General features: G+C 66.4%; 58 protein-coding genes and 8 pseudogenes (2 of these 66 only partly in view). 46 read left to right on the forward strand and 20 right to left on the reverse strand.

Annotated features, from left to right (window positions below):
• The 3 genes in view from ACIPRI_RS13785 to ACIPRI_RS13795 are tightly spaced (at most 48 nt apart) and all read left to right on the forward strand, a layout consistent with a single transcriptional unit that may run on beyond the window.
• Positions 1-2100, forward strand: the 3' portion of a protein-coding gene (locus ACIPRI_RS13785; RefSeq protein WP_446622015.1) for a Tex family protein. Its footprint begins 300 nt before the window's first position; 2100 of the gene's 2400 nt are visible here — the last part of the coding sequence; its start codon lies beyond the left edge, outside the window; its stop codon occupies positions 2098-2100.
• Positions 2101-2132: 32 nt separating this feature from the next.
• On the forward strand, positions 2133-3203 hold the full coding sequence (locus ACIPRI_RS13790; protein ID WP_446622016.1) for a phospholipase: 1071 nt from the start codon (positions 2133-2135) through the stop codon (positions 3201-3203).
• Between the two features lie 48 nt (positions 3204-3251).
• Complete coding sequence (locus ACIPRI_RS13795; protein WP_446622017.1) at positions 3252-3473, forward strand: hypothetical protein; 222 nt, start codon at positions 3252-3254, stop codon at positions 3471-3473.
• Here the strand turns inward: ACIPRI_RS13795 and ACIPRI_RS13800 are convergent.
• From ACIPRI_RS13800 to nthA, 3 genes are read right to left on the reverse strand one after another with little or no spacing between them, the layout of a single operon-like run.
• Positions 3470-3832 (reverse strand): nitrile hydratase accessory protein, encoded by a 363-nt coding sequence (locus ACIPRI_RS13800; RefSeq protein WP_446622018.1) that lies wholly within the window; start codon positions 3830-3832, stop codon positions 3470-3472. The two genes, ACIPRI_RS13795 and ACIPRI_RS13800, sit on opposite strands and share 4 nt — an antisense overlap.
• Complete coding sequence (gene nthB, locus ACIPRI_RS13805; protein WP_446622019.1) at positions 3829-4494, reverse strand: nitrile hydratase subunit beta; 666 nt, start codon at positions 4492-4494, stop codon at positions 3829-3831. The genes ACIPRI_RS13800 and nthB overlap by 4 nt, the downstream gene beginning before the upstream one ends.
• Positions 4482-5150 carry a nitrile hydratase subunit alpha gene (gene nthA / locus ACIPRI_RS13810; protein WP_446622020.1) on the reverse strand — a complete coding sequence of 223 codons (669 nt, stop codon included), beginning with the start codon at positions 5148-5150 and terminating at the stop codon, positions 4482-4484. The genes nthB and nthA overlap by 13 nt, the downstream gene beginning before the upstream one ends.
• A gap of 97 nt (positions 5151-5247) precedes the next feature.
• Between nthA and ACIPRI_RS13815 the strand changes: the two genes are divergently transcribed.
• On the forward strand, positions 5248-6234 hold the full coding sequence (locus ACIPRI_RS13815) for a Bug family tripartite tricarboxylate transporter substrate binding protein (RefSeq protein ID WP_446622021.1): 987 nt from the start codon (positions 5248-5250) through the stop codon (positions 6232-6234).
• Positions 6235-6241: 7 nt separating this feature from the next.
• Here the strand turns inward: ACIPRI_RS13815 and ACIPRI_RS13820 are convergent, their stop codons facing one another.
• Positions 6242-7378 carry an iron-containing alcohol dehydrogenase gene (locus ACIPRI_RS13820; protein ID WP_446622022.1) on the reverse strand — a complete coding sequence of 379 codons (1137 nt, stop codon included), beginning with the start codon at positions 7376-7378 and terminating at the stop codon, positions 6242-6244.
• 118 nt (positions 7379-7496) lie between these two features.
• On the opposite strand from ACIPRI_RS13820, the gene ACIPRI_RS13825 reads away from it, so the two are divergent.
• Together ACIPRI_RS13825 and ACIPRI_RS13830 are read left to right on the forward strand one after the other, a co-directional pair.
• Positions 7497-8450: an alpha/beta hydrolase gene (locus ACIPRI_RS13825; protein ID WP_446622023.1), complete on the forward strand. Its 954-nt coding sequence runs from the start codon at positions 7497-7499 to the stop codon at positions 8448-8450.
• Positions 8451-8460: 10 nt separating this feature from the next.
• Positions 8461-9330: a YbgC/FadM family acyl-CoA thioesterase gene (locus tag ACIPRI_RS13830; protein ID WP_446622024.1), complete on the forward strand. Its 870-nt coding sequence runs from the start codon at positions 8461-8463 to the stop codon at positions 9328-9330.
• Between the two features lie 178 nt (positions 9331-9508).
• On the opposite strand, the gene ygfZ is transcribed toward ACIPRI_RS13830, so the two are convergent.
• Entirely contained in the window at positions 9509-10432 is a 924-nt protein-coding gene (ygfZ, locus tag ACIPRI_RS13835; protein ID WP_446622025.1) for a CAF17-like 4Fe-4S cluster assembly/insertion protein YgfZ, read from the reverse strand.
• 81 nt (positions 10433-10513) lie between these two features.
• On the opposite strand from ygfZ, the gene mltG reads away from it, so the two are divergent.
• The 9 genes from mltG to ACIPRI_RS13880 all read left to right on the forward strand — a co-directional run bounded on the left by mltG (position 10514) and on the right by ACIPRI_RS13880 (position 17461).
• Positions 10514-11515, forward strand: a complete 1002-nt coding sequence (gene mltG, locus ACIPRI_RS13840) for an endolytic transglycosylase MltG (RefSeq protein WP_446622026.1) — start codon at positions 10514-10516, stop codon at positions 11513-11515.
• On the forward strand, positions 11512-12147 hold the full coding sequence (gene tmk / locus ACIPRI_RS13845) for a dTMP kinase (protein WP_446622027.1): 636 nt from the start codon (positions 11512-11514) through the stop codon (positions 12145-12147). The genes mltG and tmk overlap by 4 nt, the downstream gene beginning before the upstream one ends.
• A complete protein-coding gene (locus ACIPRI_RS13850; RefSeq protein WP_446622028.1) occupies positions 12144-13145 on the forward strand; it encodes a DNA polymerase III subunit delta' in 1002 nt (333 codons plus the stop codon). The genes tmk and ACIPRI_RS13850 overlap by 4 nt, the downstream gene beginning before the upstream one ends.
• On the forward strand, positions 13142-13516 hold the full coding sequence (locus ACIPRI_RS13855) for a PilZ domain-containing protein (protein ID WP_446622029.1): 375 nt from the start codon (positions 13142-13144) through the stop codon (positions 13514-13516). Before ACIPRI_RS13850 ends, ACIPRI_RS13855 begins: the two co-directional genes overlap by 4 nt.
• A 69-nt stretch (positions 13517-13585) precedes the next feature.
• The gene (locus ACIPRI_RS13860; RefSeq protein ID WP_446622030.1) at positions 13586-14395 is read left to right on the forward strand and encodes a TatD family hydrolase; all 810 of its coding nucleotides are present in this window, start codon (positions 13586-13588) and stop codon (positions 14393-14395) included.
• The gene (locus ACIPRI_RS13865) at positions 14392-15060 is read left to right on the forward strand and encodes an ankyrin repeat domain-containing protein (RefSeq protein WP_446622031.1); all 669 of its coding nucleotides are present in this window, start codon (positions 14392-14394) and stop codon (positions 15058-15060) included. Before ACIPRI_RS13860 ends, ACIPRI_RS13865 begins: the two co-directional genes overlap by 4 nt.
• Positions 15061-15194: 134 nt before the next feature.
• A complete protein-coding gene (locus ACIPRI_RS13870) occupies positions 15195-15761 on the forward strand; it encodes a hypothetical protein (RefSeq protein WP_446622032.1) in 567 nt (188 codons plus the stop codon).
• A gap of 9 nt (positions 15762-15770) precedes the next feature.
• Positions 15771-16457: a helix-turn-helix domain-containing protein gene (locus ACIPRI_RS13875; RefSeq protein ID WP_446622033.1), complete on the forward strand. Its 687-nt coding sequence runs from the start codon at positions 15771-15773 to the stop codon at positions 16455-16457.
• Between the two features lie 80 nt (positions 16458-16537).
• On the forward strand, positions 16538-17461 hold the full coding sequence (locus ACIPRI_RS13880) for a DMT family transporter (RefSeq protein WP_446622034.1): 924 nt from the start codon (positions 16538-16540) through the stop codon (positions 17459-17461).
• A gap of 7 nt (positions 17462-17468) precedes the next feature.
• Here the strand turns inward: ACIPRI_RS13880 and ACIPRI_RS13885 are convergent, their stop codons facing one another.
• Together ACIPRI_RS13885 and ACIPRI_RS13890 are read right to left on the reverse strand one after the other, a co-directional pair.
• Positions 17469-18035 (reverse strand): 2'-5' RNA ligase family protein, encoded by a 567-nt coding sequence (locus tag ACIPRI_RS13885; RefSeq protein WP_446622035.1) that lies wholly within the window; start codon positions 18033-18035, stop codon positions 17469-17471.
• Between the two features lie 30 nt (positions 18036-18065).
• Positions 18066-18281 (reverse strand): hypothetical protein, encoded by a 216-nt coding sequence (locus ACIPRI_RS13890; RefSeq protein WP_446622036.1) that lies wholly within the window; start codon positions 18279-18281, stop codon positions 18066-18068.
• Positions 18282-18888: 607 nt separating this feature from the next.
• Here ACIPRI_RS13890 and ACIPRI_RS13895 point away from each other — a divergent pair.
• Positions 18889-19071 (forward strand): helix-turn-helix domain-containing protein, encoded by a 183-nt coding sequence (locus tag ACIPRI_RS13895; protein WP_446622037.1) that lies wholly within the window; start codon positions 18889-18891, stop codon positions 19069-19071.
• Here the strand turns inward: ACIPRI_RS13895 and pdxR are convergent.
• The gene (gene pdxR / locus ACIPRI_RS13900) at positions 19068-20570 is read right to left on the reverse strand and encodes a MocR-like pyridoxine biosynthesis transcription factor PdxR (protein ID WP_446622038.1); all 1503 of its coding nucleotides are present in this window, start codon (positions 20568-20570) and stop codon (positions 19068-19070) included. The two genes, ACIPRI_RS13895 and pdxR, sit on opposite strands and share 4 nt — an antisense overlap.
• Before the next feature lie 84 nt (positions 20571-20654).
• Between pdxR and ACIPRI_RS13905 the strand changes: the two genes are divergently transcribed.
• The gene (locus ACIPRI_RS13905) at positions 20655-21287 is read left to right on the forward strand and encodes an FMN-binding negative transcriptional regulator (protein ID WP_446622039.1); all 633 of its coding nucleotides are present in this window, start codon (positions 20655-20657) and stop codon (positions 21285-21287) included.
• Positions 21288-21304: 17 nt separating this feature from the next.
• A complete protein-coding gene (locus ACIPRI_RS13910) occupies positions 21305-21646 on the forward strand; it encodes an antibiotic biosynthesis monooxygenase family protein (RefSeq protein ID WP_446622040.1) in 342 nt (113 codons plus the stop codon).
• Between the two features lie 30 nt (positions 21647-21676).
• Here the strand turns inward: ACIPRI_RS13910 and ACIPRI_RS13915 are convergent, their stop codons facing one another.
• Positions 21677-21880 (reverse strand): hypothetical protein, encoded by a 204-nt coding sequence (locus tag ACIPRI_RS13915; RefSeq protein WP_446622041.1) that lies wholly within the window; start codon positions 21878-21880, stop codon positions 21677-21679.
• 950 nt (positions 21881-22830) lie between these two features.
• Here ACIPRI_RS13915 and ACIPRI_RS13920 point away from each other — a divergent pair.
• The 5 genes from ACIPRI_RS13920 to ACIPRI_RS13940 are packed head-to-tail and all read left to right on the forward strand — an operon-like array spanning position 22831 to position 26346.
• Entirely contained in the window at positions 22831-23616 is a 786-nt protein-coding gene (locus tag ACIPRI_RS13920) for an ABC transporter substrate-binding protein (RefSeq protein WP_446622042.1), read from the forward strand.
• Positions 23617-23631: 15 nt separating this feature from the next.
• The gene (locus tag ACIPRI_RS13925) at positions 23632-24303 is read left to right on the forward strand and encodes an ABC transporter permease (RefSeq protein ID WP_446622043.1); all 672 of its coding nucleotides are present in this window, start codon (positions 23632-23634) and stop codon (positions 24301-24303) included.
• 3 nt (positions 24304-24306) lie between these two features.
• Positions 24307-24984, forward strand: a complete 678-nt coding sequence (locus tag ACIPRI_RS13930; RefSeq protein WP_446622044.1) for an ABC transporter permease — start codon at positions 24307-24309, stop codon at positions 24982-24984.
• 19 nt (positions 24985-25003) lie between these two features.
• On the forward strand, positions 25004-25591 hold the full coding sequence (locus ACIPRI_RS13935; protein WP_446622045.1) for a hypothetical protein: 588 nt from the start codon (positions 25004-25006) through the stop codon (positions 25589-25591).
• 8 nt (positions 25592-25599) lie between these two features.
• Positions 25600-26346 carry an amino acid ABC transporter ATP-binding protein gene (locus ACIPRI_RS13940; protein ID WP_446622046.1) on the forward strand — a complete coding sequence of 249 codons (747 nt, stop codon included), beginning with the start codon at positions 25600-25602 and terminating at the stop codon, positions 26344-26346.
• Between the two features lie 200 nt (positions 26347-26546).
• Here the strand turns inward: ACIPRI_RS13940 and ACIPRI_RS13945 are convergent.
• Positions 26547-26954: pseudogene (locus ACIPRI_RS13945) on the reverse strand (ABC transporter substrate-binding protein); the annotation flags it as partial.
• On the opposite strand from ACIPRI_RS13945, the pseudogene ACIPRI_RS13950 reads away from it, so the two are divergent.
• A pseudogene (locus ACIPRI_RS13950) lies at positions 26947-27243 on the forward strand (ArgP/LysG family DNA-binding transcriptional regulator); the annotation flags it as partial. The pseudogenes ACIPRI_RS13945 and ACIPRI_RS13950 overlap by 8 nt on opposite strands.
• A gap of 145 nt (positions 27244-27388) precedes the next feature.
• On the opposite strand, the gene ACIPRI_RS13955 reads toward ACIPRI_RS13950, so the two are convergent.
• Genes ACIPRI_RS13955 through ACIPRI_RS13975 form a run of 5 tightly spaced genes read right to left on the reverse strand, consistent with a single transcriptional unit; the run spans position 27389 to position 32073 of the window.
• The gene (locus ACIPRI_RS13955; RefSeq protein ID WP_446622047.1) at positions 27389-28081 is read right to left on the reverse strand and encodes an antibiotic biosynthesis monooxygenase family protein; all 693 of its coding nucleotides are present in this window, start codon (positions 28079-28081) and stop codon (positions 27389-27391) included.
• Between the two features lie 7 nt (positions 28082-28088).
• Positions 28089-29063 (reverse strand): Bug family tripartite tricarboxylate transporter substrate binding protein, encoded by a 975-nt coding sequence (locus ACIPRI_RS13960; RefSeq protein ID WP_446622048.1) that lies wholly within the window; start codon positions 29061-29063, stop codon positions 28089-28091.
• A 19-nt stretch (positions 29064-29082) separates the two neighbouring features.
• Entirely contained in the window at positions 29083-30039 is a 957-nt protein-coding gene (locus ACIPRI_RS13965; RefSeq protein ID WP_446622049.1) for a Bug family tripartite tricarboxylate transporter substrate binding protein, read from the reverse strand.
• On the reverse strand, positions 30032-31408 hold the full coding sequence (locus ACIPRI_RS13970) for an amidase (RefSeq protein WP_446622050.1): 1377 nt from the start codon (positions 31406-31408) through the stop codon (positions 30032-30034). The genes ACIPRI_RS13965 and ACIPRI_RS13970 overlap by 8 nt, the downstream gene beginning before the upstream one ends.
• Positions 31405-32073, reverse strand: coding sequence for an RraA family protein (locus ACIPRI_RS13975; RefSeq protein ID WP_446622051.1), 669 nt, complete (start codon positions 32071-32073; stop codon positions 31405-31407). The genes ACIPRI_RS13970 and ACIPRI_RS13975 overlap by 4 nt, the downstream gene beginning before the upstream one ends.
• A 75-nt stretch (positions 32074-32148) precedes the next feature.
• Here ACIPRI_RS13975 and ACIPRI_RS13980 point away from each other — a divergent pair, with 75 nt between their 5' ends.
• Complete coding sequence (locus tag ACIPRI_RS13980; RefSeq protein ID WP_446622052.1) at positions 32149-33102, forward strand: LysR family transcriptional regulator; 954 nt, start codon at positions 32149-32151, stop codon at positions 33100-33102.
• Between the two features lie 718 nt (positions 33103-33820).
• Here ACIPRI_RS13980 and ACIPRI_RS13985 read toward each other — a convergent pair.
• Positions 33821-34096, reverse strand: a complete 276-nt coding sequence (locus tag ACIPRI_RS13985) for a hypothetical protein (protein WP_446622053.1) — start codon at positions 34094-34096, stop codon at positions 33821-33823.
• Positions 34097-34352: 256 nt separating this feature from the next.
• On the opposite strand from ACIPRI_RS13985, the gene ACIPRI_RS13990 reads away from it, so the two are divergent.
• Positions 34353-34628, forward strand: coding sequence for an HU family DNA-binding protein (locus ACIPRI_RS13990; protein WP_446622054.1), 276 nt, complete (start codon positions 34353-34355; stop codon positions 34626-34628).
• A gap of 643 nt (positions 34629-35271) precedes the next feature.
• Here ACIPRI_RS13990 and ACIPRI_RS13995 read toward each other — a convergent pair.
• The 3 genes and pseudogenes from ACIPRI_RS13995 to ACIPRI_RS14005 all read right to left on the reverse strand — a co-directional run.
• Positions 35272-36177 (reverse strand): protein NO VEIN domain-containing protein, encoded by a 906-nt coding sequence (locus tag ACIPRI_RS13995; protein ID WP_446622055.1) that lies wholly within the window; start codon positions 36175-36177, stop codon positions 35272-35274.
• 177 nt (positions 36178-36354) lie between these two features.
• Positions 36355-36505: pseudogene (locus ACIPRI_RS14000) on the reverse strand (Tn3 family transposase); the annotation flags it as partial.
• Positions 36506-36603: 98 nt separating this feature from the next.
• Positions 36604-36786, reverse strand: a pseudogene (locus ACIPRI_RS14005) (putative toxin-antitoxin system toxin component, PIN family); the annotation flags it as partial.
• On the opposite strand from ACIPRI_RS14005, the pseudogene ACIPRI_RS14010 reads away from it, so the two are divergent.
• Positions 36779-37437, forward strand: a pseudogene (locus ACIPRI_RS14010) (LLM class flavin-dependent oxidoreductase); the annotation flags it as partial. The pseudogenes ACIPRI_RS14005 and ACIPRI_RS14010 overlap by 8 nt on opposite strands.
• A 112-nt stretch (positions 37438-37549) precedes the next feature.
• Here ACIPRI_RS14010 and ACIPRI_RS14015 read toward each other — a convergent pair.
• A pseudogene (locus ACIPRI_RS14015) lies at positions 37550-37795 on the reverse strand (peroxidase); the annotation flags it as partial.
• 82 nt (positions 37796-37877) lie between these two features.
• Here ACIPRI_RS14015 and ACIPRI_RS14020 point away from each other — a divergent pair.
• The 19 genes and pseudogenes from ACIPRI_RS14020 to ccmA form a co-directional block, all read left to right on the forward strand.
• Positions 37878-38134, forward strand: a pseudogene (locus tag ACIPRI_RS14020) (nucleoside deaminase); the annotation flags it as partial.
• A gap of 80 nt (positions 38135-38214) precedes the next feature.
• Positions 38215-38871, forward strand: coding sequence for a TetR family transcriptional regulator C-terminal domain-containing protein (locus ACIPRI_RS14025; RefSeq protein WP_446622056.1), 657 nt, complete (start codon positions 38215-38217; stop codon positions 38869-38871).
• 208 nt (positions 38872-39079) lie between these two features.
• Complete coding sequence (locus ACIPRI_RS14030; protein ID WP_446622057.1) at positions 39080-39325, forward strand: 2Fe-2S iron-sulfur cluster-binding protein; 246 nt, start codon at positions 39080-39082, stop codon at positions 39323-39325.
• A gap of 23 nt (positions 39326-39348) precedes the next feature.
• Entirely contained in the window at positions 39349-39936 is a 588-nt protein-coding gene (locus ACIPRI_RS14035; protein ID WP_446622058.1) for an NAD(P)H-dependent oxidoreductase, read from the forward strand.
• Between the two features lie 9 nt (positions 39937-39945).
• Positions 39946-41268 (forward strand): amidohydrolase family protein, encoded by a 1323-nt coding sequence (locus ACIPRI_RS14040; protein WP_446622059.1) that lies wholly within the window; start codon positions 39946-39948, stop codon positions 41266-41268.
• Entirely contained in the window at positions 41265-41735 is a 471-nt protein-coding gene (locus ACIPRI_RS14045) for a RidA family protein (protein WP_446622060.1), read from the forward strand. Before ACIPRI_RS14040 ends, ACIPRI_RS14045 begins: the two co-directional genes overlap by 4 nt.
• 50 nt (positions 41736-41785) lie before the next feature.
• Positions 41786-42643 (forward strand): creatininase family protein, encoded by an 858-nt coding sequence (locus ACIPRI_RS14050; protein ID WP_446622061.1) that lies wholly within the window; start codon positions 41786-41788, stop codon positions 42641-42643.
• A gap of 67 nt (positions 42644-42710) precedes the next feature.
• Positions 42711-43703 carry an ABC transporter substrate-binding protein gene (locus ACIPRI_RS14055; protein ID WP_446622062.1) on the forward strand — a complete coding sequence of 331 codons (993 nt, stop codon included), beginning with the start codon at positions 42711-42713 and terminating at the stop codon, positions 43701-43703.
• Between the two features lie 76 nt (positions 43704-43779).
• A complete protein-coding gene (locus ACIPRI_RS14060) occupies positions 43780-44616 on the forward strand; it encodes an ABC transporter ATP-binding protein (RefSeq protein ID WP_446622063.1) in 837 nt (278 codons plus the stop codon).
• 134 nt (positions 44617-44750) lie between these two features.
• Positions 44751-45536, forward strand: a complete 786-nt coding sequence (locus tag ACIPRI_RS14065; RefSeq protein WP_446622106.1) for an ABC transporter permease — start codon at positions 44751-44753, stop codon at positions 45534-45536.
• A 93-nt stretch (positions 45537-45629) separates the two neighbouring features.
• Positions 45630-47021: an FAD-binding oxidoreductase gene (locus ACIPRI_RS14070; protein WP_446622064.1), complete on the forward strand. Its 1392-nt coding sequence runs from the start codon at positions 45630-45632 to the stop codon at positions 47019-47021.
• A 72-nt stretch (positions 47022-47093) separates the two neighbouring features.
• A pseudogene (locus tag ACIPRI_RS14075) lies at positions 47094-47507 on the forward strand (IS66 family transposase); the annotation flags it as partial.
• A 38-nt stretch (positions 47508-47545) separates the two neighbouring features.
• Entirely contained in the window at positions 47546-47782 is a 237-nt protein-coding gene (locus ACIPRI_RS14080; protein WP_446622065.1) for a hypothetical protein, read from the forward strand.
• 445 nt (positions 47783-48227) lie between these two features.
• Positions 48228-48392 (forward strand): periplasmic nitrate reductase, NapE protein, encoded by a 165-nt coding sequence (napE, locus tag ACIPRI_RS14085; protein ID WP_446622066.1) that lies wholly within the window; start codon positions 48228-48230, stop codon positions 48390-48392.
• 6 nt (positions 48393-48398) lie between these two features.
• Entirely contained in the window at positions 48399-48677 is a 279-nt protein-coding gene (locus tag ACIPRI_RS14090; protein ID WP_446622067.1) for a chaperone NapD, read from the forward strand.
• Positions 48667-51165 (forward strand): periplasmic nitrate reductase subunit alpha, encoded by a 2499-nt coding sequence (gene napA / locus ACIPRI_RS14095; RefSeq protein ID WP_446622068.1) that lies wholly within the window; start codon positions 48667-48669, stop codon positions 51163-51165. Before ACIPRI_RS14090 ends, napA begins: the two co-directional genes overlap by 11 nt.
• Before the next feature lie 16 nt (positions 51166-51181).
• A complete protein-coding gene (locus ACIPRI_RS14100; protein ID WP_446622069.1) occupies positions 51182-51628 on the forward strand; it encodes a nitrate reductase cytochrome c-type subunit in 447 nt (148 codons plus the stop codon).
• An 18-nt stretch (positions 51629-51646) separates the two neighbouring features.
• Positions 51647-52321 carry a cytochrome c3 family protein gene (locus ACIPRI_RS14105; protein WP_446622070.1) on the forward strand — a complete coding sequence of 225 codons (675 nt, stop codon included), beginning with the start codon at positions 51647-51649 and terminating at the stop codon, positions 52319-52321.
• Positions 52322-52334: 13 nt separating this feature from the next.
• On the forward strand, positions 52335-52860 hold the 5' portion of the coding sequence (gene ccmA / locus ACIPRI_RS14110; RefSeq protein ID WP_446622107.1) for a cytochrome c biogenesis heme-transporting ATPase CcmA. The gene runs 116 nt beyond the window's last position; only the first 526 of its 642 coding nucleotides appear in the window; its start codon is at positions 52335-52337; the stop codon falls past the right edge of the window.

Below are 52860 nucleotides of genomic sequence, written 5' to 3' on the forward strand. Positions count from 1 at the left end.
CTGTACCTGCCGTTCAAGCAGAAGCGCCGCACCAAGGGCCAGATTGCCCGCGAAGCCGGCATCGAGCCGCTGGCCGACAAGCTGCTGGCCGACCCGACGCTCGATCCGGCGGTGGAGGCGCAGGCCTTCCTGAAGCCGGCCGAGACGCTGGACGACGGCAAGCCGGGCCCGGATTTCTCCACCGTGCCGGCCGTGCTCGACGGCGTGCGCGACATCCTGTCGGAGCGCTGGGCGGAAGACGCGGTGCTGGTGCAACGCCTGCGCGAATGGCTGTGGAACGACGGCCTGCTCAAGTCCAGCCTGGCCGCCGGCAAGGACGAGAACAACGCGGACGTGGCGAAGTTCCGCGACTATTTCGACTATGACGAGCCGATCGGCCGCGTGCCCTCGCACCGTGCGCTGGCCGTGTTCCGCGGCCGTGCGCTGGAAATTTTGGACGCCAAGCTGGTGCTGCCTCCCGAGCCCGAGCCAAGCAAGCCGAAAGACGTGAAAGCGCCACCTGCGGTGTCGCTGGCCGAAGGCAAGATTGCGCTGCACCTGGGCTGGAGCCATGCCGGCCGCGCCGCCGACGACCTGATCCGCAAGTGCGTGGCCTGGACCTGGCGCGTGAAGCTGAGCCTGTCGAGCGAACGCGATCTCTTCACCCGGCTGCGCGAAGATGCGGAGAAGGTGGCGATCAAGGTCTTTGCCGACAACCTGCGCGACCTTTTGCTGGCCGCGCCGGCCGGTCCGCGCGTGGTGCTTGGGCTCGACCCGGGCATCCGCACCGGCGTCAAGGTCGCGGTGGTGGACGCCACCGGCAAGCTGGTCGATACCGCAACCGTGTTCCCGCACGAGCCGCGCAAGGACTGGGAAGGGTCCCTGCACACCCTGGGCAAGCTGTGCGCCAAGCACAGCGTGAACCTGATCGCGATCGGCAACGGCACGGCCAGCCGCGAGACCGACAAGCTGGCGGCCGACCTCATCAAGCTGTTGGCCAAGATGGCGGCGCAGGCCGGCCAGCCGGAGCTGAAGATCGACAAGGTGGTGGTAAGCGAGGCGGGTGCCTCGGTCTATTCCGCTAGCGAATTCGCCAGCCAGGAAATGCCCGACGTGGACGTCAGCCTGCGCGGCGCCGCCAGCATCGCGCGCCGCCTGCAGGACCCGCTGGCCGAACTGGTGAAGATCGACCCCAAGAGCATCGGTGTCGGCCAGTACCAGCACGACGTGAACCAGAGCGAGCTGGCGCGCACCCTGAGCGCGGTGGTGGAAGACTGCGTGAACTCGGTCGGCGTGGACCTCAACACGGCCAGCGTGCCGCTCTTGTCCCGCGTGTCGGGCTTGTCAGGCAGCGTGGCCAAGGCCGTGGTGCGCTGGCGCGAGGCCAACGGCGCTTTTGCCAGCCGCCAGCAGCTCTTGGAAGTGACCGGCTTCGGCGCCAAGACCTTCGAGCAGAGCGCGGGCTTCTTGCGCGTGCGCGGCGGCAGCAACCCGCTGGATATCACCGGCGTGCACCCCGAGACCTACCCGGTGGTGGAAGATATCCTGCAAAAGACCGGCAAGCCGGTTGCCGAGCTGATGGGCCGCGCCGACATGCTCAAGACCCTGCGCCCGGAGCTCTTTGCCAACGAGAAGTTCGGCGTCATCACCGTCAAGGACATCCTCTCCGAGCTGGAAAAGCCCGGCCGCGACCCGCGCCCGGACTTCAAGGTGGCGCGCTTCAACGACGGCGTGGAAGACATTGCCGACTTGAAGGAAGGCATGGTGCTCGAGGGCACGGTGAGCAACGTGGCCCAGTTCGGCGCCTTCATCGACCTGGGTGTGCACCAGGACGGCCTGGTGCACGTGAGCCAGCTCAGCCACAAGTTCGTCAACGATGCGCGCGAGGTGGTGAAGACCGGCGACATCGTCAAGGTGAAGGTGATGGAAGTGGACGTGGCGCGCAAGCGCATCGGCTTGTCGATGAAGCTGGACGCGGCCCCAGCGCGGCGCGATGGCCCGCGCGACAACCGCTTCGAGGGGGCAGGGCGCGGGCAGCAACAGCAGCGCCGCGACAACTCGCCGCAACCCTCCAGCCAGATGGCCAACGCCTTCGCCAAGCTGCAGGGCCTGCGCAAGTAATTCATGACCACGCCCTGCGTAGCGGCCGCCGCATGAAAGCCCTGCGCATCTATGCCGGCCCGCTGGCGCGCCAGCACATCGAGGCGCAGGGCTTGCGGCCGCAGGACGTGCGCGTGGTTCCAGGTGCTGCAGGCGGGCCCAAGGGCCTGATCCTGGGGCCGATCGACCGCTTCATCTTCGGTGAGTGGCTCGAGCGCTCCCGCCAGCCAGTGCACCTGGTGGGCGCATCCATCGGTGCCTGGCGGCTGGCCAATGCCTGCCTGCACGATTCGGTGAAGGCCTTCCAGGATTTCGAGCATGGCTACGTGCACCAGCATTTCGAGCTGCCGGCCGGCCAGAAGCGGCTGACGGCCAAGCAGGTCAGCGCGCAGTTCGGCGATGGCCTGCGCCAGTTCTACGGCGGGCGCAGCGGCGAAGTGCTGATGAACCCGCGCTACAGCCTGCACGTGATCACCGCGCGCGGGCGCCACATCCTGGGCCGCGAGGGCGCGGCGCGCACGCCTTTCGGCTACCTGGGCGCCTTCATCACCAACAGCGTGCGGCGCAAGTCGCTGGGCGCCTGGCTGGAGCGGGTGGTGTTCTCCACGCCCGGCGCGGCCTTGCCCTTTGCGACGCAAGACTTCCGCTCGCGCCAGGTCGAGCTGACCGAGGCGAACTTCGAGGCGGCACTGCAGGCATCCTGCTCCATTCCCTTCATGCTGGAAGCGGTGCACGACATTCCCGGCGCGCCGCCCGGCGCCTACTGGGACGGCGGCATCACCGACTACCACCTGCACCTGAACTACAGCAACGACGAGGGCATCGTCCTGTATCCGCACTTCCAGAAGGCGGTGGTGCCGGGCTGGCTGGACAAGGGCCTCAAGTGGCGGCACCAGAGCACGTCCTACCTGGACCGCATGGTGGTGCTGGCCCCGAACCCGGAATGGGTGCGCACCTTGCCCAATGGCAAGCTGCCCGACCGCAACGACTTCGCGCGCTACGGCAACGACGGCGCGGCGCGCGCCAAGGTGTGGGCCCAGGCTGCGGCACAGGCGCAGCAGCTGGCCGACGAATTTGCCCAATGGCTGGAACCCGGCGATGCGCGCGACGTGCTGCCGCTGTAAGGTCCGGCCAGTGCCATCATCCATCGACTGCGTGAGGAGAAATTCACCATGACCGTGACCCGCATCATCGGCCTGATCCTGATCGTGGCCGGCATCGCCGGCATCGGCACCGGCGGCTTCAGCTTCACCAAGGAAACGAAGCAGTTGAAGCTCGGCTCGATCGAGCTGTCGGTGAAGGAGCAGGAGAACGTGATCTTTCCCACCTGGGCCAGCGTGGCCGTGATCGTGGTGGGCGGCGCGCTGCTGGTCTTCGGGGGCAAGAAGGGCTAGTTGAAGTCCAGCGGGCGCAGCTCGATCGCCCGGCCGTGCGGCGTGCGCTCGGCGGCACGCGCCCAGGCTTCGCGGTAGCGCACCAGGTCCTCGGCGCTGCTTGCGCCCTTGCGGGCCACCAGCGCCTCGAGCGTGGCCAGCCAGTGGCGATAGTAGGTGTCGCCGAGGTCGGCATCGCCGCCAGCCCGGGCCGCGGCGATCTGTTCGGCCAGGGCCTGCGCCCACTCGGGCCAGCTGAACAGGCCGCGCGCGTGCAGCGACACCGCCATGGCAAAGGCGTGCGCCTCCCAGGGCTCACGAAAGACGGGCTCGCTGCCGTCGCGTGGCATGCCGGCAAAAAGTTCGGCGGATGGCTTCATGGCTCGATCGGTTCCAGATAGCTTTCCCAGGCGTCGATGGAAACACTGAGGCCCGGTTGCGCCGCCGCACCCCAGAGTTGCTCGCCATCGAAGCGCACCGTGTAGAGCCATTGAGGCGCTTCGCCCAGCCCTTGCGCATTCGCGTCGGCAAACACATGCATGCCGTGCACGCGCTCGATGGTGCCCCGCTTGCCCTGGGCATAACCGGGCAGGCGGGTGTGGTGCTCGACATGGCCGGCGCGTGTGCGTACCTGCTGACCGCCGGAAAAGCGCGCCGGTTGCGTGGCCGCGCGCTCGGCGGGCGAGCCCTTGGCCAGCGCCTGCGCGACGTCCGCGGCCCTCAGCACGCGCTTCACCGGTGGCGGTACGTGGAGTGCGCGTCCGGCCTCGATCTCATCGGGCAGGAGCTGGCCGCGCTCGGCCATCAGCTTCTCCAGCGCGGCCAGCCAGATCTGGTAGTAGCTCAGCCGGGCGTAGTGGGGCAGGGTCTCGCGTGCGCTGCGGCTGGCGTCGATGTTCCAGCTGCCGGTGGCGCCCATGGCCAGGGTGAGGGCCAATGCGCGCGCCTCCCAGTTGCCATGGAAGATGTCGCTCTCGGGCTCGGGAACGATGGCGCCCGGGACATCGCGCCCGCCCAGGTCGGCATGGCTCAGGTAGCGCATGGCGCGGCTCCTGGCTGGCGCGGCAGGCCTGTGCCGATCATCGAATCGCGCGTCACCAGCTCGGCCAGCTGTTCCTCGCTCCAGCCCTCGGTGCCGGCCGGCCGTTGCGGCACCACCAGGTAGCGCAGTTCGGCGGTTGAATCCCAGACGCGGATGGCCTTGCCGGGCGGCAATTGCACACCGAATTCCGCCAGCACGCCGCGCGGATCGCGCACCGCCCGCGATCGGTAGGGCGCGCTCTTGTACCAGGTGGGCGGCAGGCCCAGCACAGGCCAGGGGTAGCAGCTGCACAAGGTGCACACGACCATGTGGTGCTGCGAATCGTCGTTGAACACCGCCACCATGTGCTCGCCCTGGCGGCCGGTGAAGCCCAGCGAGGCGATGGCGGCCGTGGCATCGCGCTGCAGCCAATCGTGGAAGCCGGGGTCGACCCAGGCGCGGGCCACCACGCGGGCACCGTTGCGCGGGCCGATCTTCGTCTGGTAGGTGTCGATCAGGACATCGAGGGCGGCCGGGTCGATGTAGCCCTTTTCGGCCAGCACGCTTTCGAGCGCGCGCACGCGCAGGTCCATCTCGCCGAGTTCGCTGTGCGCGTCATGATCGTGGGGGTGATCGTGAGGATGCGCGTGGTCGTGATCGTGGTCGTCATGTGCCATGCGCGAATGCTAATCCTCACGGGCAAACCCTGGGCGCTGCAACGTTGCGGGCCTTTCAGAATGCCCCACAGCACCAAGAAAGAAGGAAACACAAGACATGCCCCAGCACCGCCTGACCCGCCGCGCCTTCAACCTGACCGCCGGCGCCGCCGCCGTCACGCTGGCGTCGCCCTCGTTGGCCCAGCCGGCGTGGCCCAGCAAGCCGATCCGCATCGTCGTTCCCTACACGCCCGGCGGCTTCACCGACCAGATGGCGCGGCTGGTGCAGCCGGGCCTGCAGGCGCGCCTGGGGCAGCCGGTGGTGATCGACAACAAGCCGGGCGCCAACAGCCAGATCGGCGTCGACGCGGTGGCCAAGGCGCCACCCGATGGCAGCACCTTCGGCGTGGTGATCGCCGCCTACGCCGCCAACACCACGCTGTACCCCAAGCTGCCCTACGACCCGGCCAAGGACCTGGTGGGCGTTTCGCTGATGGGCGTATCGCCGCTGCTGGCGGCGGTGAACAACGACGCGCCCTTCAAGACGGCGAAGGAACTGATCGACTATGCGCGTGCCAACCCGGGCAAGATCAGCTTCGGCTCATCGGGCAACGGTTCGGCCGCACACCTCACCACCGAGCTGTGGAAGGCGCTGACCGGCACCTACATGATCCACATCCCGTACCGCGGTGCGGTACCGGCGCTGACGGACCTGCTGGGCGGGCAGATCCAGCTCTTCTTCGACGCGCCCACCGGCCTCATCAACCAGGGCAAGGCCGGCAAGGTGCGGCTGATCGGCGTGGCGGGCGACAAGCGCCTGCCGGCAGTGCCGGAGGTGCCCACCTTCATCGAGCAAGGCTTTGCCGGTTTCACCGGCAGCACCTGGGCCGGCATGCTGGCCCCTCGCGGCACGCCACGCGAGATCGTCAAGCGCATGTCGGAGGAGGTGGCGCGCATCATCCAGTTGCCCGAGACCCGGGCCAAGCTGGATGCCATGGGCACCTTTCCGGCCGGCAGCACGCCGGAGGAGTTCGACGCCTTCATCGCCGCCGAGACACGCAAGTGGGGCGACGTGATCCGCCGCGCCGGCGTCAAGGCCGATTAGGCCAGCCCTACATCGAGGCTTCGAGCATCCCGCGGTAGTCCTCGCGCGTGGCCAGGCGAGGGTTGGTCTTGTGGCAGTGGTCGACCATCGCGCCGTCGATGATCTTCTCGAACATATCGGGCGTGACGCCCACCTCGGCCAGGCCCCTGGGCAGGGAAAGGCGCGCGTTCATGTCGCGGATGGCCACACCCAGGTCGCCGGCCGAATCGAGGTGCATCGCGCCGGCCATGCGCTGAAGGCGCCGGTCTTTCTGCACCGACTCCGCGCCCGAATTGAACTGGATCACGGCCGGCAGGAACAGGGCGTTGAGGGTGCCGTGGTGCAGGCGCGGATCGATGCCGCCCAGGCTGTGGCTGAGCGAATGCACGCAGCCCAGGCCTTTCTGGAAGGCCATGGCGCCTTGCATCGATGCGCTCATCAAATTCAGGCGCGCCTCGCGGTCCTGGCCGTCATTGGTGGCGCGCTCGATGTGGCCCCAGGCGCGCTCCAGGCCGTCCAGCGCGATGCCGTCGGCGGGCGGATTGAAGGCGGCCGACATGAAGGTCTCCATGCAGTGCGCGATGGCATCCATGCCGGTGGCGGCCGTCAGCCGCGGCGGCAGGCCGAACGTGAGTTCCGGGTCGCAGATGGCGGCCTTGGGCATCAGGAACCAGCTGTGAAAGCCCAGCTTGCGGTGGTCGTCGACGATCACGATGGCGCCGCGCGCCACCTCGCTGCCGGTGCCGCTGGTGGTGGGCACCGCAATCAGCGGCGCCACCCTGTCGGTGATCTTGGGCGAGCCGCCTTCGATGGTGGCGTAGGTCTTGAGCGGCCCTTCGTGCGTGGCGGCAATGGCCACGCCCTTGGCGCAGTCGATGGCCGAGCCGCCGCCCACCGCGACCAGGCCGTCGCAGCGCTGTGTGCGGTAGACCTCGACAGCGGCGCGCACTGCGGCTTCGGTCGGGTTGGAAGGTGTCTGGTCGAACACCGCCACCTCCAGGTCGCCCAGCGCATCCAGCGCCTTTTGCAGGATGCCGGCGGCACGCACACCGGCGTCGGTGACGATCAGCGGCCGGTTGATGCCGACGCGCGCGCACTCGGCGGACAGGTGCTGGATGGCACCAAATTCGAACTGGATCTGCGTGAGGTACTGGATGAGCGCCATGGCTTTTAGTGGACGGTACGATTCGAGCCGCTCAATCTAACAAACCTCGTCTCCCCGAAGCCATGAACAAAACCCTTGCGGCAGCACGCCGCCGTCGCCTGGGCGACACGCCCGCCTCATGAAGCTGCCCGTACTGACGCCGAAGATGGCCGGCGTTGTCGAACGCATGCAGCGCGCGGGCCATCCGCCCCTGAACGCCGTCACGCCGCAGCAGGCGAAGGCAGCCTACGAGAAGGGCGCCGGCGTGCTGGAAGTGCCCAAGCCCGAGCTCGCACGCGTCGAGGATTTCTCCATCACGGCGCGCGACGGCCATGCGCTGCCCACCCGCCTGTACGCGCCTTCGCAGGAGCGCCTGCCGGTGCTGCTGTACTTTCACGGCGGCGGCTTCACCGTTGGGAGCATCGCCACGCACGACACACTGTGCCGCGTGCTGAGCCTGAAGGCCGGCTGCGCGGTGGTGTCCGTGGACTATCGCCTGGCGCCCGAGCACAAGTTTCCGACCGCGGCCGACGATGCGTGGGACGCCTTCGCCTCCATCGCAGGGCAGGGCGCCGACAACGCGCTGCGCATCGACGCCAGCCGCCTCGCGGTCGGCGGCGACAGCGCCGGCGGCACGCTGGCGGCGATGTGCGCCATTTCGGCGCGCGATGCGGGAATCCGCCTTGCGCTGCAGCTGCTGTTCTATCCCGGCACCACGGCCCACCAGGACACGCCTTCGCACCGCACGCTGGCCGCCGCGCCGATCCTGACCGAAGCGCTGATCAGCTACTTCTTCGGCCAGTACGTGCGCGCCGCCGCAGACCGCGACGACTGGCGCTTCGCGCCGCTGAACGCCGACGACGTCGAAGGCGTGGCCCGGGCCTGGATCGGCCTGGCCGAGGTCGACCCGCTGGTGGACGAAGGCATCGCCTATGCCGACAAGCTGCGCGCCGCCGGCGTGCCGGTCGACCTGGAGATCTACCGCGGCGTGACCCACGAGTTCATCAAGATGGGCCGCGCCATTCCCGAAGCCCTGCAGGCGCATGCCGATGCCGCCAATGCCCTGCGCCAGGCATTTCACCACGAGCACTGAGACAAGCACCATGACCCAGCCCAAGAAATCCGACTTCCGCTTCTTCCACCGCCTGCGCGTTCGCTGGGCCGAAGTCGACATGCAGAAGATCGTCTTCAACGCGCACTACCTGATGTACTTCGACACGGCCATCGCCGACTACTGGCGCGCACTGGCCTTGCCCTACGAGGAGTCGATGCTTGCGCTGGAGGGCGACCTGTACGTGCGCAAGGCGACCATCGAGTTCAACGCATCGGCGCGGATCGACGACATGCTCGAAGTCGGCATGCGCTGCGCGCGCGTGGGGAGTTCTTCCATCCTGTTCGAGGGCGGCTTGTTCCGCGGCGACGAGTTGCTGGTGTCCAGCGAGCTGGTCTATGTGTTCGCCGACCCGGCCACGCAGACCTCGCGCCCGGTGCCTCAATTGCTGCGCCAGCTTTTCACCGACTACGAAGCCGGTGCACCGGTGTGCGAGTTGAAGGCTGGGTCCTGGGATGAACTGGGGGAGGGCGCCGGCGAGCTGCGCCGCGAGGTCTTCATCGGCGAGCAGCGCATCCCGGCCGAAATGGAATGGGACGAACACGACGCGGTGGCCGTGCACGGCGTGGCACGCAACCGCTTGGGCAAGGTTGTGGCCACGGGCCGGCTGCTTTCCGGGGAGACGCCGGGCCTGGCCCGCATCGGCCGCATGGCAGTGCACCGCGGCCTGCGCGGCGGCGGCTGGGGCGCGCAGGTTCTGCGCCTGCTGGAAGACGCGGCCCGCGCCCGCGGCGATCGCGAAGTGCGCCTGCATGCGCAGCGCAGCGCTGAGGCCTTCTATTTGCGACTGGGCTATGTGGCCAGCGGGAGTCCTTTCGAAGAGGCCGGGATTGCGCACATCGAGATGCAGCGGGCGCTTTGATCCTTCGGAATCTTCCCCGGCCCCTTGACGCCTTGTCCGATGTTCAACTTTGTCAAAAATTGATTCAATTGGCCGCGTGCTGTCACACATCGAGAAGAAGCAATGACCACCCAAGGAGGGGAGTCAGGGGGATTTCGAATCCCCGGCAGGCATCGCGCTCGCCGGGGATTTTTTTCGTTCAGAGGTCCGCCAGCAGCGGATAGGGCAGGGGCTCCACCGCCAGGGCCACGCCCTGCGGCCCGCCCACCTTCAGATCACCGGCTTGCAGGGCGGCGATCTGCATGGAAATGATGGCGGCCCAGGAGCCGTCTGGTGCCGGGGCCGCCTGCACCACCGTGCCGACGGGCTGCTCGGCGTCCTGGGCGGCAAACACCTCCTGCCCGGCGGCGACCGGCGCCTCGGCCCGCACCACGTAGGCACGGCGCTTGAGCGTGCCGCGGAACTGGCTGCGCGCCACGACTTCCTGGCCGGGATAGCAACCCTTCTTGAAGTTCACCCCGCCCACCGACTCGTAGTTGAGCATCTGCGGCACGAAGGCGTCGAGCACCGGCGCCGTCAGTGTGGCGACGCCGCTGCGCACCTCGGTCCATTGCCACAACGCGAGGTCCAGTTCGGGGCCTTCCGGCGCCGGGGTGCCAACCGGCGCGATCCAGAGCGCGCGCGGCACGCCATCGGCCGGGTAGAGCGACACAACACTTGCGGCGCCGGCCACGCTGCGCTGCCCGGGTGCCGCGCCGGCATCGATACCGTTGCTGGCAAGCGCCGTGCCGGCCAGGCCGAACAGCAGGTACTCGGCGCTGGCGTCACGCAGCTTGGCCTTGGCGCGCAGCACGTACATCGAAAGGCGCTTCAAGGTAGCGGCCAGGATGTCCTGGCTGCACACCAGCAGGATGGTTTCGGGCTGCGGCCGGATGCCGATGAGGCTGGCAATCATCCGGCCCTTGGCCGTGCACAGGGCGGCCAGGCGCGCCTGGGACGCGTCGAGCAGCGAGAAATCCTGGGTCAGCTGGCCATGCAGGAAGCTGGCCGCATCGGGGCCCTCGGCACAAATCACACCAAGGTGGGGAAGGGCGCAGGCGCCATTGAGGACGACGGGGTTCATCGCTGAATTATCATGGCCGGCCGCGACCCGTCCGGGGCGCAGGGCCTTGCGCCAACACCTGTCAAATTCAACCGCTTTCGCGTGCGCCGCTTCCTTCTCACCATCTTCCTTCTTGCATCCTTCGTGGCGCTGGGCGTGGGCGCCTGGGGCCTTTGGTGGGTGCACCAGCCGCTCGTATTGCCGGCGCCGTCGGTGGACCTGTCGGTCGAGCCCGGCACCACGCCGCGCGGTGTCGCGCAGTTGGTGGCGGATGCCGGCGTGGAAGTCCAGCCGCAGCTCTTGTACTGGTGGTTCCGCATCTCGGGTCAAGACCGGCAGATCCGCGCCGGCAGCTACGAGCTGGAGCGCGGCGTCACGCCCAAGACCCTGCTCAGCATCCTGGTCCGCGGCGCCGAAGCCACCCGCAGCGTGGTGCTGGTGGAAGGCTGGAACTTCCGCCAGGTGCGTGCCGCCCTGGCCAAGGCCGACCAGCTCAAGCCCGAAACCCTGGGCGAGTCCGATGAAGCCCTGATGGCCCGCCTGGGTCGGCCCGGCCAGCATCCGGAAGGGCGCTTCTTTCCGGACACCTACACCTATTCCAAGGGCTCGACCGACGTCGCCCTGCTGCAGCGGGCCATGCGTGCCATGGACCGGCAGCTGACGGCCGCCTGGGCTGCCCGCGCCGCCAATCTGCCGCTCAAGACGGCCGATGAGGCGCTTATTTTGGCCAGCATTGTCGAAAAGGAGACAGGCAAGCCAGGCGACCGACCCGAAATCGCCGCCGTCTTCATCAACCGGCTGCGCGTGGGCATGCCGCTGCAGACCGACCCGACCGTCATCTATGGCCTGGGTGCCGGCTTCGACGGCAATCTGCGCAAGAAAGACCTGCAAGCCGACTCGCCCTGGAACACCTACACCCGCGGTGGCCTGCCGCCCACGCCCATCGCCATGCCCGGCAAGGCGGCGCTTTTGGCGGCGGTGCAACCGGCGCCGAGCAAGTCGCTCTATTTCGTGTCGCGCGGCGATGGCAGCAGCCATTTCTCCAGCTCACTCGACGAGCACAACCGGGCGGTCAACCGTTATCAGAAGGGCGGCAAGCAATGAGGGCGCTGTTCCTGAGCCTGGAAGGCATCGATGGTGCCGGCAAGTCCAGCCACCTCAATGCGATCGAGGCGCTGCTGCGCAGCCATGGCCGCACCGTGACCCGCACCCGCGAGCCGGGCGGCACGCCGCTGGCCGAAGCGCTGCGCGAGCTGATCCTGCAAAAGCCGATGGACCCGCTGACCGAATCGCTGTTGGTCTTTGCCGCCCGGCGCGACCATATCCTGCAAGTGATCGAGCCGGCCCTGGCGCGCGGCGAGGTGGTGCTGTGCGACCGATTCACCGACGCCACCTTCGCCTACCAGGGCGCCGGCCGCGGCTTCGACACGCAGGTGCTTGCCACGCTGGAGCGCTGGGCCCAGGCGCGGCCCGGCAGCGGCGAGCTGCTGCAGCCCGACATCACGCTGTGGTTCGACCTGCCGCCCGAGATCGCCGCGGCCCGCCTGGCCGATGCGCGCGCGCCGGACAAGTTCGAGGCGCAATCGACCGCCTTCTTCCGGCGCGTGGCCTCCGGCTATGCGAAGCGGGCGGCCGCCGATCCTGGCCGCTTCATCCATATCGACGCCAACCGCAGCAAGGAAGAAGTGTGGGAACAGGTGGCCGATGCCCTGGCGCAGCGGGGGCTGACCCCATGAAGGACTGGCTTGCCGCGCCGCTGGCCGACCTGCTGCGCCAGCGCGGCCATGCCTGGCTGCTGCAGGGGCCGTCGGGCCTGGGCCAGTACGAACTGGCCTTGGCTCTGGCGTCCGCCTGGCTCTGCGAAGCGCCGACGCCGCAAGGCGCCTGCGGCCATTGCCCCAGCTGCCATGCCATCGAGGTGCGCACCCATGCCGACCTGTGCGTGCTGATGCCCGAAGTGGCCATGCTCGAGCTGGCCTGGCCGCTGGACGAAAAGTCGCAGGCCGACCTGGACGACAAGAAGCGCAAGCCCAGCAAGGAAATCCGCGTCGAAGCCATGCGCGACGCCGTCGCCTTCGCCCAGCGCACCAGCGGGCGCGGGCGCGGCAAGGTGGTGCTGGTGTACCCGGCCGAACGCATGAACAACGTCACGGCCAACACCCTGCTCAAGACGCTGGAAGAGCCGGTCGGTGATGTGCGTTTCGTGCTGGCCAGCGAGGCCGCTTGGCAACTGCTGCCGACCATCCGCAGCCGCTGCCTGGGCTACACCATGCATTGGCCGGAGCCGGCGGTGGCGCAGGCCTGGCTGGTACAGCAGGGCGTGCCCGCCGGCGAAGCCCCGACGCTGCTGCGCGCCGCCGGCGGCCGGCCCAATGACGCCTTGCGGCTGGCGCGCGCCGGCCTCACGGGCCAGATCTGGTCGAAGCTGCCGCAGGCCATCCGCCGCGGCGAGGTCGCGGCGCTGGCCGAACGCAGCCCGGCACAGGCCATCGACGTGCTGCAAAAGCTTTGCCACGACTTGCTGGCGGTCGGCGCCGGCGCGCAGCCGCGCTTCTTCGAGACAGCCGATCTGCCGGCGCCGCCGCCGATACGCAGTCTTTCTGCTTGGTCACGCTCTTTGGCAAACGCGGCAAAAACCGCAGAACATCCCTTCAATGCCGGCCTGATGCTGGAAGCGCTTGTGAGCGAAGCCAGAGTCCACCTAAACTTCGCCGGCAAACCCGCCCGCCCATGACCACCACCCCGTCCGCACCTACCGCCACCACGCCGCGTCCCAGCGTCATCCAGCTGGCCATCAAGGAAAAGGGGGCGCTCTATGCGGCCTACATCCCGCTCTTTGCCGAAGGCGGCATCTTCATCCCGACCTCGCGCGAATACCGCCTGGGCGATGACGTCTACGTGCTCCTGACGCTGCCGGACGACCCCACGCGCTACCCGGTGGCCGGCAAGGTGGCCTGGATCACGCCGGAGCGCGCTGCCGGCAACCGGGCGCCGGGTGTCGGCATTCGATTCCCCTCCGACGAGAAGTCGCGCCAACTCAAGGCGAAAATCGAGGATGTGCTGGGCGGTACGATTGCCTCGGACCGGCCGACTCAAACCATCTGAGTTCGGCTTTTCTCTTTTCTCCGGCGGGCCTCCTTGCGAGGCCCGCGCCGTTTTTCCTGGGCTGTCCCCATGTTCACCGATTCCCACTGCCACCTGAGCTTTCCCGAATTCACCTCGCAGATGAGCGAGGTGCGCGCCGCCATGGCCGCCGCCCAGGTGGACCGGGCGCTGTGCATCTGCACCACGCTGGAAGAGTTCGGCGCGGTGCAGTCGCTGGCCGCGCAATACGACAACTTTTGGGCCAGCGTGGGCGTGCATCCGGACAACGAAGACATCGAGGAGCCTACCGTGGAGCGCCTGGTCACACTGTCGGCGCGGCCCAAGGTGGTGGCCATCGGCGAGACCGGGCTGGACTACTACCAGATGGACGAGCGCAAGGGCGGCCGCACCATTGCCGACATGGAATGGCAGCGCGAGCGCTTCCGGGTGCACATCCGCGCCGCCCAGCAGACGCACAAGCCGCTGGTGATCCACACCCGCGAGGCTTCCGCCGACACCATCGCCATCCTGAAGGAGGAGGGCGAAACCGGCTCGGGCCAAGCCGCCGGCGGGGTGTTCCATTGCTTCACCGAAACCGCCGAAGTGGCGCGCGCGGCGCTCGACCTGGGCTTCTACATCTCCTTTTCCGGCATCCTGACCTTCAAGAAGGCCGAGGACCTGCGCCAGGTGGCGGCCTTCGTGCCGCTGGACCGGATGCTGATCGAGACCGACAGCCCCTACCTGGCGCCGGTGCCGTTTCGCGGCAAGACCAACAGCCCGGCGCTGGTGCCCTATGTGGCCAAACAGATTGCCGAAATTCGACACCTGCCCATCGAGGAGGTGGCCCAAGTTACAAGTAACAACTTCGAGACCTTGTTCCACGACGTTAAAGCTGCATGAAAAAATACTTCAATATAGTTGTCTATGTACTTGCCAGCATTGCATTTATTGGCAATGCGAATGCCGATGCCCAGGTCGATCTGTTCAGGGCAGCACGGGCCGACAACGCCGGCAGCGTCAAGAGCCTTCTCGAACGCGGCGTCAACCCCAACGTGCGCGACGAACACGGCCAGACCGCGCTGCTGGTGGCGATGCGCGAGCCGTCGCCCAAGGCGGTCGACGTGCTGATCGCATCGCCCAAGGTGGATGTCGAGATGCGCAACAGCAAGGACGAGAGCCCGCTGATGATGGCCGCGCTGAAAGGCCAGCTGGACTTGGTGACGAAGCTGATCGCGCGCGACGCCGACATCAACAAGCCGGGCTGGACGCCGCTGCATTACGCGGCGACCAACGGGCACGTGGCCGTCATGAAGGTGCTGCTGGAGAAGCATGCCTTCATCGACGCCCAGTCGCCCAACGGCACCACGCCGCTGATGATGGCGGCGATGTACGGCACGTCCGAGGCCGTGAAGCTGCTGATCGACGAAGGTGCCGATCAGGCCATGAAGAACCAGCAAGGCATGACGGCGCTGGACTTTGCCAAGAAGGCCAATCGCGGCGACGCCGCCTTGCAGCTGTCGCGCGGACCGGCGGCCCAAAAGCGGCCGACCGACGGGAAGTGGTAGCGCGCTAAGGGGCGCGCCAAACGTGGCGATTTCGGGTCCAGGTCGGCTGCTTCCTTGAATAACACAATGTGTATTATGTTAAATGAAGGATCTGCCACAGCCCGCATGTCACGCCCTGCCGGCAAAATGGCCGCATGAGTGACCAGGGCATTCGCATCACCGGGCCGGAGGGCGCGCCCTACGAACTCGGCCAGCCCATGCTGATGTCCGCACGCCGCTTGCCTCTGGGCCGGGTGGATCCGGTGCGGCTGCGCAATCGCGGCACGGAGGTCCACCTCGAACGGTTCGTGCCGACGCCGCTGATGCAAGCCGAGCCGCGCAACGTCGGCGCATGGCTCTTCTACGAGGCATGCGCCCATCTCGTTCGCTTCCACCCGCAGGTTCAGCTGATCAGTTTCGAATCGTCGCGACCGATGTCCGGCATGGGCGATCCGGCCCTGCAGGCGGCGGCCCGGGTGGCGGCACTCGAACGCATCGGCGCCATCGACATCCAGGTCAGGCCCCTGCAATCCGGCGAGATCCTGGTCTCCGGCGCCTGGGCTTACAACGAGCGCAACCTGCGCGATCTCGATGCCGTTCTTGAAGAGCAGCGCGCCATCTATCGAGACGCGCCCATCGGCGGGAACACCCAGCGGCCGCACTGGTTCCAGCGGCTGCGGCGCATCCCGTTCCTGGATGCCGGCGCGACGCTGGAGAAGTAAAGTCGATCCATGGCCCGTACGCCCTCCACCGCCTGGCAAGCCGATGCCACGCTGCGTCGCTACAGCGGTGAGTACAGCGCGCATTCGCATGACTTCGCGCAGGTGCTGATCGGGCTGAATGGCCGCATGGAGCTCGAGCTGGACGGCCGCGGCACCTACGTCGACGCGGCCAGCGCACTGGTCGTGCCGGCCGGCGTGACGCACAGCTACCTGGCCCAGCGCGAGGCCGGCATGCTGGTGATCGACAGCCCGCTGCGCGACGGCCTGGAGCGCGTGCGCCGCTTCGTGCCGCCGCCACATTGGAAGGACCTGCGCCGGCGCTTCGACGCCGAAGCGGCGCTGCATGAAATGGCGGGCACCTCGACCTTGCTGCAGCGCCGGCCGATCGACCTGGACATGCTGAACGAGCGCATCGGCCGCGAACTGCACCGCGACTGGCGCACGGCACAGCTGGCCACCCTGTGCCAGCTCAGTCCGCAGCGCTTTCACGCCCGCTTCATGGAGCTGACCGGCCTGGCGCCGGCTGCCTACGTGCGCCGGCGCCGGCTGGACGAAGCGCAGCGCCTGCTGCGCGCCGGGCTGTCGCTGGAGGCCAGCGCCCTGCAGGTCGGCTACGCCAGCGCCAGTGCCCTGGCCTATGCGCTGCGCCGCGAGCGCGGTGTCGGAGCGCGCGCGCTGCGCTCCGCCGGCAGCTGAAAGAAGCGTCCGGCCGCCGCGAACGAGCAGATCGAGAGTTTCTCGACACTTGGACGTCCGCTTGCGCGCAGCATGGCTGCATGCACGAGACAAGAAAGATTCATCCCGCCACCGGCGTGGCCATGGTGCTGCTGGCCGCGGCCTTGTGGGGCACCACCGGCACGGCGCAGGCCTTCACCAGCGGCCAGTTGTCCGCGGCGTGGTTCGGCGCGTTGCGCCTGGTCGTCGCCGCCCTCTTCTTCGCAACCTACGCTTGGGCCACGCGCGACAAAAAGAAAGCGCCGCCGCCCGCCCGGCTGCCCCTGGCCGGCGTGCTGGCCGCTGGCGTGTGCATGGCGCTCTACAACCTCGCCTTCTTCGCCGGCGTGCGGCAGACCGGAGTTGCACTGGGCACGGCCGTGGCACTGGGCAGCGGTCCGCTGTGGGCGGGCATCCTGCAGGCGCTGATCACGCGCCGCCTTCCGCTTGCGGCCTGGTGGCTGGGCACTGCCGTGGCGGTGGCCGGCGGCGTGCTGATGACGCTTTCGGGCAGCAGCGCCGCCGATCTGGCCGTCAGTTCCGCCGGCATTGCGTTGTGCCTTGTCGCCGGCCTGTCCTACGCGATCTACACGCTGGTCAACAAGGAACTGGTGCATCGCGCATCTGCGGCCAGCATCACCTTCAGCGCCTTCTCGGTGGCGGCCGTGCTGGCCGTGCCGGCGGCCTGGATCGACGGCGGCACGCCTTCCCTCACCTGGCCCGACCTGGGGGCCGTGCTGTACGTGGGCGTGGCCACCGCCGGCGTGGCTTACCTGCTGTTCAGCCTGGCACTGCGCCACATTTCGGCGGCCACTGGCGTGACCCTGGCGCTAGGCGAACCGGTGGTCGCCTTCATGCTGGCCGTTCTTGTCGTGGGCGAACGCCCCGGCATGCCGGCCTTTGGCGGCTTGCTGATGGTGGTCGCAGGCGTGCTGGTGGTGGTGCGGGCCGAGTTGCGCCAGCCCCGGCCGCTGGCCGCGGCCTGATGAAGCCTCAGCCTCCCAACCTCAGCTTTGCCAGAACCTCGTGCCGGCTTCTGCCCAACAGGCTGCGCACCAGCAGCAGCTCGTGCACCGGCCACATCAGTGCATCGATGGGTCGTGGCGGAAGCGCGATGTCGTCGTAGAGCAGGGTCAGGTGCGGGGTGAAGCTGGCGGGCAGCGCCGCGCCCTTTGCCGCAAGGCCCGCCTCGATCAGCGCGGCGAATAGTGCCTCTTGCAGCCGCGCCACGCCTTGCACGCCATCAAACCCCAACAAGACCAGCGGCATGTTGCGCCGCTTTCGAGTGAAGCTGGCGATCTGGTCAAAGCCGATCACGAATGGCGCCGCCTGCGCGGCCACCGGCCGGGCCGCGTCCAGCGCCGCATTGACCACACGCGGCGGCACGCCGCCCGCGAAGTCGCCGATCAGATGCAGGGTGACGTGGAAGCGTTCCGGTCCGAGCGATCTTCCGTGCAGGCCATGGGCCTGGCGCAATGCCTGGGCAAGCGCCTCGATGCGCTGCGCGGCGGGCGCATCGGGGCGGACGGCGAAGAAGAGGCGTTCGGTGGCGGCAGGCATAGCATGGCCGCGGACCGCTCCGCCCTCCCCCTACGCCCACTCGATGGTTTTCGAGGGCCGGAAACCCGCATGAATACTTGATTTCTTGGTTCCCGCGGCCGGCGCGATCGACAACCGGCACATTTGGGTGCCAGAGCGCTTCACTACGGTGGTGGACTGGTTCTCTTCCTGCTGAATTTCCATCGTCCACTCCGCAGGCGCCAGCAGATCCTTGCTCACAGGCGGATGATCCTTTTCCAAGTTCATGCTTCTCTCGAGTTCATAGCCCTCGCAAGGCCCCCGGATGGCGGTTCATTCGACATCCTGCGTGGAACCTGAACCATGACAAGCGGCAGCCCAGCGCGGCATGAGCGGGCATTCTCATGCCCGCAGTGAATGTCGGCAGAACAACCCAGGACTCCTTGGGTTTACACCATCTTTGCAGTCCATCCGTGCACGGCGCTCGCCGCATCGGCGTTTGATTGGCACCCGGCAGCAATTGCCTCGCATAGGAGATCAAGAATGAACACAAGTCGCTCAACGTTGGCCAAGCTGGCAGCTTTTGGGGCCGTGGCCATCGCAGCGCTTGCTGGCGTCGCTTCCGCAACCGCTGGCCCGAACTGGTCGGTCGACATCGCTGTGCCTGGCGTCGTTGTCAGCGCAGGCGAGCCGGCACCCGTCTATTACCCGCCAGCGCCCGTCTATTCGCCTCCAGCCCCCGTGTACTACCAACCTGCGCCGGTGTACTACCGCCCTGCACCGCCGGTGGCTTACGGTCCAGCGCCCGTCTACTACGAGCCAAGGTATCGTGAGGGTCGACGATTCTATCGCGGCGACTGGGAACATGGTCGCCACTGGCATCGCCACGAGAGACATGAACGGCACGAGGACCGCCGAGGTTGGGGCGATCGAGACTGAGCGGGATGTTTCGCGCGATGCCTGCTTACGCAAGACGCTCGCGGAAACCGCCGACGACAAGGACAAGGCCGCGCGCCGGCTGGGCATCAGCCGTGCGACGCTGTACCGGGAGCTTCGGCGCGCGCCCGCCTTGTCTTAGCGGCGTACGCTCGGCTTCACCACCCGCTCGGCGATCACCGCACCCAGAACACGCATCCCCTCATCGATCTCCTCTACCGTCAAACTGGCATATCCCAGGATAAGTCCGGCCGGCCGAGGTTGTGTGCGCGATTGCGGCTTGGCAAACAGCGGCGACACCGCATAGACGCCCACGCCGTTGCTGCGCACAGCAGCTACTAGGGCGGGCTCGTCCTGCGGCTGCAGGAACGGTAGCCACAGCACCACATGCAGCCCGGCCGCCGTGCCGGTGACCGTGGCGCTGGCAGGCAGGTGGCGCGCCATGGCATCGAGCAGCGCGGCCCGCCGGCGCTCGTGCTCGCGGCGCGTGCGCCGCACATGGCGCTCGTAGGTGCCGCTGTCGATCAGCGACGCCAGCACACGCTGCTCCAGCACGTGCGCATGGCGGTCTGCCAGCCGCTTGGCCTGCCGGAACACCGGCACCAGTTCGGGCGGCAGCACCAGGTAGCCGAGCCGAAGCTGCGGCGACAGTGCCTTGGAGAAGGTACCTACGTAGATGACGCGGCCGTCGGTGTCTATCGACTGCAGCGCGTCGATCGGCCGCTGGCCGTAGCGAAACTCCCCGTCGTAGTCGTCCTCGATCACCCAGGCGCGGTGTGTTCGCGCCCAACGGAGCAGTTCCATGCGCCGTCCGATGGGCAGCACACCCCCCAGCGGAAACTGGTGCGAGGGCGTCACGTAGGCCAGACGGGTGCGGTCATCGTTTGGCAGCATGGCGGTGTCCAGGCCTTGAGCGTCCACCGGTATCGCCAAGCCCTCGGCGCCCGTGGCCTCGAAGCACCGGCGCGCCATCAGGTACCCGGGCTCCTCGAAGACGAAGGCATCGCCGGGATTCAACAGAAGCCGCGCGCACAGATCGATGGCCTGCTGCGAGCCGTGGACCACGAGGATCTGCTCGGTATCACAGGCCAGGCCGCGCGCGCGCCGCAGGTAACCCTGCAGAGAGCGGCGCAGCGACGCGTCGCCTTCGGGCGCGAGGTAGTAGAGGCTGCGTTGATGGCGAAGCAGTTCGGCCTGATATGCACGCCGCCAGGCCAGCGCCGGAAAGTCGCGAGAAGCCACCGCGCCGTAGACGAAGTCGATGCGGCAGGGTTCCGCAGAGGCAAGCCCGGGCATTTCGATCGCCGCCACGCGACGGCCAAAATCCGAGAGGGTCGGCGCAGTCCTGCTTCGCCGTTTCGGCTTCGCGTCGGGCCACGCAGGCGCAGCCAGCGGACTCGCGACGCGGGCAACGCGCCCGACCGACGTGGCAAGGAAGCCCTCCGCCGCGAGTTGCTCGTAGGCAGAGGTGACGGTGGTGCGCGACACCCCCAGATCGGCCGCCAAGTCACGCGTGGACGGCACCTGCGCGCCCGCGGCGAGCGTCCCGTCGGCGATCTGGGAGCGCAGCAGGTCGTAGATGTGGCGGCCGGCCCTTTTGGCACCGGAACTCTGGTTTGGCTGCGTACGAAACTGGTCCATGCAAAAGGAAGAAAACTGGACCTTCCCATTGTGCCGGTTCCGCGCGACAGTACCAGCTGCCCACCCTATCCCTCCCCTCCTCCGATGTACATCCCCACGCACTTTGCCGAGACAAGACCCGAGGAACTGAGCCGCATCATCGGCGAGCATCCGCTGGGTGCACTGGTCACGCAAGGGACCACGGGCCTGGACGCCGATCACCTCCCCTTCGAGTTCGATCCTGAAGTCGGAACGCATGGCTTGCTGTCGGCGCATCTCGCTCGCGCCAACCCGCTGTGGCAGCGCTGCCCCACAGGAACTCCGGTGATGGTCATCTTTGGCGGTGCCCAGGCCTACATCTCGCCCAACTGGTACCCGTCCAAGCACGAGGCGCACCGCCAGGTGCCGACCTGGAACTACGAGGTGGTGCACGCGCACGGCGTGCTCACCGTGCACGACGACGAGCGCTTCGCGCGCGGCATCATCGCCCGCCTGACGCGGCGCCACGAGGCGGCCGAACCCAGGCCCTGGAAGATGGGCGACTCCGCACCCGAGTACATCGACAGCATGGTGCGCAACATCGTGGGCATCGAGATCGCCATCACCTCGCTGGTGGGCAAGTCCAAGCTCAGCCAGAACAGGGAAGCGCGCGACCGCCTCAGCGCCGCAGACACGTTGGAGGCGCGCGGCCGCGACGAACTGGCGGGACTGATGCGCAGTGCAGGCGGAGCGAGCTGACGAGACTGCAAAAAGCCATGTACACCTCCACCTTCACTTTTGCCAAGGGCGAGTTTGACGACGCGTTCCATGCTTTAGACCATGTCATCGCCCAGGCTGCCAGATCCATTCCCGGCTACCTTGGCGAAGAGAGCTGGGAGAACCATGCAACGGGCCTCGTCTCCAACGTGTACTACTGGAAGACCATGGACGCGCTCCAGGAACTCATGGGGCATCCGGCACACATCGCTGCAAAGCAGCGCCAGACGCTTTGGCTCAAGGGCTACCAAGTCGTCATTGCACAGGTTCTCCGCTCCTACGGAGATGGCGGCATTCCGCACCCGCTTGCCGTGGCGGGGGCGGCCTCATACAGCGGCTAGCCAGGCAATACCATGGCGATCGCGATTTATCTATAGTTCGCGATAGCCCTGGGAGCCCTGCGGATTATTCCCCCATTCCATCATCAACAGGCCGTCCAAACCCGCATGGTTAAAGGACTTGGCTGTGATCGACATGGGATCTTTACCGTCATTTTTACCGTCAAAAGCGCAGATCTTTTGCTGGCGCGGGAGATGGAGCGATTTGCGGGGAAGCGACGTTTTCGACATCATCATCAATCAAGTACAAGGATAACCGGAAGCCGATTGGTCGATCAGCCCCGAGAACGAGGTCCAGTCGGACAACCTTGATGCGGTTTTCTCCGGCCGAAATTCATGTTGCCGATGGAAGGCGGGATAGCTGGGGTGCTCTTGCTTCAGTCCAATCCAAGCGCCAATCACCCGACAGCCCCAACTGCAGTCGTGCTGCAAAGACGGCCGCTAGGCCACCAGCGCGCGAAGCACGCGCAGACCTTGACGGCGAGAATGGCGTGGTACCGTGAAGGGACGCAGTAAGCCTGCCCTCCCCTTGCGTGATTGGGAGCCGACGCGCAAGCGGAACGCTCGAACATGGGGCCCAGGTAGCGAGACCGGCGCCATCGGGCGCCGCCGGTTCGGCGGTCTGACATATGGCAACATGAAAGCATGGCGCGATCTCAAGAATCCCCTCGGCACTCGACCATGCCGATCGACCTGATCGGACCTGAACATTGGCCGGCCAGGCGCCGCCGCAGTCGCACCCGAAGGATGCTGCGCATGATCGCGCCTGCAGCAGTTGCTGCCGCAGTCGTGGCCTTCATCGCGCTCCTCTTGCGCTAGCACGCGGTTAGGGAGGCCACACGCAGGCGGTCGCGCCTGCCTCACTGGCATGCCTGTGCGCCTGCGCCAACCACTTTGAGCGCCGGCAAGCCGCGTGTCCTCATTCAGGCGCTGCACATGGCTGGCCGGCCTGTCCGCAGTCTTGAAGAAGTGGAGTCGCGCCGGCACCTTGTCCGCGTTCAAGGCTTTCTGCGCAAAGTTGCATGCTGTGCAATGAGCCTCAACGGCAAGGCGGCTCGCACGCCGCACCGATCCGCGCTCCAGGCGCGGCGACGAATGACGGCCGGGTTGCTTGATACGCAAGCATTGTGTGTCCCCTGGGACTCATCGAGCATTCCCTCACCAACTGCACATTGATGAGGTACTTCATGCGCCTGCCGCTCACTTCTCGCCGCTCGCACCACCGATCCGTCTGTGTGTTGCTATCTGCGCTTCTATGCAGCGGCCTCGCCTGCGCGCAGGCCAGCTATCGCATTGCGACCGAAGGCACCTACCGGCCTTGGAGCTTCAAGGACGCGCAGGGTGCACTTCAGGGCTGGGATGTGGACATCGCGAATGCGCTGTGCGAGCGGATGAAGGCACGGTGCGAGATCCTGGCTCAGGACTGGGATGGCATCATCCCCGGCCTCATGGCGAGGAAGTACGACATGATCGTCGCCAGCATGGCGATCACCGAGCAGCGGCGCCAGCGCGTGGACTTCTCTGACAAGTACAAGGACACCATCTCCCGCTTCGTCGCCCAAAAAGGTACGCGGCAGGATGTTTCCCCCAGCGCGCTGAAAGGTAAGACCATCGGCGTGCAACGCGGCTCGATCCAGGCCAACTACCTCAGCCAGAACTACAAGAACTCAGACCTGAAGTTCTACGACACGCCCCAAGCGGCGGAACTCGACCTGGTGGCGGGGCGGGTGGAATACATCCTGGGCAACATGGTCACCTACTACGTAGGCTTCATGAAGACCGCCGAATCCGCGAACTTTGCCTTTGTCGGCCCTGACCTCAAGGGCGGCCTGCTCGGCGACGGCAACGGCATTGCGGTTCGCAAGGGCGACGTTGAACTGCTATCGAAGATCAACGCCGCGCTGGCGGCCATCCGCGCCGATGGCACCTACGACCGCATCACCGCGAAGTACTTCCCGTTCAAGCTTATGTAGCGGGCGGCGCGAGCAATGAATCCGCTTCATGGTTTCGGCAGCCAACTGTTGCTCGGTGCGGTCTCGACCGCCCAGCTTGCCCTGGCCTCGCTGGTGGTCGGTACGCTGTTCGGTGTTCTGGGCTGCTGGCTGCAACTCTCGGGCAGCCGCCCGATGCGCAGTGTGGGCTACCTGTACGCCGCGGTGATCCGCGGCGTGCCCGACCTGCTGGTCGTCTTCGCGATCTACTTCGGCGGCTCGCTGACACTGGCGACGCTGACGGGACGCTACGTGGAGATCAATACCTTCCTGGCCGGTGTCGTGGCGCTGGCGCTGTCGTTCGGCGCTTATGCCGCCGAGATCGCGAGGGGTGCGCTGCAATCCGTTGCGGATGCGCAGCGCGAAGCGGCGCGCTCGTTGGGCCTGACCCCGGCGCAGACGCTGTGGACCGTCGTTCTGCCCCAGGCTGCCCGCATTGCGCTGGCACCGTTCGGCAACCAGGCGATCGTCCTGCTGAAGCAGACCTCCATCGTGTCGATCGTCGGCGCGGACGAGCTGATGCGCAAGGCGGCCGAGGCGTCGGGCGCCACGCGCCAACCCTTCACGATCTACCTGGCAGCCGCGTGCATCTACCTCGCGCTGACCGGCCTGGCGACGCTGGGCCTCGAATGGTGCGAGCGTCGCGCATCGCGTGCCTACGCCCGCTGACCGATGTTCGACTTTTCTCTCGTCTGGTCCGTCCTGCCGACGCTCGGCCAGGGTGCGTTGCTGACCCTCGAACTCACGGCGCTGGTGATCCTCGTGGGCACGACATTGGCCTTTCCGGTTGCACTCTGCAAGAACGCCGCGCATTCCTCGTTGCGCTTCGGCGCAAACGCCTATGTGATGTTCTTCCGGGGTACGCCGTCGCTGGTCCAGGTGTTCCTCCTGTACTACGGGGCGAGCCAGTTCGATGCGATCCAGCGCTCGGTCCTCTGGCCCGTCCTGCGCGATCCTTTCTGGTGCGTGGTGATCGCGCTGGGCCTCAACTCGGCCTCCTACACCGGCAAGACGCTCGCGGCCGCGCTGCAGGCGGTGCCCAAGGGCCTGCGCGAAGCCTCGTTCACGCTTGGCCTGAGCCGACCCCAGGCTTTCTGGAAGGTCGAGCTGCCGCTGGCCGTGAAGGCCGCGCTTCCCGCCTTCGGCAACGAAGTGATCCTGACTTGCAAGGCCACCTCGCTGGCCAGCACGGTCACGCTGCTGGAGCTGACGGGAACCGCACGGCTGCTGACTTCGGAGACCTATGCACCGTACGAGGTGTTCCTCAGTGCCGGGCTGGTCTACCTTGCCATCAATTACAGCCTGATGCTCGCCATGCGCAAGCTTGAAGCCCTGTTCGAATACTCATGAAAAAGCTGGAGCAACCCACATGAAGTTCATTGCGCTCGGTCCCCACGGAAGCAATCACGAGTTCGTGACACGCCGCTACTTGGAGTTTCATGGGCTGGGCGGCCGTGCCACGATCGAACTCGTCAAGGATTTCGAGCAGGGTGCCATGCTGGTGCTGGCGCACCGCGCCGATTTCATGGTTCAGTGCGCCGTGCATCCGGCCACGATGGCCACGGTCGCCAAGTACCTCGAAGGCCTGTACGTGGTGGACACCTTCATCTCGCCAAGCCAGGATCTGGCGATCATCCAGCGTGTCGACGCCAGCCAGCCTCGCACGCTGGCCGTGATGCAGCCGACGCTCGACTACACCGACCGCACGCGCTGGGACGAAGTGCAGTTCGTCGAGACCGTGGCGGAAGTCAGCCAGGGATTGCTCGACGGAAACTACGAGGTCGGACTCGGCTACGTCTCGACCGCCGAGCAGCACCCTGAGACCTTGCGTATCGTCGAGTTCATCGGCTCCGTGGACGACGCATGGATCGTTTACGGTCGTACCCGGGTCAGCGACAACCGGCTGCTCGCCTGGCGCGACAGTCCTGCCGCGGCCTTGTACCGGCGTACGGCGTGAGCAAGGCCATGCAAGCCCTGTCCGCTCCCGAGGTGGTGTCCGTCGCCGGCCTGAGCAAATGGTTCGGCGACCACCAAGTGCTCTCGGGCGTTGACCTGACCGTGCGTGCCGGCGAGCGCGTCGTCGTCTGTGGACCATCGGGCTCCGGCAAATCGACACTCGCTCGCTGCCTCAACGGGCTGGAGCCGTACGAGCACGGAGACGTGAAGGTCAACGGCGTGCACATCTCTCCCCGCATCCGACACACCGAGCTGGTGCGGGCGAACATCGGGATGGTGTTCCAGCAGTTCAATCTGTTCCCGCACCTGAGCGTTCTGCAGAACTGCATGCTCGCACAGGCATGGGTGCGCAAGCGCACCCAAGCGCAGGCCAAGGCCGTCGCGCTGCAATTTCTCGAGAAGGTGCGGCTCGCGAACAAGGCGCACAGCTACCCGTCGACCTTGTCCGGCGGACAGCAGCAGCGAGTGGCGATCGCACGGGCGCTGTGCTTGAATCCGTCGGTCATGCTCTTCGACGAGGCCACGTCCGCACTGGATCCGGAGATGGTGCAGGAGGTGCTCGAGATCATGATCCTGCTGGCGCGCGATGGCATGACCATGGTGTGCATCACGCACGAGATGGGGTTCGCCCGCGCCGTTGCGGACAAGGTCGTCTTCATGGAGGCCGGCCGAATCGTGCAGGCCGCCGCCCCCGCCGACTTCTTCGGAGACCGTGCCGATCCGCGCATTCGGAAGTTCCTGAAGCAGGCGCTCTGAGCACGTACGAGTCCATCGCCGCCTGGAAAGCAAGCGCCTTCTGTTCCTCCAGCCGCATCGGGCCCGCGTTCCAGAGCCCGAGACCGAACCGTCATTCGAATCCAAGCGCAGCACGATCTCCTCCAAGATCGATCGGAGATGCTCCGTTGCGCCTCGCGGCGGGCTGCTGTCGGCGGGGCGCCGCTTGTCCGTACCGGGTCCCGCGGCGGGGAAAGCATAGGTTCGGGGAACAGGCCGGAGTGGGTGATGTAGATGTCCCACAGTCTCGGGTCGGTCCGACGCTGCAGCAGCGTGGCCCAGTCCACCACGTTGAGCTCGGCCTTGAAACCGGCGCGCTTCAATTGCTCGGCCATGATCAGCGCCATGTTGTAGTGAAAGTCATATTGCCGGCTGGTCAGAATGCGCACGGCGTCGCCCTTGTATCCGGCCGCTTCGGCCATGGCCTTGGCCTTCTTGGCGTCGCGCTCGTTGTATTTGGCGGTGCCGGCCTCCGAATAGAACGGCGTGCCTTTGGGGAAATGGTTGCCCTCGGCGATGAAGGAACGGGTGTCGCCGAATCCACCGGCCAGCATTTCGCCAGGCCCCAATGCCGTCTGTACCGCCTGGCGGGCCCAATGGGCGCGCCGTCTCTGCCATTGGCACATAGAGCTACCCCGGCACTCACTCCCTTGTCCCCACGCGTTCGTGACCGCGACCTTGGCTGGCATGGGATGGGGTCTGCACCCGCGGGCATTGATTGCGTCGCACCTCAAAGACGGCTCGCTCGTCGAGCTTGTGCCGAAATCGCCCCTAGACGTTCCACTGCACTGGCAGCAGGCGCGCGCAGCCTCGACTCTCCTTGATGGATTGACCCGCCAGCTCCTGGCCGCCGCTCGGCGAGCTCTATTGCAGCCCTGACTCGGCTCAGGGTCGTGCTTGTCTGCATTCCGCCCGGAGTTGAGGGGCAGAACGTCTGCTATGTTGCGAATTGGGCCTCGCCAAGGGTGAAGCCATGACGATGCGCGTGATCAGTCAACGCAGCCGACCATGACGTGCGCGCGCTCTACTGCGCCGCTAGCGCCAATGCGCTGATATCCATGCGGTACCGGAAAATGCGCGCGTCGATCAGTTCTCCGTACTTCTGCACTGGCATTTCCAGTTGAGCCACGATTTGCCCGCCAGCAGCCTCGCTGGTGCATTCGACGACCACGTAGCAGTCCTCGGCGCCCACATAGCCCGAGTCGGCCGTCACAGGCCTGGAGAGCTTGGCATCGGCTTCGACAAAGTGGATCGATGCCGTGCCCGGCTGCTCGAGCACGTCCAGAACATCCGCAAGCGCCGGCATCATGGCCGGATCGCCCGACGGACGCAGTCGCAACAGCACGACAGCGACGCCCCGCGCCACCCCTGCGCTGCGCGCCAGTCGTCCCACCGTGCGCGTCGGCGCGATGAATCGGGAAATGTGGTGGTTGGACCACTCGGTCTGCTTCGCCAGGGCCGCCCGGTAGGCTGCGCTGTTCAGCACGTCGAAGCCGGTGGTGTTGTAGATCTGCAGGTACCGGGTCGGCGCGCCGACGGACTCGTAGCGCCGCGCCTCCAGAAAGCCGGGGATCGCCACCCGTTCGGCCAAGTGCTCGCGGTCGAACCACTCGTTGAAGTCGGCCTCCTCCTCCGGGCGCACCTCCATCGACGAGATCAGGATGCCTTTTCCTGCAAAGACCATGTCGTTCTCTTTCAGTTGATGTTGATCGGGCAAGGTGGAATCAATCGACCCTGATGTTCGATTCGATGATCACCTTCTCCCACTTGAGCCGGTCACGCTTGATCGTGTCGGCCAGCTTGCCGGGCGAGCCGCCCTCGAGCTCCATGCCCATCTCGATCAGCTTCTTCTTCACTTCCGCGTCCTGCAGGATCTCGTTCACGTTCTTGTTCAGCAGCGCAATGACCGCATCTGGTGTGCGGGCGGGTGCCAGCAGGGCAAACCAGTGCAGCAGTTCGAAGTTGGCGAAGCCCTTGGACTCGGAGACGGCGGGCAGCCCAGGATAGGCGGCCGAGCGCTTCGCCGTGGTGACGGCGAGCGCCTTCATCTTGCCCGCCTTGGCCATGGGCATCGACTCCGGCCCGATGGCCATCATCACCGACACCTGGCCCGACATCAGATCCTGGAGCGCGGGCGCGCCGCCCTTGTAGGGCACGTGCGTCATGTCGAGGGAAGCCGCCCGCTTGTACAACTCCATGCCCAGGTGGCTGGGGTTGCCGGCGCCGCTGGAGGCGTAGTTGATCGGCGTCGATGAGGTACGGACAAATGCCGTGAGCTCGTCGAACGATTGAACCGGCAGCGAAGGATGAACCATGATGACGCTGGGAAGGGTCACGGCCATCACGATCGGCGCGAGGTCCTTTTCCGGGTCGTATGCCAGCCGTCCTTTGTAGAGAGTGGGATTGACCGCCAGCCCCGCGGTGGAGGCCAGCAGGATCGTGTAGCCGTCCGGGTTCGCCTTGGCGACGAAGCTGGCCGCGATCTGCTCGGTGGCACCCGGCTTGTTCTCGACGACGACCGGCTGCTTGAGCCGCAGTGACAGCTGCTGCCCGATCAGCCGCGACACCGTGTCGGATGCGCCGCCCGGCGGGTAGGGAACCACGATGCGGATGGGCTTGTCCGGGTAGTCCGCCGCCGACGCCAACCCTGACACCGCGAGCGAGAGGGCGCACAACACATGTTTCAGAGCAGTTTTCATATGCATCCAACTAAGAGAATCACTGGGGAGTGATGTTTGCGGCCTTCACCAGGCGCGCGTAGTTGTCCGCGTCCTTGCGGATGAAGTTCCGGAAGGCCTCGGGCGAGTCGCCCACCGGAATGAGGGAGGTCTCTTCGAGCTGCCGGCGCAACTCCCCGCGCAGCGCGGCCTTGATCACGGTGTTGATCCTGTCGATCACGGCATGGGGCGTGCCGGCCGGCGCGGCGATGCCGGTCCAGGTGACGACTTCGAAGTCGGGCAGGCCCGCTTCCTTCATCGTGGGGACGTCGGGCAGCAGCGGTGAGCGCTGGCGGCTGGTGATGGCCAGCGCGCGCAGCTTGCCGCTCTTGACGTAAGGCAGGGCCGTCGGCGAGGTGTCGAACAGCATGTCGATCTGGCCCCCCATGAGATCCACGAGCGCAGGGGCGCCGCCCTTGTAGGGAACGTGCAGGAGTTCCACCCCGGCCTGCTGCATGAATATCTCGGTGGAGAAGTGCTGGGCGGAACCGACGCTGGCGCTGCCGAAGGTCAGCTTCCCCGGACGCGCCCTGGCCATCGCGATCAGTTCCTTCACGCTGCCGGTCGGCAACTGGTTGCCCACGACCAGGATGTTGGGCTGGTCGACGATCCGCATGATGGGCGCGAAGGCCTGCAGCGGATCGAAGGGCGGATTGGCATACAGGTACTGATTGGCCGCGAAGACACCGGCGCTGCCGACCAGCAGCGTGTAGCCATCCGGCGGCGCCTTGGCGACATAGGCGGCACCGATATTGCCGGAGGCCCCCGGCTTGTTGTCGACCACGAAGGGCTGCTTCAGTGCGTCCTGCAGGCTCTTGCCGACCAGGCGCGCGACCAGGTCCACGCTGCCGCCCGCAGGGAATGGAACGACCAGGCGCACCGGCTTGGCCGGGTAGTCTTGCGCCACCGCGCACGGAACGACCACCGCCAGCAGCACGGGGAGCAGCTTCCTAAGCACTGCAGAACTCCTGCGACGAGGCTGGAGACCAAGCCAATGCGGCCACGACTGCGGACGCGACGGCCAGCAGCGCGTGATCGTCGCCCGCACGCCCGACCAGTTGCAGCCCGATCGGCCGCTCGTCCTCGTCCTGGCCCGCAGGCAGCGCGATGCCGCACAGCGCGAGCAGGTTGACCGGGCGGGTGAAGTGGACCGGGGCCACGTCGTGATCGACGTCCTCGATCCGCGGCGCGGTCATGGCGGTGACGGGCATGGCAACGGCACCGAGGCCCAACCGGTCCATCTCGCCGGCGAAGGCCTGCTGCCAGCGCGACGCGGTGGCCTGAGCCTCGAGATACTGCGCAACTGTCGTCGCCCGGGCGGCAATGAGCCGCGGCCGCACCGACGGATCTATCGGCGCGTCCGGGTCGTCCAGGAAGCGGTCGTTCACCCAGGCGCCCTCGGCGATCATGATGGCATTGGTGGCTTCCCTGAACGCCGCCAGGGGCGCCGGAAGACGCAACGGCACCAAGCTGAAGCCCGCCTGCTCGAGCCTTTTCAGGCTCTGCGCGTGACATCGCGCGACGGCCGGCGCGAGCGGCACGAGTTCTTCCGCTTCCAGGACGCCGATCCGGCGGCGGGCGTCAGGTGTCGCCCGGGGCGCCCCGGCCAGCGCCTCGAAGCACAGCCGGGCATCCTGCACCGACGAAGCGAACAGGCCCAGGCTGTCCAGTGTGTCGCTGAGGGGGTAGACGCCCCCGCGCGGTAGCGCGTCGATGGTCGGCTTGAAGCCCACGATGCCGCAGAAGGCCGCGGGCACGCGAACCGAGCCGCCGGTGTCGGAGCCGATCGCCCAAGGCACCAAGCGGGCCGCGACGGCCACCGCCGATCCGCTGCTGGAGCCGCCTGCCACCAGGGTATCCGTCGCGCGGCCGGCCGGATTGCGCGGCGTGTCCATGTGCGCATTGGTGCCCCAGGCGCCCAGCGCGAACTGCACCAGATGGGTCTTGCCAACGATGACGCCGCCGACCTCGGCGATGCGCTGGACAATCGCCGCGTCCTCCTGCGCGATGTTGGCCAACAGCAGCGGTGAGCCTGCCGTCGTGGGCTTTCCCTGGATGTCCACCAGGTCCTTCAACGCCACCGGGATGCCGTGCAGGGGACCGCGGTCATGGCCCGCGCGAAGCTCCTGGTCGGCCAGGGCCGCCGCAGCCAGGGCCTCCTCCTTGTAGACGGCCAGGAAGCTCTTGAAACCGGCGTCATGCGCTGCGATGCGGCGAAGACACTCCTGCGTGAGTTCCACCGAACTGGTCTCGCCGGTTCGCAAGGCACGCGACAGTTCGGCCATCGGCGCGAAGGCGGGCGGCCTGAGCTGGCTGGTGTTCGTCATGCGGCCACCTCCCGGACATCGAGTTGCGTACCCAGCACATGGGGATAGGACTCGCCGGCGTGCAGCCGTGCCAGCGTCTGCTGTTCCGCCTGCTGCAGGCCGATGGCCTTGTCGGCCAAAGCCCACGCTTCGTCGGGCGCCATCACCAGGACACCGTTCTCGTCCGCCAGCACCGCATCGCCGGGGTGCACGCGCACGCCAGCGCAGTCCATCGGCAGGCAGAAGCTGCCCGACTGCCCGCCGGCGCGGGTGGTTCGGGCGCTCAGGCCGCGGGCCCATACCGGCACGCCGAGCGCGCGCAGCTCCTCGATGTCCGTGACGCAGCCGTCCACCACCACGCCTGCGACACCGCGAAGGCGCCCCGCCAGCACGCTGGCGCCACCCATGCACGCGATCGTCTCGTCACCCGCGCGGTCGACCAACAGGAAGTCGCCGGCCCGCAGCTGTCCCAGCGCGTGATGCAGGATGGATCCGTCCGAGCCTTCGCAGCGCACGGTGACGGCGGTACCGACCGTGCGCGTCACTGCCGCCATGGCCTTGACCCGGCCGTGCAGGAAGCCGCGGTCGTGAAAGTGGCCGATGGTGGCCGGTTCGGCCTGCTTTAGCAGTGCCAACAGCTGCGGCGCACAGGGCGGAGGCAGCTCTCCTAGTTCGATGCCAGTCATTTCGGATATCGTCGTTGTCGAATGACGGCCATCGTAGGTAAGCGCCTGTGGCGCGGATATTGATCAATTCTCAGGATGGTTAATTCGGATTCCTTATCAACGAGGTTCACCCTGCACCAGCTGCAGGCCTTCGTCTGGACCGCGCGTCTCGGCACGGTGCATGCGGCGGCGCGGCATCTGCACCTCACCCAGCCGGCGATCTCGCACCGCATCCGCGACCTGGAGGAGGAGCTGGGTATCCAGCTTTTCGAACGGCAGAACCAGCGCCTGCTGGTGACGGAACTCGGGCGCAATGTGCTGGTGTATGCCGAGCGCGTGCTGGCGTCGGCGCAGGATATGGCGCGGCTCGATCTGCGGCGCACCATCACCGGCCTGGTGCGCATGGGCGTGGACGAGTCCTGCGCCATCATCGGGATGCCGCAGATCCTCAAGGACATCAAGGACTGCTATCCGGCGCTTCGCGTAGATCTGACAGTGGGCGGAGGCGCCCAGCTGCTCCAGAAGATCAACAACCACGAGCTGGACATCGCGCTACACACGGGGCAGAGCGGCCAGCCCGACGTGACGAGCCAGTTCATGGGACTTACCCAGCACCAATGGGTGGCGACCCACGACCTGATGGTTCCGGAGGGAGACTTTCTGCCGGCCCACGCGCTGAACCACCGCATCGTCTGCAATGCGGCGCCTTCGACCCTGCACGAATCGGCGTCGCGCTGGCTGGCCTCGGACGGCTATGCCTTCGAGGAGTACAGCAGCTGCAACTCTCTTTCGCTCATGGTCGCGCTGGTCACCTCCGGCCATGCGATCGCCGTGCTGCCCGCCTCCATCACGCGCCGGCAGGTCGCCGAAAAATCTTTGCAAGTGCTGCGCGCCAAGCCCGCGGTGCCGGACGTGCCCTACTACTTCTCGTACCTCGCGCACCACCGCAGCGAGACCACGGCGCGCATTCTGGATATCGCGCTGCGCAACCTGCAGGACGCCGTTTTCTTCCACACCGACGAAGCGTCCCAGGGCAGCGACCCTGGTTGACGACTCGATGGGCGCGCTCAGACGTGGGGAGCCCAACGCAGAGATTGCACTGAACCGCGGACCCGGCCTCTCTCACGCGCTTCATTCAGGCTGAACGCCGATGCTCCGGTTCTTCATGTACCGTGGAACTGCGCGGGCTCGAGGGTGGCGAGTTCGCACAGCATCCGCGGCCATACCCTGAGGCCTTCTCGATCGACGCGATGCGGAAGAACTCATTGGGCACATGCACCGGTGCGTCCAGCAGGTTGTAGCCAAACATCAGTGTTCGACGCCTATGGCCTCCTACTAACCCCAAGCAATTAGTTGATCACTCAGGTAGCAATCAATGCGCCAAGTTGACGTGTGCACAGCTATTTCACCGTGAGGTGTTGCGGATGGGGGTTGACTCGTTTTCGGTGCACACCACCGGGCTGGCACTGCTGTTGCGCGGCCGGTTCCCGGCGCAGCGGGTGGCGCGCCTGGTCATGGCGCCTTCCATCGCGATCCGCACAGCGACGACTGGGTCTGCACGAGACCAAGGCGGCCAGGATTACACGACCGTGGTGACCAGCCAACTCTAGCGTGGGCGCCAGGTTTACCGGTTGCCCCTGGGATGTCTGCCCTGCCCTTGCCGCAGGACACCCTGTCGGCCGGAGGTCTGTCCGTCCTAGATCGAGCTACAAGCCGCCCCATTGGCCGCCGGTTGTGCCTCTGCGCTCATCGGCGCGAATGACGCCCCTCAACCGCGTGCACTCGCGCTCCAGCGATGCAACCCAGGCGCGCGCGTGTTGGACTTCATTGAAGGCCTGCGCCTGCAGTGCTTACAGGTCCAGCGGCTCTCGAACCACAGCGCCAGGTAGACCGCGCGCGGCGCGTTGCCGCTCGCGCGCCAGCGCTGCAGGGAGCGCAGGCTCACGCCCAGGTGCCGGGCAATGCGCTGGGGCGACGCTATCTGGTCGGCCAGCAGGAAGTCCAGCGGCGGCATGCGCGCCGCCGAGGGTGCACGGAAAGGCATGGCAGTCCCCTTCGGGCCGGCGCGAAGCGCGCCGCAGCGGCGACAGCTTGTCAGGGCGCGCAGAGATGCGATCCTCAACGCCGGCGCGGACTTTCAGGGGATTGTTCGGCAGTACACATAACCCGCGCAAGCTGCAAGACGACGCCTGGCTCACTACCGCCTCACACTCCATCTGCGGGCATGGCGTTTCCTGCCAGCCTCTGACAAGCTCGGATGGAGCTATCCTGTTCATCATGTTTTCGAAAGGAACTTCTCTTTGAACAAGACCGAACTTATCGCCGCGATCGTCGCCGACACTAACGTCAGCAAGGCCGAGGCCGGCCGGGTACTCGATTCGGCCCTTGGAAACGTGACGCGGGCCCTGGCACGTGGGGAAGCCGTGCAACTCATTGGGTTTGGCAATTTCACCGTGGCGAGGCGTGCCGAGCGCACCGGCCGCAATCCATCGACCGGCGAGCAGATGACGATCAAGGCGAGCAAGGCGCCGAAATTCACGGCAGGCAAAGCATTGAAGGATGCAGTCAACGCGTGAGCGTAGTCGTTGCCAGCTCGAACGCCAGGCGCGTCGATTGAGGAAACCTGACCCACGACGTTGCCCACCAACACTTCTTCGCGTTGCCCGAGCGCTGCAACGGACGACCAGGACTCGTCGCGTGTGAACGGCTGCATCCGCATGTTGCGTACTGGCGATCAGGGCCTTGAGCCGACTTTTCGCCCAAAGCAAAGCAGACGTTTGGGCTCGTTGGCGACGGGGCTATGCTGCGCGTTTGAACAGTTACTTCTGGCCCATAACGGAACCGCTGCGTACGCCCTTCTGGTCAAACCGGAGTCGGGCTGTTTCCATCGCGGGGCGATTCGACTGAGCCCAGCGCGCGAGAGTCTCGAAGTGCTCAGTGAGTTGCGCACGCTGTATCGCGATAAGCCGATCGGCTCGGATCCGAAGGGGGGAGTTGCCGTTCTGAAGCGACTTACATCACGGTGGCGAATGCAATAGGCGACCAGTCAAGGCGCGCCATGCCCCCCGAACTTCGCTGCCATCACGCTGGTACGGCTGGAAGGGGGCAGGTCAACTTCACCATCTTCAACGAGCACAAGACGAGCACCGATGGTGACCATCAATCCTTGTGCGGCGAAGCTGTCTTGGACTAAACATAACTGCGTGTGCTATGTGTTGCTCATATGTCCCGCGCCTGAGGCACCTCGCCTGGCTTGTAGATCTTGTGCTGCGCCGCCGCGCTGAGGGGCTCTGAGACGACAAGGAGGCGCCACAGCTTCTCCCGCGTCGAGCATGCGCGTTCGGCATCCGTGAGCTCGAATCCGGGCGCCTCGAGTGAGCTTCCCTTCACCGCGACCCTGAGGAGCGTTTCGCCCTTCGGACTAGACACCTCGATGTCATACCCGAGGTGCTGAGTGCTCACGTCCTGTGCGTCGTAGCCATAGCCTGTGAAGTGACGCGTCACGTAGGCCATCGCGGCGGCGTGGACATCCTCTGCCGAAGCCGGTTCGGAACCCAGCAGTCGCGCCTGTTGCGCATCCGGAACGCCCCGTCGCGCTCGCGCAGCCTGAATTTCGGCGGCAGACGGAACCCAGCCGCGGGGGCCGCGGACCAGAACCGCTAGGCCTTGATCGGCCTCCCAGCTTGCGACATGCCACGGGTCATCATCTCGAACCCGCGTGGAGACCTTCGCGCTCTTGTTGCTCTCCAGTTCGTCGATCGGGACTCGGTTGGTCTGCAAAACCACCCGAAAGTTCTGTTCCGAATCCAAGGTCCTTTTGAGCAAGGCAAGTCGGTCCTTGGCACGCTGAACCTGGTTGGGGCTGCGCGCGCCGCCCCCTCCTCGAAACTGAGTGTCCAATGATTCGAGGTAGAACCAGCGCGCCCCGGCTCCGACGGTGACGAACTCGGCCCAGATAGTGGCAATGACGCTGTCGCCGCTCGCGAGCCAGGCATAGTCGAACGGCCTTTCCCGCGCGGCGAGCACACCCATTTTTTCAACGATCTCTACCGGGTTGAGCCGCGGACCTGACAGGCGCTTCTCGTTGATGACAGCGAGTACCTGCGTGTCGACTTCCTTGTCCATGCGGCGGGCCTCTCTGGGTGGTTCAAGGCAGTATGCCGCATCGTACGTTCACGGGTCCCCACGAAAGCTGGCGCTACGTTCAGGCATTGCGGAAGTTGGCCGTCCGTTCGAATTGCCGCCATCGCCTACAGTCACGCCACGGCGAATCTTTTCCCCGACCTCCCGCCAGCGCTGGGTGCCGAGGGCATTCAGCTGATCCTCCTGCCCTTCTCTGTAGATGCTGGTACAGCACGCCGCGCTTGCCGTGGAACACGTCGCGCGCGGGGCTGTGCCGGCCTTCGCCGAGGTTGAGTTGCTGCAGCGTGCTGCGCCGGCGCGTCTCGTGTTCAGCGTGTGGATGGCCAGCTCCTCGGCCGACAGGGAGTCGGGGGAACGGCCGTATCGTTCGCGGTGTATGGCCGTCGGGAAGTCGACGGGCATTGGAAGTCAGAGTGCTTCGGTGCAGAACGCGGCCGGCGCGACGATGCGGGTACGGCCGATGTGACCGCGTTGCAGGAGTCCGGCGCGATGATCGCCGGTCACCAAATAGTCGGCCTCGCCGGCAACTGCCATGGCCAGCAGGAACGCATCAAATGGATCGTCAGCCTCGATGTCTGTTGGCAACTTCGGGCTCGACGACCACATGCCGCATGACGAGCGCTACGCCCGCGCACGCGAGTTCTACGACGTGGTCACCGGCCTGTGGGACAGCTGGGCCGACGATGCCTTCGTGCACGATGCGGCCAGCGGCCGCTACTTCGACCCGTCGCGGCTGCACACGCTCGGCCACAAGGGCCGCTATCTTTCGGTGCGCGGGCCCTTGCACATTGCGCGGCCGGTCCAGGGCTGGCCGGTGATCGTGCAGGCCGGCGCGTCCGAGCCGGGCCGGCAACTCGCGGCCGAGACGGCCGAGGTTATCTTCGCGGCCCAGGGCACGCTGGCCGAAGGGCGCAGCTTCTATGCCGACGTCAAGGGCCGGCTCGCCGCGCTGGGCCGCGAGCGCGACCATCTCAAGATCCTGCCGGCTACGGCGGGCTGGCCTTCGTGGGCACCGCGCGGACCATTGCCGACGAGATGCAGGAATGGCTGGAGACCGAAGGCTCGAACGGCTTCAACATCATGTTCCCATGGCTGCCGGGCGGGCTCGACGCATTCGCCGACCAGATGGTGCCCGAACTCCAGCGGCGAGGGATCTTCCGGCAGGAATACGAAGGCACGACGCTGCGTGGGAACCTCGGACTTCCGCGTCCGGGCAACCGCTTCCTTCCTGACCCGCGCTGACCTCTCCAAAAAAAAACGGATCCTAAGATCCGTAAAAGCCGTTGAGAGACGACTTGGAGACAACTCTGTTCCAGCAGACCGGGCCCGCTTGCGGGCGCAGCCGCTGCCCGCCTTACCTGTTGGGTTGCGGCGTGATGCGCAGATAAGGCCGAACCGCCTGGTACCCCTTGGGAAATCGCTGCGCGATCTCCGCCGGGTCCTGAAGGCTCGGCACGATGACCACATCGTCGCCATCCTGCCAGTTGGCCGGCGTCGCGACCTTGTGGCTGTCGGCGAGCTGAAGCGAGTCGCTCACCCGCAGGATCTCGTCGAAGTTGCGTCCGGTGCTCGCGGGGTAGGTGATGGTGGTGCGGATCTCCAACTGCCGTGACCTCGTCGCTGTGCAGATAGAAGGAATTCGCCCCTCCACGGTGGATCACTTCTGGATGGAAATCAACACACTGGCCCAGGCCACTCTGTACTCGTCGGCCGAGCCGTGTGTGATGCGCGGGCGCCATTTTTGGTCGGGCATCGGGCGTGTGGTGTTTGGCATCGATGCCGTGCGCCTGCGCGTGTTCCGCGGCGAGCGGGTCGAGCAGCGTGATGCAGAGCTGTCCTGCCGCGACGTATTCGCGGCATCCCCCATCCCATCGAGTGCATTGGGCCCACGATGATCGAGAAAGCGAGTGCGCCCCATGTCGGCTTCTGGAAGGCGTGAGGCGCCCGTCCAGGCCGCTAGCGGGCAGAATCTGCACCGTCTCTCACGGCTCCCTTTCGACCACTGTGCCCGTCCAGTCCATGCCCGAACCTGAAGTCGATGCCCCATCCGGCGCACACCTGAGTCGCGCCAAGCAGGGGCGCGAGCGCATCCTGGGCGCCATCCGCGAAGCGGCCATTGCCGAGTTCAGCCGCCATGGGTTCAAGGGCGCGTCTACCAAAGCCATTGCCGAACGCGCGGGCCTGACCAAACCCCAGTTGCACTACTACATCAGTAGCAAGGAAGAGCTCTATGAAGAACTGCTGTACTCCGTGCTCAATGGCTGGTCGGGGGCCTTCATATTCGACAACAACAGTGACGACCCAAAGAAGGTGCTGAGCAGCTACGTGCGCAAGAAGCTGGACTACGCGCTGGACAACCCGGGCCTGTCGCGCATCTTCACCACCGAGGTGCTGGGCGGCGGGCGCAACCTGGGCAAATACTGGCCGGTCGCCGTGAAGTCCACCCAGCAGAAGGTAGATCTGATCAACCGCTGGATCGCCGAAGGCCGCATGCGCACTGTGGATGCGAAGGTCCTGCTCATGCAGATCTGGGGCATGACGCAGCACTACGCCGACTATGGCGTGCAAGTGCACATCATGCTGGGTCTGGCGCCGGATGAACCCATCGACCGTGAGCACATCGTGCGAGAACTCACCACTTTTGTGCTGCTGGGCTGCGGCCTCGCACCAGATTAGGCCGCCCTGCGGTTCTGTGCGCGGCAGGTGACTTGCCGCAACCCCCAACGTAGACGGCCTGAAGTGCCTCGGCAGATCCAAAGCGCCGGCAGGTAACACTGGCACAGCCCTTGCGTTAGTTTGACCAATCGATCAGATCAATTGGTCAAATATGCAGGTCCCAACAACGACAACCCCACTGCCTCCAAGCGGACAGGCCTTTGAACTGGTGCTCGCGCGCAGCCAGATGCGGCTGCCCGTAGCGCCCGGCGAAAGCATGGCCGACGTGCTGCAACTCGCCGGCGTGCCCATCGACACCCTGTGCGAACAAGGCGTGTGCGGCACCTGCGTTACACGCTGGCTCGACGGCGAGCCCGACCATCGCGACAGCTGCCTGAGTGGCGACGAGCAGCTGACCCATGTGGCCGTGTGCTGCGCGCGCAGCCATGGCCCGACTCTCACGCTCGATCTCTGACTGCGTTTGGCAAGACACCCGCGATGCGCATCCTCGTGATCTATTGCCACCCGGTGGAAACCAGCTACAACGCGGCCCTGCATGCCGAGGTGGTGCATAACCTGCGCGCGGGCGGCCACGAGGTGGACGACTGCGACCTGTATGCCGAGCACTTCAACCCCGTGCTGAGCCGCGAGGAGCGACTGGGCTACCACGAAGTGCCGAACAACCGGTCGCTCGTGCAGGGCTATGTGGACCGCCTGCTGTGCGCCGAGGCCGTGGTGTTCTGCTTTCCCACCTGGTGCTTCGGCATGCCGGCCATGCTCAAGGGCTTTTTCGACCGCGTGCTGATGCCAGGCGTGGCCTTCGACATCAGCGACCCGCACAACGTGAAGCCCTCGCTCACGCACATCAAGCGCATCTCGGCCGTGGTCACCTATGGCCGCCCGCGCTGGACGGCCCTGCTCATGGGCGACCCGCCGCGCAAGTCCGTCACGCGCTACATGCGCTTGCTCACGGGCGGCAAGGCCCGCGTGGACTACCACGCCTACTACCACATGAACGTGGCCACGCCCCCGCGTCTGGAAGCCTTCAAGGCTCGCGTCGGCCAGGCCATGTCGCACTTTGCCTGAGGGACCGGCATGCACGTATCCGACGCCCCCGACCGCATCGTCCGCGCCCGCTTGCCCCGGTGGCTGTTGCCCCGACAGTGGCCCGCCAGTGGCGGCCAGCCAGCACTGGCCGATCTGCACAGCGCCCAGGGCCTCATGCAGGGCATGGTCCCGCACGACCCGGCGCGCCCCCTGCCTGCGGGCACCACCTGGGACGTGGGTGGCGCCCTGGTTCTGCCGGGCCTGGTAGACGCCCACACGCACCTTGACAAGGCCTTCACCCTACCGCGCATGGCCACGGTGAAACCCGGCCTGCTGGGCGCCATCGAAGCCATGATGGTGGACCGCCAGGATTGGACTGAGGCCGACATCCGCGCCCGCGCCAGCCGCGCCCTGCAATGGGCGTACGACGCCGGCGTGGTGCACCTGCGCACGCACTGCGACTGGTGGGAGCCAGAGGCCCAGCCGCTGGCGTGGAACGTACTGCGCGAGCTCGCGCAGGAATGGACCGGCCGCATCACGCTGGAGCGCGTGGGCCTGATCCCGCTGCACCTGTACACCGAGCGCAGCGCCGCCATGCACCTGGCGCGCACCGTGGCCCAAAGCGGGCCCGGCGCCCTGCTGGGCGGCTTCGTGCACTCGACCAACTGGAACCCGCAGGCCCTACGCCACCTGTTCGAGGCCGCCCAGCATCAGGGCCTGAACGTGGACCTGCACGTTGACGAGGAACTGCATCCCTGTGCGCTGGGCCTCCCCACCACAGCCACGCTGTTGCAGGAGCTGCGCTTCGAAGGCCACGTAGTCTGCGGCCACACCTGTGCGCTGGCCGCGCATGACGAGGCCACGGCGCTGGCCACCCTCGATGCGGTGGCGCGCAGCCCCATCACCCTGGTCACCCTACCCATCACCAACCTGCTGCTGCAGGACGCCACCACCGGCCGCACCCCGCGCCAGCGCGGCCTCACCCTGGTCAAGGAAGCGCATGCGCGCGGCATCCCGGTGCTGGTGGCCAGCGACAACGTGCAGGACCCCTTCTGCCCCGTGGGCAGCTTCGACCCGCTCGAGGCCCTGGCTTGTGGCGTGCTCGCCGCGCAGCTCGAAGCACCGTTCGACCGCTGGTCCGAATCGCTGTGCCGCGCCGACTGGCTGCGCCGGGGCCCGGACGAACTGCCGTTGCAGCCCGGCAGTGCGGCCGACCTGGTGGTCTTCAACCAGGCCGACCGCTGGGGCTTTCCCTCGCGCACCCAGCCCCGCGTGGTGCTGCGCCAGGGTCGCGTTGCGAGCGGCCATGCGAGCGCCGCATGGCACGTGGCCAACACCCGATCCACCCCGACCCCAACTCTCACCTCATGAGCGCCCCCGCACCCACTACCTCGGGCATCGCCCAGCCCCTGGCCCGCTACGCCGCCTGGCGACGCGCGGGGGACATGGTGTTCCTGTCCGGGGTCATTGCGGTCGACCCGGCGGCCAGCCGCATCGTGCGCGGCTATGCCGATATTCCCGACGAGGCGGCCACGCTGATCGGCCGCACGGGCGAGTTCAGCGGCGACTTCAAGGAGGGTCCCATCCTCTCGCAGAGCTGGTATGTGCTGGACCGCATCCGCCTGACCATCGAGGCCGCTGGCGGGCAGATGTCCGACGTGATCAAGCTGGTGCAGTACTTCAAGAACCTGGACCACTTTCCCCAGTACAGCCGGGTGCGCAAGCTGTTTTTCACGGGCGAACCCCCGGCCTCCACCGTGGTGGAGGTCAGCGGCATGCTGCCTGCCCCCGACATCCTCATCGAGGTGGAAGCCACGGCTTGGCTGCCGCCGCGCTGACCGCGCCGCCCCCTTCCCGCACCGCATCGCCTTCAAGAAAGACCTGTCCCATGCTGCACGGCTACAACCCGCCCCACCGCTACCTGCCCTACCTGAGCTGGACCGAGATCGTCGATCTGCCGGACAAGGAGAACACCGTTGTCGTGCTGCCCACGGGTGCCACCGAGCAGCACGGCCCTCACCTGCCCTGCGCGGTGGACACGGTGATCAGCGCGGGCGTGGTGGGCCATGCGCTGGCCCGCCTGCCGGCCGAGGTGCCGGCCTTTGCCATGGCGCCCATCACTTACGGCAAGTCGGAGGAGCACCTGCACTTTCCGGGCACCGTCACGCTGAGCGGCGAAACGCTGCTGGCCACCATGAACGAAGTGGGCGAATCGGTGTACCGCGCGGGGTTTCGCAAGCTGCTGTTCGTCAACGGCCATGGCGGCCAGCCGCAGGTGATGGAGATGTGCGCCCGCGAACTGCGCCTGCGCCATGGCGATTTCATCGTGGTGCCCAGCTTCACCTGGCGCGTGCCGCACGTGGCAGGCCAATACCTGTCGGACAAGGAAAAAAAGCTGGCCATGCACGCGGGCCATGCCGAGACGGCGCTGATGCTGGCGCTGGCGCCCGACACCGTGCACATGGAGCGCGCAGTCGTCAACTACCCGCCCGTCTTTGAGTCGCCCCTGCTCTCGCCCGATGGTCGGCCCGCCTGCGCCTGGAGCGCACGCGACTTCGGGCCCAGCGGAATCATCGGCGACCCGCTGCCCGCCACGGCCGAGCAGGGCCACGCCATCCTCGATTCGCTGGCCGTGAGCTGGGCAGCTGCCATCGCCGAGCTGCACCACCTGCAATGGGCTGCACGGCGCGAGCCCACCTGGGGCCGCGCCAGCCACACGGGCCATGTCGAAACCACGCCGGCCTGAAGCCTGCAAGGCGCGGACCGCACGCCCCTCTGTCTCCCTCTCCCATCACCCTACCGGAGTATTTGCCATGATGAAGACTGCCTCCTGCCTTTCCAAACTTGGTGCAGCCGCGCTGCTCGGTCTTGGTGCTATCGGTGCCGCCCACGCACAGGAAAAGTTCACCTACATGACCAACTGGTATGCGCAGGCCGAACACGGCGGCTTCTACCAGGCCCTGGCCACGGGCCTGTACAAGAAGTACGGCCTGGACGTGACCATCAAGATGGGCGGCCCGCAGGTCAACATCGTGCAAATGATGGCCGCAGGCCAGGCCGAGTGCGTGATGGGATCGAGCGACCTGCAGATGATCCAGATGCGCGAGGGCGGCGTGCCCGTGACCACTGTGGCCGCCGTGTTCCAGAAAGACCCGCAGGTGCTGATCGCACACGACGACGTGAAGAAGTTCGAGGACCTCAAGGGCAAGACCATTCTGATCGCTTCATCCGCCCAGCGCGGCTACTGGCCATGGCTCAAGGCCAAGTACGGCTTCACCGATGCACAGTCCCGCCCCTACACCTTCAACATCCAGCCCTTCGTGGCCGACAAGAACACGGCGCAGCAAGGCTACCTGACCTCCGAGCCCTTCGCGATCGCCAAGGCGGGCGTCAAGGCCAACACCCTGATGTTCAGCGACCAGGGATACCCGGCCTACGCCACCACGATCTCGTGCATGGAAAAGACGGTGAAGGAGCGCAGCGCCGCGGTGGCTTCGTTCGTGAAGGCCTCGATGGAGGGATGGAAAAGCTACCTGGCCGACCCGGCGCCGGCCAATGCCCTGATCAAGAAGGACAACCCCAACATGACCGACGAACAGCTGGCCTACAGCGTGGCCAAGCTCAAGGAGATGGGCATGGTCACCGGGGGCGACGCGGCCAGCATGGGCATAGGCACCATGACCGACGCCCGCGCCAAGGCGAGCTACGACTTCCTGGTGGACGCCAAGCTCATCGACCCCGCCAAGGTGAAGCTTGCCGATACCTACACCACCAGCTTCATGAAGGACCTCAAGGTCCTGCCCTGACCCTGCACAGCCCTGAAACAGCGGCCGCGCCGGCAGCATGCCGCGCACGGCCGGCCGCATCCATCGAAAGTCGATCGTGACCTCCGCTGAAAAACCGCCGGTGCCGCCAGGCCCCCGTTCCCGCGCCCCCACACCTGCCGTGGAGGTGCTCTCTGCCGAGAAGACCTACCCCGATGGCACGCAGGCTCTGCTGCCGGTGGAACTGTCCATCGAGGAAGGGGAGTTTGTCACCCTGCTGGGCCCCTCGGGCTGTGGCAAGAGCACGCTGCTCAAGATGGTGGCAGGCCTGCTGGAGCCGACCGACGGGCGGCTGCACCTGTGGCGCAAGCCCGTGGCGCGCCTCGACGACAGTGGCAAGAAGATGGCGTTCGTCTTCCAGTCGCCCACGCTCATGCCCTGGGCCAGCGTGCAGACCAATGTGCGCCTGCCACTGGATCTGGCGGGCGTGCCACGCAAGGAGGCCGATGCCCGCGTGGAGGAGGCGCTGGCGCTGGTGGGCCTGTCGAAATTCGCGAGCACGCTGCCCCGCGCATTGTCGGGCGGCATGCAGATGCGCGTCTCCATCGCACGCGGCCTGGTGACCCAGCCCGACCTGCTGCTCATGGACGAACCCTTTGGCGCACTGGACGAGATCACGCGCCACAAGCTCGATGCCGACCTGCTGGACCTGTGGCGCAAGAAGAAGCTCACCGTGATTTTCGTGACGCACTCGATCCACGAGGCCGTGTTCCTCTCCAGCCGCGTGGTGATGATGGCAGCGCGACCGGGGCGCGTGGTGGATGCGTTCCACATCGACGCCCCCTACCCGCGCACCGCCGACTTCATGGTGTCGCCCGAATTCAGCCGCTATGCAAAGCTGCTGCAGGACAGCCTGCTGCGCGCAAGCGCCCACGTCGAGGAGGCCCTGGCATGAGTACCCCCTTCCCGTCTTTCCCTGCCGCGCCGGTGCCCGCACCGGCAGGTACGACCATTGCCACGCCCGCGCGCAGCGCGCAACCTCCGCGAGCGCCCGCGCCCCCGCGCAGCGCCGCTACCCGCACGCCGCTCATGGCGCAGCCGCGCGTGCAGCGCGTGGTCTACCCGCTGCTGGTAGGCCTGGTGCTGATAGCGCTGTGGCAAGGCCTGGTCACCGGGCTGGAGCTGCCGCCCTACCTCGTGCCCTCGCCGCTGCTCATGATGAAGACCCTGATCACCGACTGGGCGGCGCTGGGGGCCTCCCTTTGGGTCACCCTAAAGATCACCGTCCTGGCCTTTGGCGTGGCCACGGTGGCGGGGGTGCTGATCTCGTTCCTGTTCGTGCAGAGCAAGCGCATCGAGACCGCCTTGTTCCCCTATGCCGTGCTGCTGCAGGTCACGCCCATCGTGGCGGTGGCGCCGCTCATCATCATCTGGGTGAAGGACCCGACCCTCTCCATGGTGATCTGCGCCGCGCTGGTGGCGCTGTTCCCCATCATCAGCAACACCACGCTGGGCCTGCGCAGCGTGGAGCCCGACCTGCAGAGCTACTTCAAGCTCAACCGCGCCACCCGGCTGCAGACGCTGCTGCGCCTGCGCATCCCGAGCGCGCTGCCCTACTTCTTCGGCGGGCTGCGCATCTCGAGCGGCCTGGCACTGATCGGCGCCGTGGTGGCCGAGTTCGTCGCGGGCACGGGCGGCACCGGTGCAGGCCTGGCCTACCAGATCCTGCAGGCGGGCTTTCAGCTCAACATCCCGCGCATGTTTGCCGCGCTGCTGCTGATCTCGCTCACCGGCGTCGCGCTGTTCGTGCTGATGGCCTGGCTCACCCGCCTTGCACTGGGCAGCTGGCACGCCAGCGAGAACTCGCAGGACTGAGTAACCCACGCATTCCCCGGCCACGTCGTGCCAGACGCGCGGTGTAGGCCCCCTTTTGCCCAAAGAGGCCGATTGATTCTGGAGAGACGCACCATGACCGCCGCCCGCACCACCACCGCCGCCCACCAGCTGCCCGGCCTGCTGCCCGTCCTGGACTGGATTGCCGACCCGCTGCGCGTGGGCCGCCTGTCGCAGGACTTCGCCTGGTTCAGTCCCGTGCTCAAGCGCGACCTGTCTGGCAAGCGCGGAGACATCGCGGTGCGACCACGCACAGAAGACGAGATCCGCCAGGTGGTCGCAGCCTGCGCACGTGCTCAGATCCCCATCACCGTGCGCGGCAGCGGCACCGGCAACTACGGCCAGAGCACGCCACTGCATGGCGGCGTAATCCTAGACCTGAGCGGCTACAACGGTTTTGGCTGGGTGCACGGTGGCGTGGGCCGGGCGCAGGCGGGCATCCGCCTGTCGGACTTCGACGCGCAGGCCAAGCCCCTGGGGCAGGAGCTGCGCTGGCTGCCCTCCACATACCGCAGCGCCACGCTGGGCGGGCTGTTTGGCGGCGGCTTCGGCGGCGCAGGATCGATCAACCACGGCCCGCTGGCCGCCCCCGGCAACGTGCTGGCGGTGCGCGCGATGACGATGGAGCCCGAGCCCCGGGTCATCGAGCTGCGCGGCCCCGAGGCCATGCTGCTGCACCACACCTATGGCACCAACGGCATCGTGCTGGAGCTGGAGGTGGCCCTCACGCCCACGGTGGCGTGGACGGAGTGTATCGTCACCTTCGAGCAGTTCGACGCGGCGCTGGAGTTTGCCGACCGCTTTGGCAGCGCGCCGGGACTGGAGAAAAAAGAGGTGTGCTTCCTGGCTGCGCCCATCCCCGACTACTTCACCAGCCTGGCCGAGCACCTGCCCCAGGGCTGCCATGCGGTCATGTTGCTGGTGGCGCCGCACTCCGAGGCCGGCATGCGCGACATGGCCACGCGCCACGGCGGCCAAGTGCGCTACTGCAAGACGGCCGACGAGGTGGCCAAAAGCCACAAGACCCTGGTCGAATACACCTGGAACCACACCACGCTGCATGCGCTCAAGGTGGACAAGACGCTGACCTACATCCAGAGCGGCTTCACCCCTGCCACGCGAATCGAGCAGGTCAAGGCCCTGGAGGCGGCGCTGGGTGGCGAGGTGATGATGCACCTGGAGTTCCTGCGTACCAAGGAAGGCGCCTTCAACTGCAGCGGCCTGCAGCTCATCCGCTACAGCACCGAGGAGCGCCTCAACGAGATCATGCAGATCTACCGGGACCACGGCGTGCAGATCAACAACCCCCACGTGTACATCGTAGAAGACGGCAAGCAGAACAACCTGGACCCGGCCGTGGTGGGCGCCAAGCAGCGCTTTGACCCGCACGGCCTGCTCAACCCCGGCAAGCTGCGCAGCTGGGTGGCTCCTGCGGCTGTTGCGCAGCCGCGGCGCCAGACGGCCTGAGCAAGCCACTACCGATGGAACGAAGGGCATAGTCAGCTATTTGTCCAGTAGCCAGCCAGGTGCGACAGGCCCCGCGCTGGACCGCTGCTGGAAGACCTGCATGCCTGGTTCACCAGCATGCTGGGCAAGGTGTCGAGGACGTCGGAGCTCGCCAAGGCGATCGGCTACTCGCTGACACCCTGGAAGTCGCTGACCCGATACCGCGACGATGGTCGCATCGAGATCGATAACAACGCTGCCGAGCGCGCCTTGCGTGGTGTCGCTCTTGGAAGATCCAACTACCTCTTCATGGGCTCGGACGCCGGAGGTGAGCGGGCGGCGGCGATCTACAGTCTGGTGGAATCGGCTAAGCTGAACGAGCTCGACCCGCAGGCGTACCTGCGCGATGTGCTCTCACGCATTGCCGACCATCCCATCAACCGCATCGACGAGTTGCTGCCGTGGAATTTCGGCGGGCACCACGTCGAGCAACGACCGGCAGCCTGAACCACACGCGTCCGGGCTGCGCAACGAAGGACGACGCAGTGACTCTGCAAGGCACCGACCCGCGGATGATCGAAGCCCTCGAGGGCGCGAGCAGCTTGCAGCTCTACCAACTCAAGGCATTGATCGAAGGCATGCTGGCCGACCCACGCCGCGGCATTGCCGCTCGTGCGAACCTTCATCTTGGCCAGCCTGTGCACTTCGTCGACTTCCGCGATGGTCAGATGCGCCGTGGCAAGATCATCGCTGAGATCCTCCAAGGTTGTCGCATTTGCTAACCCAAGAGAATCAACGGCTTACGGCCGCCGTTTTCGAAGTTGCACCGCTTTCTTTCTCACAGTTCCGCGGGCGCGCAGGTGCAGCGAGGATCCAACGGCCGCTTCCGAGCAGGATCTCCGTCCGCTGTAGGTCGGCTTGGGGCCCGATTGCGACGGTCAGGCATCGTGACTTAAGGACCGCAATCAGTCTTTGGCCGCCGTAGACCCTCATCGGTTTGAAACACTTTGCGGACGGTTGTAGTTGTAGTACTTAATCGCTTGGCGGGTGGGCAGCGGCGGCCTCGGCTCGAAACCTTTCGCGTCCACGCCCTCGCGAAGCCTTTTGCGGGATTCCGCGATCAGTTGACACTGGGCAATGATCTAGAAAGAATCCATTCACACTTTTGGTGCAGAGGCCCCACGCTCACTGCACCCCGAGGCCCGAAGCACAGCACGGAGGGACCCAGTGAGAAATTCGGTCGAATCTGGCGAGTTCACCAAGAAGCAGGAGCTGGTGAGCTTCCTGTTCCTGTCCGTCGTGATGGCTCCCGTGCTCGCCGTGATGATCGTCGGGGGCTACGGCTTCATGGTCTGGATGGTCCAACTGCTTGCCGGCCCGCCCGGAAGCTGAGCCGCGATGCCCGCCGAAGTCCACATCAGCAGCCTTGTCGTGCATTCGACACCGCGTCGTGTGCAGAGCGTGGCGGAGGCAATTGCCCGCATGCCCGGGGCGCGCGTGCACGGCAGTTCTCCGGCCGGCAAGCTGGTCGTCACGTTGGACGCAGATAGCGCCGACGAGATGCACGGCCGGGTGGCCGCCATCCAGGGCACCGACGGCGTGCTCGCCGCCACCCTGGTCTACCAGTACGCCGATTCGGAGGAAGCGATGAACGAGGAACTCCCCGATGCCCATTGACCGGCGCGATTTCATCCGTCAGACGGCGGCAGCGACGGCGGGCGCCGTCGCCGGCATTCCCCTGCCGGGCCTGGCCCAGCCGGCGGCCACCATGGACCCGCATCCACCAGGCATCAAGTGGTCCAAGGCCCCGTGCCGCTTCTGCGGCACCGGCTGCGGCGTGACGGTGGGCGTGAAGGACAACCGCGTGGTCGCCACCCACGGCGACCCCGAGGCGGAAGTGAACCGCGGCCTGAACTGCGTCAAGGGTTACTTCCTCTCGAAGATCATGTATGGCGAAGACCGCCTCCTCAAACCGCTGCTGCGCATGAAGGACGGCAAGTACGCCAAGGACGGCGAGTTCACAACCGTCTCCTGGGACCAGGCTTTCGACGTGATGGCCGAGCAGTTCAAGCGCGTGCTCAAAGAGAAGGGGCCGACCGCGGTAGGCATGTTCGGCTCCGGCCAATGGACGGTGTGGGAGGGCTATGCGGCGCTGAAGCTGATGAAGGCGGGCTTCCGTTCCAACAACCTGGACCCGAATGCGCGCCACTGCATGGCCTCCGCCGCGGTGGGCTTCATGCGCACCTTCGGCATGGACGAGCCAATGGGCTGCTACGACGACATCGAGGCGGCCGATGCCTTCGTGCTGTGGGGTTCCAACATGGCCGAGATGCACCCGATCCTGTGGACACGGGTGACCGACCGCCGCCTGTCCAAGCCGGATGTGAAAGTGGCCGTGCTCTCGCCCTTCGAGCACCGCTCCTACGAGCTGGCCGACATCGAGCTGACCTTCACGCCGCAGACCGACCTGGCGATCCTCAACTACATCGCCCACCACATCATCAAGACCAACCGCGTCAACCGCGAGTTCGTCGACAAGCACACCGCCTTTCGCCTGGGCAATGCGGACATCGGCTATGGCCTGCGGCCCGAGCATCCGCTGCAGAAGGCGGCCAAGAATGCGGGGGACGCCGGCGGCGCCAAGCCCATCACCTTCGACGACTTTGCCAAGTTCGTGTCGACCTACGACCTGGACTACACCGCCAAGCTCAGCGGCGTCCCGAAGAACCGGCTGGAGGCGCTGGCCGAGCTGTATGCCGACCCGAAGATCAAGGTCATGTCCTTCTGGACCATGGGCTTCAACCAGCACACGCGCGGTGTGTGGGCCAACAACATGGTCTACAACATCCATTTGCTGACCGGCAAGATCTCCACCCCGGGCAACAGCCCCTTCTCGCTGACCGGCCAACCCTCGGCCTGCGGCACGGCGCGCGAGGTGGGCACCTTCGCGCACCGCCTGCCGGCCGACATGGTGGTGACCAATCCCAAGCACCGCGCGCATGCCGAGGAGATCTGGAAGATTCCGCACGGCACCATCCCCGACAAGCCGGGCTACCACGCCGTGCTGCAGAACCGCATGCTCAAGGACGGCAAGCTCAATGCCTACTGGGTGATGGTCAACAACAACATGCAGGCGGCCGCCAACCTCATGAACGAGGGCTATCCAGGCTACCGCAACCCGGACAACTTCATCGTCGTCTCCGACGTCTACCCCACGGTCACCGCGCTCACGGCCGACCTGATCCTGCCGGCGGCCATGTGGGTGGAAAAGGAAGGCTGCTACGGCAATGCCGAGCGCCGCACCCACATGTGGCACCAGCTGGTGAACCCGCCGGGCGAGGCGAAGTCGGACCTGTGGCAGCTGATGGAGTTTTCCAAGCGCTTCAAGATCGAGGAGGTGTGGCCCGCAGATCTGATCGCGAAGAAGCCCGAACTGCGCGGCAAGACGCTGTACGAGGTGTTGTTCCGAAACGGCGACGTCGACAAGTTCCCCAACTCGCAGATCGAGGCGGGCTACGAAAACGCCGAGGCCAAGGAATGCGGCTTCTACGTGCAAAAGGGCCTGTTCGAGGAGTACGCGAGCTTCGGCCGCGGCCACGGGCACGACCTGGCACCCTTCGACACCTATCACCAAACGCGCGGCCTGCGCTGGCCGGTGGTGAACGGCAAGGAGACCCGCTGGCGCTACAAGGAGGGCTATGACCCCTATGTGAAGGCCGGCACCGGCTACCAGTTCTACGGCCACCCGGACGGCAAGGCGCTGATCTTCGCCCTGCCCTACGAGCCGCCGCCAGAGGTGCCCGACAAGGAATTCCCCTTCTGGCTCTCGACCGGTCGCGTGCTCGAGCACTGGCATTCGGGTTCGATGACGCGGCGCGTGCCCGAACTGCACAAGGCGGTGCCGAACGCCGTGTGTTACATGCATCCGGAAGATGCCAAGGCGCTGGGCGTTCGGCGCGGCGTCGAGGTGGAGATCGCCTCGCGGCGCGGCAGCATGCGCACGCGGGTGGAGACACGCGGGCGCAACAAGCCGCCGCAGGGACTGGTGTTCGTGCCCTGGTTCGACGCCAGCCAGTTGATCAACAAGGTCACGCTCGACGCCACCGATCCGATTTCCTTCCAGACGGACTTCAAGAAGTGCGCCGTGAAGATCACCAAGGTGTGACGCGCACGAAGCCGCCATGAAGCTGCGCCAACTTCTTCCCCTCTTGGGCCTGCTGGCCGTCGTGGCAGGTGCGCAACCTGGCACCGGCCTGGTGGACGCGGCGCGCGGCCCGGTGGCGGTGGACAAGCTCACAGATCCGCCGCGCCTGGCCAACGCGATCAACGACGACGTGCGCCGCCCACGCAACTACGACATGCAGCCGCCCACGATTCCGCACCGGGTGGACGGCTACCAGATCGACAAGAACTTCAACAAGTGCCTGGACTGCCATGCGCGGGCCAAGACCGAGTTCTCCCTGGCCATCCCCGTCAGCCCCACGCACTACCTGGACCGGGCCGGCAAGGTGCTGCCGCAAGTCTCGACGCGGCGCTATTTCTGCATGCAGTGCCACGTGCCGCAGGACCCGGCACAACCCATCGTCGGCAATGCCTTCGAAGGCGTCGCTGCGCCGACCGGGAAATGAGAGGCAGGAAGCCGCACCATGATCGAACGCCTCAAGCGCTACTGGACCATCATCCGCCGCCCCAGCGTTCATTTCAGCCTGGGCTTCCTCACGCTGGGCGGCTTCATCGGCGGCATCATCTTCTGGGGCGCCTTCAACACCGCGATGGAGCTGACCAATACCGAGAAGTTCTGCACCGGCTGCCACGAGATGCGTGACAACGTCTTCGTCGAACTGAAGTCCACTATCCACTACACCAACCGCTCCGGCGTGCGCGCGATGTGCTCCGACTGCCACGTGCCGCACGACTGGACCGACAAGATCGCGCGCAAGATGCAGGCCTCCAAGGAGGTGTGGGGCAAGATCTTCGGGACCATTTCCACCCAGGAGAAGTTCCGCGACAAGCGGCTCGAGCTGGCGCAGCGCGAGTGGGCCCGCTTCAAGGCGAACGACTCGCTGGAATGCCGCAACTGCCATAACTACGAGTCCATGGACTTCACGCGCCAGAGCGTGCGCGCGCAGAACATGCACACGACCTACCTGGCCAACAAGGAGAAGACCTGCATCGATTGCCACAAGGGCATCGCGCACCATCTGCCGCACATTCCGCCGGGCCAGGGGCCCTCGGATTCGCCCGGCCAGGTGGTGCCGAAGGAAGGCGGCGAGGCGCTGGCGCCCACCGCCGACCCCGCTGGCGAAAAGAAGGGTGGCTGAGGTCTTGCAGCAGATGCTCTCCGTTCGCGACCTGGCATGCACGCGCGCCGGGCGCCCAGTCTTTTGCGGGCTCACATTTTCGGCACAGGCCGGCCAGCTCGTGCAGGTGCGCGGCGCCAATGGCAGCGGCAAGAGCAGCCTGCTGCGCCTGCTGTGCGGACTCTTGCCGCCCGCGCGCGGCGAGGTGCACTGGCAGGGCCGAGCGATCGCGGCGCAGGGCGCAGACTACATCCGGCAGTTGGCGTACCTGGGCCATGCGGATGGGTTGCGCGGGGAACTCACCCTGCGCGAGAACCTTGATTTTTCACTGCATATCGCCGGGAGCCGGCCCGATGCCGCCTTCTGCCGTGCCGTGCTGGATCGGCTGCAACTGGCGGGGCGCGAGCACGATCAGGTGCGGCTGCTCTCGCAAGGCCAACGGCGCCGCCTCGCGCTGGCCCGCGTGCTGCTAAGCCGGCGCCCGCTGTGGCTGCTGGACGAGCCGCATGCCGGCCTGGATGCGGACGGCGAGCAGGTGCTCGACGCCTGCCTGGCCGAAC

The sequence above is a fragment of the Variovorax sp. LARHSF232 genome (genome assembly GCF_052871435.1).

What these genes read in the sequence shown, in the direction of transcription:
- ACIPRI_RS13790 (WP_446622016.1), top strand. Translation starts at nt 2,133, where the DNA reads ATGAAAGCCCTGCGCATCTATGCCGGCCCGCTGGCGCGCCAGCACATC.
- ACIPRI_RS14065 (WP_446622106.1), top strand. Translation starts at nt 44,751, where the DNA reads ATGGCGCAGCCGCGCGTGCAGCGCGTGGTCTACCCGCTGCTGGTAGGC.
- ygfZ (WP_446622025.1), bottom strand. Translation starts at nt 10,432, where the DNA reads ATGAACCCCGTCGTCCTCAATGGCGCCTGCGCCCTTCCCCACCTTGGT.
- ACIPRI_RS13800 (WP_446622018.1), bottom strand. Translation starts at nt 3,832, where the DNA reads ATGAAGCCATCCGCCGAACTTTTTGCCGGCATGCCACGCGACGGCAGC.
- ACIPRI_RS13895 (WP_446622037.1), top strand. Translation starts at nt 18,889, where the DNA reads ATGAACGGCACGAGGACCGCCGAGGTTGGGGCGATCGAGACTGAGCGG.
- ACIPRI_RS14035 (WP_446622058.1), top strand. Translation starts at nt 39,349, where the DNA reads ATGCGCATCCTCGTGATCTATTGCCACCCGGTGGAAACCAGCTACAAC.
- ACIPRI_RS13855 (WP_446622029.1), top strand. Translation starts at nt 13,142, where the DNA reads ATGACCACCACCCCGTCCGCACCTACCGCCACCACGCCGCGTCCCAGC.
- ACIPRI_RS14100 (WP_446622069.1), top strand. Translation starts at nt 51,182, where the DNA reads ATGAAGCTGCGCCAACTTCTTCCCCTCTTGGGCCTGCTGGCCGTCGTG.
- ACIPRI_RS13875 (WP_446622033.1), top strand. Translation starts at nt 15,771, where the DNA reads ATGGCCCGTACGCCCTCCACCGCCTGGCAAGCCGATGCCACGCTGCGT.
- ACIPRI_RS13985 (WP_446622053.1), bottom strand. Translation starts at nt 34,096, where the DNA reads ATGCCTTTCCGTGCACCCTCGGCGGCGCGCATGCCGCCGCTGGACTTC.
- ACIPRI_RS13820 (WP_446622022.1), bottom strand. Translation starts at nt 7,378, where the DNA reads ATGGCGCTCATCCAGTACCTCACGCAGATCCAGTTCGAATTTGGTGCC.
- ACIPRI_RS13935 (WP_446622045.1), top strand. Translation starts at nt 25,004, where the DNA reads ATGAAGTTCATTGCGCTCGGTCCCCACGGAAGCAATCACGAGTTCGTG.
- ACIPRI_RS13870 (WP_446622032.1), top strand. Translation starts at nt 15,195, where the DNA reads ATGAGTGACCAGGGCATTCGCATCACCGGGCCGGAGGGCGCGCCCTAC.
- ACIPRI_RS13795 (WP_446622017.1), top strand. Translation starts at nt 3,252, where the DNA reads ATGACCGTGACCCGCATCATCGGCCTGATCCTGATCGTGGCCGGCATC.
- ACIPRI_RS14055 (WP_446622062.1), top strand. Translation starts at nt 42,711, where the DNA reads ATGATGAAGACTGCCTCCTGCCTTTCCAAACTTGGTGCAGCCGCGCTG.
- nthA (WP_446622020.1), bottom strand. Translation starts at nt 5,150, where the DNA reads ATGGCACATGACGACCACGATCACGACCACGCGCATCCTCACGATCAC.
- ACIPRI_RS13980 (WP_446622052.1), top strand. Translation starts at nt 32,149, where the DNA reads ATGGTTAATTCGGATTCCTTATCAACGAGGTTCACCCTGCACCAGCTG.
- ACIPRI_RS14040 (WP_446622059.1), top strand. Translation starts at nt 39,946, where the DNA reads ATGCACGTATCCGACGCCCCCGACCGCATCGTCCGCGCCCGCTTGCCC.
- ACIPRI_RS13830 (WP_446622024.1), top strand. Translation starts at nt 8,461, where the DNA reads ATGACCCAGCCCAAGAAATCCGACTTCCGCTTCTTCCACCGCCTGCGC.
- ACIPRI_RS13970 (WP_446622050.1), bottom strand. Translation starts at nt 31,408, where the DNA reads ATGACGAACACCAGCCAGCTCAGGCCGCCCGCCTTCGCGCCGATGGCC.
- ACIPRI_RS13920 (WP_446622042.1), top strand. Translation starts at nt 22,831, where the DNA reads ATGCGCCTGCCGCTCACTTCTCGCCGCTCGCACCACCGATCCGTCTGT.
- pdxR (WP_446622038.1), bottom strand. Translation starts at nt 20,570, where the DNA reads ATGGACCAGTTTCGTACGCAGCCAAACCAGAGTTCCGGTGCCAAAAGG.
- nthB (WP_446622019.1), bottom strand. Translation starts at nt 4,494, where the DNA reads ATGCGCTACCTGAGCCATGCCGACCTGGGCGGGCGCGATGTCCCGGGC.
- ACIPRI_RS13975 (WP_446622051.1), bottom strand. Translation starts at nt 32,073, where the DNA reads ATGACTGGCATCGAACTAGGAGAGCTGCCTCCGCCCTGTGCGCCGCAG.
- tmk (WP_446622027.1), top strand. Translation starts at nt 11,512, where the DNA reads ATGAGGGCGCTGTTCCTGAGCCTGGAAGGCATCGATGGTGCCGGCAAG.
- ACIPRI_RS13930 (WP_446622044.1), top strand. Translation starts at nt 24,307, where the DNA reads ATGTTCGACTTTTCTCTCGTCTGGTCCGTCCTGCCGACGCTCGGCCAG.
- ACIPRI_RS13815 (WP_446622021.1), top strand. Translation starts at nt 5,248, where the DNA reads ATGCCCCAGCACCGCCTGACCCGCCGCGCCTTCAACCTGACCGCCGGC.
- ACIPRI_RS13995 (WP_446622055.1), bottom strand. Translation starts at nt 36,177, where the DNA reads ATGGACAAGGAAGTCGACACGCAGGTACTCGCTGTCATCAACGAGAAG.
- ACIPRI_RS13865 (WP_446622031.1), top strand. Translation starts at nt 14,392, where the DNA reads ATGAAAAAATACTTCAATATAGTTGTCTATGTACTTGCCAGCATTGCA.
- ACIPRI_RS14070 (WP_446622064.1), top strand. Translation starts at nt 45,630, where the DNA reads ATGACCGCCGCCCGCACCACCACCGCCGCCCACCAGCTGCCCGGCCTG.
- ACIPRI_RS14045 (WP_446622060.1), top strand. Translation starts at nt 41,265, where the DNA reads ATGAGCGCCCCCGCACCCACTACCTCGGGCATCGCCCAGCCCCTGGCC.
- ACIPRI_RS13925 (WP_446622043.1), top strand. Translation starts at nt 23,632, where the DNA reads ATGAATCCGCTTCATGGTTTCGGCAGCCAACTGTTGCTCGGTGCGGTC.
- ACIPRI_RS13915 (WP_446622041.1), bottom strand. Translation starts at nt 21,880, where the DNA reads ATGATGATGTCGAAAACGTCGCTTCCCCGCAAATCGCTCCATCTCCCG.
- ACIPRI_RS13960 (WP_446622048.1), bottom strand. Translation starts at nt 29,063, where the DNA reads ATGAAAACTGCTCTGAAACATGTGTTGTGCGCCCTCTCGCTCGCGGTG.
- ACIPRI_RS13885 (WP_446622035.1), bottom strand. Translation starts at nt 18,035, where the DNA reads ATGCCTGCCGCCACCGAACGCCTCTTCTTCGCCGTCCGCCCCGATGCG.
- ACIPRI_RS14050 (WP_446622061.1), top strand. Translation starts at nt 41,786, where the DNA reads ATGCTGCACGGCTACAACCCGCCCCACCGCTACCTGCCCTACCTGAGC.
- ACIPRI_RS14105 (WP_446622070.1), top strand. Translation starts at nt 51,647, where the DNA reads ATGATCGAACGCCTCAAGCGCTACTGGACCATCATCCGCCGCCCCAGC.
- ACIPRI_RS13825 (WP_446622023.1), top strand. Translation starts at nt 7,497, where the DNA reads ATGAAGCTGCCCGTACTGACGCCGAAGATGGCCGGCGTTGTCGAACGC.
- ACIPRI_RS13910 (WP_446622040.1), top strand. Translation starts at nt 21,305, where the DNA reads ATGTACACCTCCACCTTCACTTTTGCCAAGGGCGAGTTTGACGACGCG.
- ACIPRI_RS14025 (WP_446622056.1), top strand. Translation starts at nt 38,215, where the DNA reads ATGCCCGAACCTGAAGTCGATGCCCCATCCGGCGCACACCTGAGTCGC.
- ACIPRI_RS13890 (WP_446622036.1), bottom strand. Translation starts at nt 18,281, where the DNA reads ATGAACTTGGAAAAGGATCATCCGCCTGTGAGCAAGGATCTGCTGGCG.
- ACIPRI_RS13850 (WP_446622028.1), top strand. Translation starts at nt 12,144, where the DNA reads ATGAAGGACTGGCTTGCCGCGCCGCTGGCCGACCTGCTGCGCCAGCGC.
- ACIPRI_RS13880 (WP_446622034.1), top strand. Translation starts at nt 16,538, where the DNA reads ATGCACGAGACAAGAAAGATTCATCCCGCCACCGGCGTGGCCATGGTG.
- ACIPRI_RS13940 (WP_446622046.1), top strand. Translation starts at nt 25,600, where the DNA reads ATGCAAGCCCTGTCCGCTCCCGAGGTGGTGTCCGTCGCCGGCCTGAGC.
- ACIPRI_RS14090 (WP_446622067.1), top strand. Translation starts at nt 48,399, where the DNA reads ATGCCCGCCGAAGTCCACATCAGCAGCCTTGTCGTGCATTCGACACCG.
- ACIPRI_RS13860 (WP_446622030.1), top strand. Translation starts at nt 13,586, where the DNA reads ATGTTCACCGATTCCCACTGCCACCTGAGCTTTCCCGAATTCACCTCG.
- napA (WP_446622068.1), top strand. Translation starts at nt 48,667, where the DNA reads ATGCCCATTGACCGGCGCGATTTCATCCGTCAGACGGCGGCAGCGACG.
- ACIPRI_RS13905 (WP_446622039.1), top strand. Translation starts at nt 20,655, where the DNA reads ATGTACATCCCCACGCACTTTGCCGAGACAAGACCCGAGGAACTGAGC.